The 57,671-nt window shown below is 71.7% G+C and carries 48 protein-coding genes (1 of these 48 only partly in view); 25 read left to right on the top strand and 23 right to left on the bottom strand.

The annotated features are described in order from the left end of the window. Positions 1-142 precede the first annotated feature (142 nt). Positions 143-1,699 carry an MFS transporter gene (locus ABTY04_RS18340; RefSeq protein ID WP_352214369.1) on the bottom strand — a complete coding sequence of 519 codons (1,557 nt, stop codon included), beginning with the start codon at positions 1,697-1,699 and terminating at the stop codon, positions 143-145. 138 nt (positions 1,700-1,837) lie between these two features. Between ABTY04_RS18340 and ABTY04_RS18345 the strand changes: the two genes are divergently transcribed. Continuing rightward, on the top strand, positions 1,838-2,887 hold the full coding sequence (locus ABTY04_RS18345) for an Lrp/AsnC family transcriptional regulator (protein ID WP_352214370.1): 1,050 nt from the start codon (positions 1,838-1,840) through the stop codon (positions 2,885-2,887). Positions 2,888-2,900: 13 nt separating this feature from the next. On the opposite strand, the gene glgP is transcribed toward ABTY04_RS18345, so the two are convergent. Further along, the gene (glgP, locus tag ABTY04_RS18350; RefSeq protein ID WP_352214371.1) at positions 2,901-5,555 is read right to left on the bottom strand and encodes an alpha-glucan family phosphorylase; all 2,655 of its coding nucleotides are present in this window, start codon (positions 5,553-5,555) and stop codon (positions 2,901-2,903) included. Between the two features lie 208 nt (positions 5,556-5,763). Further along, positions 5,764-8,511 (bottom strand): PKD domain-containing protein, encoded by a 2,748-nt coding sequence (locus ABTY04_RS18355; RefSeq protein WP_352214372.1) that lies wholly within the window; start codon positions 8,509-8,511, stop codon positions 5,764-5,766. 550 nt (positions 8,512-9,061) lie between these two features. Here ABTY04_RS18355 and ABTY04_RS18360 point away from each other — a divergent pair. From ABTY04_RS18360 to glgB, 4 genes are all read left to right on the top strand, one after another. Beyond that, positions 9,062-11,056 (top strand): alpha-1,4-glucan--maltose-1-phosphate maltosyltransferase, encoded by a 1,995-nt coding sequence (locus ABTY04_RS18360; protein ID WP_352214373.1) that lies wholly within the window; start codon positions 9,062-9,064, stop codon positions 11,054-11,056. Continuing rightward, positions 11,053-12,747: a maltose alpha-D-glucosyltransferase gene (treS, locus tag ABTY04_RS18365; protein ID WP_352214374.1), complete on the top strand. Its 1,695-nt coding sequence runs from the start codon at positions 11,053-11,055 to the stop codon at positions 12,745-12,747. Before ABTY04_RS18360 ends, treS begins: the two co-directional genes overlap by 4 nt. Before the next feature lie 174 nt (positions 12,748-12,921). Next, positions 12,922-14,490 carry a maltokinase N-terminal cap-like domain-containing protein gene (locus ABTY04_RS18370; protein WP_352214375.1) on the top strand — a complete coding sequence of 523 codons (1,569 nt, stop codon included), beginning with the start codon at positions 12,922-12,924 and terminating at the stop codon, positions 14,488-14,490. Continuing rightward, entirely contained in the window at positions 14,487-16,802 is a 2,316-nt protein-coding gene (gene glgB / locus ABTY04_RS18375; RefSeq protein WP_352214376.1) for a 1,4-alpha-glucan branching enzyme, read from the top strand. The genes ABTY04_RS18370 and glgB overlap by 4 nt, the downstream gene beginning before the upstream one ends. On the opposite strand, the gene trxA is transcribed toward glgB, so the two are convergent. Together trxA and ABTY04_RS18385 are read right to left on the bottom strand one after the other, a co-directional pair. Continuing rightward, the gene (gene trxA / locus ABTY04_RS18380) at positions 16,792-17,139 is read right to left on the bottom strand and encodes a thioredoxin (protein ID WP_352214377.1); all 348 of its coding nucleotides are present in this window, start codon (positions 17,137-17,139) and stop codon (positions 16,792-16,794) included. The two genes, glgB and trxA, sit on opposite strands and share 11 nt — an antisense overlap. 16 nt (positions 17,140-17,155) lie before the next feature. Then, complete coding sequence (locus ABTY04_RS18385; protein ID WP_030159263.1) at positions 17,156-17,551, bottom strand: MerR family transcriptional regulator; 396 nt, start codon at positions 17,549-17,551, stop codon at positions 17,156-17,158. Positions 17,552-17,950: 399 nt separating this feature from the next. On the opposite strand from ABTY04_RS18385, the gene ABTY04_RS18390 reads away from it, so the two are divergent. Beyond that, complete coding sequence (locus tag ABTY04_RS18390) at positions 17,951-18,574, top strand: helix-turn-helix domain-containing protein (protein ID WP_352214440.1); 624 nt, start codon at positions 17,951-17,953, stop codon at positions 18,572-18,574. Between the two features lie 78 nt (positions 18,575-18,652). Here the strand turns inward: ABTY04_RS18390 and ABTY04_RS18395 are convergent, their stop codons facing one another. Both ABTY04_RS18395 and ABTY04_RS18400 read right to left on the bottom strand, forming a co-directional pair. Then, entirely contained in the window at positions 18,653-20,617 is a 1,965-nt protein-coding gene (locus tag ABTY04_RS18395) for a hypothetical protein (protein ID WP_352214378.1), read from the bottom strand. A gap of 210 nt (positions 20,618-20,827) precedes the next feature. Next, positions 20,828-21,853, bottom strand: a complete 1,026-nt coding sequence (locus ABTY04_RS18400; protein WP_352214379.1) for an ATP-dependent 6-phosphofructokinase — start codon at positions 21,851-21,853, stop codon at positions 20,828-20,830. A 309-nt stretch (positions 21,854-22,162) separates the two neighbouring features. Between ABTY04_RS18400 and pta the strand changes: the two genes are divergently transcribed. From pta to pyk, 3 genes are all read left to right on the top strand, one after another. Beyond that, positions 22,163-24,247 carry a phosphate acetyltransferase gene (gene pta, locus ABTY04_RS18405; protein ID WP_352214380.1) on the top strand — a complete coding sequence of 695 codons (2,085 nt, stop codon included), beginning with the start codon at positions 22,163-22,165 and terminating at the stop codon, positions 24,245-24,247. 48 nt (positions 24,248-24,295) lie between these two features. Then, a complete protein-coding gene (locus tag ABTY04_RS18410; RefSeq protein ID WP_352214381.1) occupies positions 24,296-25,513 on the top strand; it encodes an acetate kinase in 1,218 nt (405 codons plus the stop codon). A 61-nt stretch (positions 25,514-25,574) separates the two neighbouring features. Beyond that, complete coding sequence (gene pyk / locus ABTY04_RS18415) at positions 25,575-27,005, top strand: pyruvate kinase (protein WP_352214382.1); 1,431 nt, start codon at positions 25,575-25,577, stop codon at positions 27,003-27,005. 124 nt (positions 27,006-27,129) lie between these two features. Here the strand turns inward: pyk and ABTY04_RS18420 are convergent, their stop codons facing one another. The 4 genes from ABTY04_RS18420 to ABTY04_RS18435 all read right to left on the bottom strand — a co-directional run bounded on the left by ABTY04_RS18420 (position 27,130) and on the right by ABTY04_RS18435 (position 31,334). Then, positions 27,130-28,422, bottom strand: a complete 1,293-nt coding sequence (locus tag ABTY04_RS18420; protein WP_352214383.1) for a hypothetical protein — start codon at positions 28,420-28,422, stop codon at positions 27,130-27,132. After that, a complete protein-coding gene (locus ABTY04_RS18425; RefSeq protein WP_352214384.1) occupies positions 28,412-28,981 on the bottom strand; it encodes a DUF6114 domain-containing protein in 570 nt (189 codons plus the stop codon). The genes ABTY04_RS18420 and ABTY04_RS18425 overlap by 11 nt, the downstream gene beginning before the upstream one ends. A 113-nt stretch (positions 28,982-29,094) precedes the next feature. After that, positions 29,095-29,733, bottom strand: coding sequence for a DUF6230 family protein (locus tag ABTY04_RS18430; protein WP_352214385.1), 639 nt, complete (start codon positions 29,731-29,733; stop codon positions 29,095-29,097). A gap of 596 nt (positions 29,734-30,329) precedes the next feature. Then, complete coding sequence (locus tag ABTY04_RS18435) at positions 30,330-31,334, bottom strand: tetratricopeptide repeat protein (protein ID WP_352214386.1); 1,005 nt, start codon at positions 31,332-31,334, stop codon at positions 30,330-30,332. A 275-nt stretch (positions 31,335-31,609) separates the two neighbouring features. Here ABTY04_RS18435 and ABTY04_RS18440 point away from each other — a divergent pair, with 275 nt between their 5' ends. Beyond that, positions 31,610-32,236 carry a TetR/AcrR family transcriptional regulator gene (locus ABTY04_RS18440; protein ID WP_352214387.1) on the top strand — a complete coding sequence of 209 codons (627 nt, stop codon included), beginning with the start codon at positions 31,610-31,612 and terminating at the stop codon, positions 32,234-32,236. 68 nt (positions 32,237-32,304) lie between these two features. Here ABTY04_RS18440 and ABTY04_RS18445 read toward each other — a convergent pair whose 3' ends face one another. The 5 genes from ABTY04_RS18445 to ABTY04_RS18465 form a co-directional block, all read right to left on the bottom strand. Beyond that, on the bottom strand, positions 32,305-32,760 hold the full coding sequence (locus ABTY04_RS18445) for a hypothetical protein (protein WP_352214388.1): 456 nt from the start codon (positions 32,758-32,760) through the stop codon (positions 32,305-32,307). A 61-nt stretch (positions 32,761-32,821) separates the two neighbouring features. Further along, the gene (gene icmA / locus ABTY04_RS18450) at positions 32,822-34,522 is read right to left on the bottom strand and encodes a coenzyme B12-dependent isobutyryl-CoA mutase large subunit (protein ID WP_352214389.1); all 1,701 of its coding nucleotides are present in this window, start codon (positions 34,520-34,522) and stop codon (positions 32,822-32,824) included. 87 nt (positions 34,523-34,609) lie between these two features. Continuing rightward, positions 34,610-34,939, bottom strand: a complete 330-nt coding sequence (locus ABTY04_RS18455) for a DUF3817 domain-containing protein (protein WP_352214390.1) — start codon at positions 34,937-34,939, stop codon at positions 34,610-34,612. Positions 34,940-35,009: 70 nt separating this feature from the next. Next, a complete protein-coding gene (locus ABTY04_RS18460) occupies positions 35,010-35,519 on the bottom strand; it encodes a MarR family winged helix-turn-helix transcriptional regulator (RefSeq protein WP_352214391.1) in 510 nt (169 codons plus the stop codon). Between the two features lie 21 nt (positions 35,520-35,540). Continuing rightward, entirely contained in the window at positions 35,541-36,803 is a 1,263-nt protein-coding gene (locus ABTY04_RS18465; protein ID WP_352214392.1) for an MFS transporter, read from the bottom strand. Positions 36,804-36,900: 97 nt separating this feature from the next. On the opposite strand from ABTY04_RS18465, the gene ABTY04_RS18470 reads away from it, so the two are divergent. Further along, a complete protein-coding gene (locus ABTY04_RS18470) occupies positions 36,901-37,899 on the top strand; it encodes an ArsR/SmtB family transcription factor (protein ID WP_352214393.1) in 999 nt (332 codons plus the stop codon). 116 nt (positions 37,900-38,015) lie between these two features. Here ABTY04_RS18470 and ABTY04_RS18475 read toward each other — a convergent pair whose 3' ends face one another. Further along, a complete protein-coding gene (locus ABTY04_RS18475) occupies positions 38,016-38,306 on the bottom strand; it encodes an MTH1187 family thiamine-binding protein (RefSeq protein WP_352214394.1) in 291 nt (96 codons plus the stop codon). Next, positions 38,303-38,653, bottom strand: coding sequence for a DUF3817 domain-containing protein (locus ABTY04_RS18480; RefSeq protein WP_352214395.1), 351 nt, complete (start codon positions 38,651-38,653; stop codon positions 38,303-38,305). The genes ABTY04_RS18475 and ABTY04_RS18480 overlap by 4 nt, the downstream gene beginning before the upstream one ends. A gap of 237 nt (positions 38,654-38,890) precedes the next feature. Here ABTY04_RS18480 and ABTY04_RS18485 point away from each other — a divergent pair, with 237 nt between their 5' ends. The 5 genes from ABTY04_RS18485 (at position 38,891) to ABTY04_RS41175 (ending at position 41,716) form a co-directional block, all read left to right on the top strand. After that, the gene (locus tag ABTY04_RS18485) at positions 38,891-39,529 is read left to right on the top strand and encodes an AIM24 family protein (RefSeq protein WP_352214396.1); all 639 of its coding nucleotides are present in this window, start codon (positions 38,891-38,893) and stop codon (positions 39,527-39,529) included. Further along, on the top strand, positions 39,529-40,179 hold the full coding sequence (locus ABTY04_RS18490; protein WP_352214397.1) for an AIM24 family protein: 651 nt from the start codon (positions 39,529-39,531) through the stop codon (positions 40,177-40,179). Before ABTY04_RS18485 ends, ABTY04_RS18490 begins: the two co-directional genes overlap by 1 nt. Before the next feature lie 11 nt (positions 40,180-40,190). Next, entirely contained in the window at positions 40,191-41,003 is an 813-nt protein-coding gene (locus ABTY04_RS18495; RefSeq protein WP_352214441.1) for an AIM24 family protein, read from the top strand. Between the two features lie 61 nt (positions 41,004-41,064). Next, positions 41,065-41,541 carry a MarR family winged helix-turn-helix transcriptional regulator gene (locus ABTY04_RS18500; protein WP_352214442.1) on the top strand — a complete coding sequence of 159 codons (477 nt, stop codon included), beginning with the start codon at positions 41,065-41,067 and terminating at the stop codon, positions 41,539-41,541. Between the two features lie 100 nt (positions 41,542-41,641). Then, on the top strand, positions 41,642-41,716 hold the full coding sequence (locus ABTY04_RS41175; protein WP_099895366.1) for a 50S ribosomal protein bL37: 75 nt from the start codon (positions 41,642-41,644) through the stop codon (positions 41,714-41,716). Between the two features lie 96 nt (positions 41,717-41,812). On the opposite strand, the gene meaB is transcribed toward ABTY04_RS41175, so the two are convergent. Together meaB and ABTY04_RS18510 are read right to left on the bottom strand one after the other, a co-directional pair. Further along, positions 41,813-42,772, bottom strand: a complete 960-nt coding sequence (gene meaB, locus ABTY04_RS18505) for a methylmalonyl Co-A mutase-associated GTPase MeaB (protein ID WP_352214398.1) — start codon at positions 42,770-42,772, stop codon at positions 41,813-41,815. A 58-nt stretch (positions 42,773-42,830) separates the two neighbouring features. Then, positions 42,831-44,033 (bottom strand): acetyl-CoA C-acetyltransferase, encoded by a 1,203-nt coding sequence (locus ABTY04_RS18510; RefSeq protein ID WP_352214399.1) that lies wholly within the window; start codon positions 44,031-44,033, stop codon positions 42,831-42,833. A 137-nt stretch (positions 44,034-44,170) separates the two neighbouring features. On the opposite strand from ABTY04_RS18510, the gene mce reads away from it, so the two are divergent. The 7 genes from mce to ABTY04_RS18545 all read left to right on the top strand — a co-directional run bounded on the left by mce (position 44,171) and on the right by ABTY04_RS18545 (position 54,461). Next, positions 44,171-44,599: a methylmalonyl-CoA epimerase gene (gene mce, locus ABTY04_RS18515; RefSeq protein ID WP_274549601.1), complete on the top strand. Its 429-nt coding sequence runs from the start codon at positions 44,171-44,173 to the stop codon at positions 44,597-44,599. Positions 44,600-44,792: 193 nt separating this feature from the next. Continuing rightward, positions 44,793-49,262, top strand: coding sequence for a polarized growth protein Scy (gene scy / locus ABTY04_RS18520; protein WP_352214400.1), 4,470 nt, complete (start codon positions 44,793-44,795; stop codon positions 49,260-49,262). A gap of 193 nt (positions 49,263-49,455) precedes the next feature. Next, complete coding sequence (locus ABTY04_RS18525; RefSeq protein ID WP_352214401.1) at positions 49,456-50,394, top strand: coiled-coil domain-containing protein; 939 nt, start codon at positions 49,456-49,458, stop codon at positions 50,392-50,394. A 118-nt stretch (positions 50,395-50,512) separates the two neighbouring features. Next, a complete protein-coding gene (locus tag ABTY04_RS18530; protein WP_352214402.1) occupies positions 50,513-51,541 on the top strand; it encodes an ABC transporter ATP-binding protein in 1,029 nt (342 codons plus the stop codon). Between the two features lie 2 nt (positions 51,542-51,543). After that, positions 51,544-52,323, top strand: a complete 780-nt coding sequence (locus ABTY04_RS18535; protein WP_352214443.1) for an ABC transporter permease — start codon at positions 51,544-51,546, stop codon at positions 52,321-52,323. 177 nt (positions 52,324-52,500) lie between these two features. Continuing rightward, complete coding sequence (locus ABTY04_RS18540; RefSeq protein WP_352214403.1) at positions 52,501-53,631, top strand: ABC transporter ATP-binding protein; 1,131 nt, start codon at positions 52,501-52,503, stop codon at positions 53,629-53,631. Further along, complete coding sequence (locus ABTY04_RS18545) at positions 53,628-54,461, top strand: ABC transporter permease (RefSeq protein WP_352214404.1); 834 nt, start codon at positions 53,628-53,630, stop codon at positions 54,459-54,461. Before ABTY04_RS18540 ends, ABTY04_RS18545 begins: the two co-directional genes overlap by 4 nt. A gap of 19 nt (positions 54,462-54,480) precedes the next feature. Here ABTY04_RS18545 and ABTY04_RS18550 read toward each other — a convergent pair whose 3' ends face one another. Further along, a complete protein-coding gene (locus ABTY04_RS18550; RefSeq protein ID WP_352214405.1) occupies positions 54,481-54,828 on the bottom strand; it encodes an Rv1322 family protein in 348 nt (115 codons plus the stop codon). Between the two features lie 240 nt (positions 54,829-55,068). Here ABTY04_RS18550 and ABTY04_RS18555 point away from each other — a divergent pair, with 240 nt between their 5' ends. Further along, entirely contained in the window at positions 55,069-56,088 is a 1,020-nt protein-coding gene (locus ABTY04_RS18555) for an LLM class flavin-dependent oxidoreductase (protein WP_352214406.1), read from the top strand. Positions 56,089-56,218: 130 nt separating this feature from the next. Here ABTY04_RS18555 and ABTY04_RS18560 read toward each other — a convergent pair whose 3' ends face one another. Next, positions 56,219-56,611 carry an SCO5389 family protein gene (locus tag ABTY04_RS18560; RefSeq protein ID WP_030153794.1) on the bottom strand — a complete coding sequence of 131 codons (393 nt, stop codon included), beginning with the start codon at positions 56,609-56,611 and terminating at the stop codon, positions 56,219-56,221. Positions 56,612-56,831: 220 nt separating this feature from the next. Here ABTY04_RS18560 and nucS point away from each other — a divergent pair, with 220 nt between their 5' ends. Next, positions 56,832-57,503: an endonuclease NucS gene (nucS, locus tag ABTY04_RS18565; protein WP_352214407.1), complete on the top strand. Its 672-nt coding sequence runs from the start codon at positions 56,832-56,834 to the stop codon at positions 57,501-57,503. Between the two features lie 137 nt (positions 57,504-57,640). Here the strand turns inward: nucS and ABTY04_RS18570 are convergent, their stop codons facing one another. Further along, positions 57,641-57,671, bottom strand: the end of a protein-coding gene (locus tag ABTY04_RS18570; RefSeq protein WP_352214408.1) for an ATP-binding protein. Its footprint extends 2,411 nt past the window's final position; only the last 31 of its 2,442 coding nucleotides appear in the window; its start codon lies beyond the right edge, outside the window; the stop codon is at positions 57,641-57,643.

Raw genomic sequence — 57,671 nt, forward strand, 5'->3', positions numbered from 1 at the left:
CACTGGATGCCGGTCCGGTGACATCCAGCAGGCAGCGTAGGAGCGACCCCCCGAGCAGAAACGACTCGGCATGCGCAGCACGTTCGAAGGTTCACCCGCCCGGATCGGCGTCCTGCGCCCGTACGGTCCCTCCGCAGCCCGGCTACGCGGACGTGCGTTCGGCCGCCCGTTCGCCCGTGTCGGCCCGCCCCGCCGGGGCCGCAGCCGGAGCCTGGACGGATCCCTGGGCCCGCGCCGCCGTGCGGACCAGGACGAGCACCACCAGCGCCCCCGCCAGCCCCATCAGACCCGAGACCAGGAAGGTTTCCCGCAGCCCGCTCGCGAAGGCCTCGTCCACCAGGACCCGGGCGGCCGGCCCCGCTGCCAGCAGCTCGCCGGCCCGCCCGGAGGCCAGCGCCTCGGCCGTGCCGTGCCCTTGGCCGGAGCCGCTGAGCCCATCCGCCAGTCCGGCCTGGAAGACCGCACCGAGCACCGCGACGCCGAATGCCATTCCCAGCTGCCGCGCGGTGTTCAGGGCCCCGCCCGCCATGCCGGCCCGGGCCGGGGCCACGGCCCCCATCGCGGCGGCCGCCAGCGCCGGGGTCGCCATGCCCACCCCGATTCCGGTCACCACCAGACCCGGGACCAGGGCCGACCAGCCGTCGCCCGCGTCCGTCATCCAGGCCTGGAGCAGCGCGCCCGTCCCGATCAGCAGCAGCCCGCCGCCGATGGTCAGCCGCGCCGGGGCCCCGTGCAGCAGCCGGCCGGCCACCGCGGAGACGGCGAACGAGGAGATGCTCAGCGGCACCAGCACCAGGCCGGCGGAGACCGGGCCCATCCCCTCCGCCGACTGGAGCCAGAGGGAGACGTACATGAGGTACGAGAACGCGGCGCCGGACAGCAGCAGCGCCGCGGCCATGACGGCGACGAAGGTGCGGCTGCGGAACAGCGAGAGGTCCAGCATCGGGCGGGGGCTGCGCAGCTCGACGAGGACGAAGGCGGCGAAGGCGGCGGCGCCGAGGCCGAGCAGGCCGAGCGTCGCGGACCCGGTCCAGCCGTTCTCGCCGACCCGGATCAGGGCGTACGTGACGGCCGCGGCACCCGTGGTGAAGGCGGCCATGCCGGGCAGGTCGAGGCCCTTGGCGCGCGGGGCGCGGGACTCGGCGACCGACTTCAGGGTCACGGCCACGGCCAGCGCGCAGACGGGAAGGTTGACGAAGAAGATCCAGCGCCAGCCGAAGTGCTCGGTGAGCAGCCCGCCGATGATCGGGCCGGCCGCGGCGGCGGCGCCGTTGACCGCACCCCAGACACCGAAGGCGGTCCCGCGGTCGCGGCCCTGGTAGGCGCTGGAGAGCAGGGCCATGGTGGTGGCGAACATCGCGGCGCCGCCGATGCCCTGGACGGCGCGGAAGGCGATCAGCTCGGCCGGGCCGGTGGCCAGCCCGCAGGCGAGCGAGGCGGCGGCGAAGAGCCCGAGCCCGCCGAGGTAGACACGGCGCCGGCCGATCCGGTCGGCGAGGGAGCCGGCCCCGAGCAGCAGGGCGGCGAGGGCCAGGGCGTAGACGTCCACGACCCACTGGAGGCCGGCGAAGCCGCCGAGGGAAGAGCCGGAGGCCATGTCGGCGGCCATGCCGGGCAGGGCGACCATCACGATCGTGACGTCGACCAGGAGCATGAACGCCCCGAGGCACACCGCGGTCAGCGGGAGCCATTTACGCATGTGGGTACTCCTCTGGACCCGAAGGCCCGGCAGGGGGTTGGCGGTGGCTCCAACCTCTCAGCCGCGCGGCAGATCCCGCACCCGCGCACCCCTTCCCGGCGGATTTCACCCATGGTGGGCCCTGCAATGATGGAAACCATGACCACCTCCGCGAAACCGAGCACCGGCCACGGCTCGGGCCCCGGCTCCGGCCCCGTGCAGCCGGACCTCCTCGACCAGGCGCTGATACAGGCCCTGATGATCGACGGCCGGGCCCCCTTCAGCCGGATCGCCGAGGTGCTGGAGGTCTCCGACCAGACGGTGGTGCGCCGCTACCGCCGGCTGCGGACCACGGGCCTGATCCGGGTGGTCGGCCTGCCGCTGGGCAGCCGCGTCGGGCTGTTCGAGTCCTGGCTGCGGGTACAGTGCGCGCCCGACGCCGCGCTCGCGGTGGGCGAGGCGCTGGCCCGGCGGCCGGACATCTCCTGGGTGAAACTCGGCTCGGGCGGAACCGAGATCAACTGCCTGACCAAGGCCCGCACCCGGCAGGACCGCGACGGCCTGCTGCTGGACAAACTCCCGCGCACCCGCCGGGTGACCGGGGTCAGCGCCCAGACCATCCTGCGGGTGTACCGCGGGGGCCCGACGCAGTGGTGCGGTCTGGACACCCTGCGGCCCGAGCAGGTCGCGGCGCTGGCGCGGCCCCCGGCGGTGCACGGGCACGAGCGGTACACGCTGGACGAGGCCGAGCTCGCGCTGCTGGCGGTGCTCGGTCACGACGGCCGGGCCGGCTATCCGGAGCTGGCCCGCGCCTCCGGCCTGTCGGAGTCCACGGCGCGCCGGAGGCTGGAACGGCTGCGGGAGCTGCGGGCGCTGTACTTCGACGTGGAGCTCGTGCCGTCGGCCCTGGGCTTCGAGGCGGAGGCGACGCTGATGCTGACCGCGGCGCCGGCCCGGCTGGCGGAGGTGGGCGCCGCGCTCGCCGGCCACCCGGAAGTGCCGTTCGCGGCCGCGGTGACCGGCACGGCCAACCTGATGGCCGCGGTGGTGTGCCGGGACACCGACGCGCTGTACACGTACCTGACCGAGCGGATCGGCGCGGTGCCCGGCATCCAGCACGTGGAGGTGATCCCGACCCTGCGCAACATCAAGCGGGCCGGGATGCTGGTGGAGGGCGGGCGGCTGGTGGACCCGCCGCCCGCCCCCTGAACCGGCGCAGCGCCTAGCGCAGGAGCACGCCGCCCCCCGCGCCCGCGTCACCGGCCGCGTCGGTGTCCACCGGGGCCGCGACCAGGCCCAGTTCGGCCGGTGTCGCGAGCATCGGGTGCGCCGGCAGGATCCGCACGGTGTAGCCGTAGGGCCCCGTGCGGTCGAGGGCGAGCGGGCCCTCGTACATCCAGCGCCCCTCCAGGTCCGGCCCGGCGGCCGGCTTGAGCGGGAAGGTCCGCCCGTCGCGGATCACGTCCTGCGGATCCACCCGGCCGGCGACGGCCTGCACCTCCACGTCCTCGGGGGTGAGCGCGTCCAGCGCCACCCGCACCCGCAGCGTGAGGGTGGCCCCGAGTTCGGCGGTGCCGTTCACGGGAGCCGCGGCCAGCGCCTCCACGTGCTCGACGGCCACCCGCGGCCAGGCCGCCCGGACCCGGCCCTTCCACCAGGCCAGGTCGCGTGCCGCGTCCGCGTTCAGGGCCCGGTGGGCGCGCGCGGCCGGCGCGTACAGCCGCTCCACGTACTCCCGCACCATCCGTCCCGCGAGCACCTTGGGGCCGAGCGAGACGAGGGTGCGCCGGACCATCTCGATCCACCGCACGGGCAGTCCGCTGCGGCCCACCCGGTCGTAGAACCGCGGTGCGACCCGGCCCTCGATCAGGTCGTAGAGGGCATTGGCCTCCAGGTCGTCGCGCCGGTCCTCGTCCGTCCCGAGCCCGTCGGCCGTCGGGATGGCCCAGCCGAAGTCCGGCTCGAACCACTCGTCCCACCAGCCGTCCAGCACGGACAGGTTGAGGCAGCCGTTGAGCGCCGCCTTCATCCCGCTGGTCCCGCAGGCCTCCAGCGGCCGCAGCGGGTTGTTCAGCCAGACGTCGCAGCCCGGGTAGAGCTTCTGCGCCATCGCCATGCCGTAGTCGGGCAGGAAGACGATCCGGTGCCGCACCCTCGGGTCGTCCGAGAACCGCACCAGCTCCTGCACGAGCCGCTTGCCCCCGTCGTCGGCAGGGTGCGCCTTGCCCGCGACAACGATCTGCACGGGCCGGTCCGGGTCGAGCAGCAGCCTGCGCAGCCGGTCGGGGTCGCGCAGCATCAGCGTGAGCCGCTTGTACGAGGGCACGCGCCGGGCGAACCCGATGGTGAGCACGTCCGGGTCGAGCACGGAGTCCACCCAGCCGAGTTCGGCGTCCGCGGCCCCGCGCTGGAGCCACGAGGCCCGCAGCCGGTCTCGCACCTCCTGCACCAGCTGTTCGCGCAGGACGCGCCGCAGGTCCCAGATGTCCTGGTCGGCGATGTCGGCGACGGCGTCCCAGCGTTCGGAGCCGCCCACCGACAGCGCGTCCTCGGTCCGCCCGGCGCCGATCTGGCGGACCCCGAGGCGGACGACCTCGGGGGCCACCCACGTCGGGGCGTGCACGCCGTTGGTCACGGAGGTGATGGGCACGTCGGCCGGATCGAAGCCCGGCCACAGCCCGGCGAACATGCCGCGGCTGACCGCCCCGTGCAGGGTCGAGACGCCGTTGGCCCGCTGGGCCAGGCGCAGCCCCATCACCGCCATGTTGAACACCCCGGGGTCACCCCCGGGATAGGACTCGGCACCCAGTTCCAGGATCCCGTCGACCGGCAGGCCGGCCAGCTCGGCGCCGGGCCCGAAGTGCCGGGCGACCAGGTCCCGCTCGAAGCGGTCGATGCCGGCGGGCACCGGCGTGTGCGTGGTGAACACGGTCCCGGCGCGCACGGCCTCGACGGAGGCGTCGAAGCCGAGCCCCTGCTCCCCTTCCAGTTCCCTTATGCGTTCCAGCCCGAGGAAGCCGGCGTGCCCCTCGTTCGTGTGGAACACCTCGGGGTCGGGATGCCCGGTGATCCGGCAGTACGTGCGCACCGCGCGCACGCCTCCGATGCCGAGCAGCATCTCCTGGAGGAGACGGTGGTCGCTGCCGCCTCCGTAGAGCCGGTCGGTCACCTCCCGGGCGCCGGCGTCGTTGTCCTCGACGTCGGAGTCCAGGAGCAGCAGCGGCACCCGGCCGACGCGGGCCTGCCAGATGTGCGCGTGCAGGGCCCGGCCGCCGGGCAGGCTCAGGGACACCCGGGCAGGTGCCCCTTCGGCGTCCCGCAGCAGGGAGACGGGGAGTTCGTTGGGGTCGAGGACGGGATAGTGCTCCTGCTGCCAGCCGTCGCGGGAGAGCGACTGGCGGAAGTAGCCGTGCCGGTAGAGCAGTCCCACGCCGATGAGGGGGACGCCGAGGTCGCTTGCGGCCTTGAGGTGGTCCCCGGCGAGGATCCCGAGCCCGCCGGAGTACTGCGGCAGGGCTGCGGTGATCCCGAACTCGGGGGAGAAGTAGGCGATCCCGGCGGGGAGCCCGGCGCCCTCCTCGTGGCTCTGGTACCACCTCCCGCCGTGGACGTAGTCGTCGAGGTCGGCGGCGACGACGGCGAGCCGCCGCAGGAACCGCCGGTCTCCGGCCAGTTCTTCGAGCCGGTGGGCGGAGACGGCGCCGAGCAGCCGGACGGGATCGCCGCCGGCGGCCTGCCAGCCCTCGGGGTCGACAGACTGGAAGAGTTCGCGGGTCTCGGCATGCCAGGACCAGCGCAGATTGCGCGCGAGGTCGGCGAGCGGGAGCAGGGGTTCCGGGAGGACAGGGCGTACGGTGAATCGACGGATAGCCTTCACGCGTTCCACCTTCGCAGGCAATGGCGGACAGGAGGGGCCGCACCACGCTGTGCGCCCGTGCATCACCCCGGGAAGGCTAGCCTCACCACGCCCCACCCGGCCATGGCGCCTCGGCCGCCGCCGCCCCGGGAGCCGCCGGACGCCGCCGCCCCGGACACCGCGTGCACTGCACGGGCGGCCGGGGCGGCGGTGTGTTTTCGCGGGGCGGTCAGGGCTGGGTGAAGTAGCCGAGCAGGTCGGTGATCACATGGGTGCTGCCGCCCCAGCTGTTCCAGACGGTGACGCGGCCGTCGGCGACGGGTGTGGTGACGTGGTTGGGGACGGTGTCCCCGGGGCGGGTGTTCAGGCTGCTGGCCTCCGGGCGCCCGGTGCCGTACCCGTACACGGTGAGGAACCCGGGGCCGGTGGACTCGGTCGCGGTGACGTTCAGCACGGCTCCGACGGCTCCCGAGGGCAGGCCCGCGACGGTCGTCGTGGCACCGGGGGCGAGCTTGCCGGTGGTGCGGGTGTCGGCCAGGCGTCGGGGCACGGCCGGGGTGAACAGGGCCTTGCCGCTCTTGCCGTACCAGCCGACCGCGTCCAGGACCAGGTGGGTGGAGCCGGTGTTGGTGTAGAGGGTGACGGTGCCGTCCGGGCCGACGGGGACGATCGCCTGGTTCGACTTGTCCTTGCCGGGCTCCGGGTTGAGGTTCGAGGTGGCGGGCCGGTTCGCCGGGTCGGGGTAGGCGATGACGTGCGCGCTCTCGGTGGCGCCGGTGCTGGTCAGGTTGAGGGCGACGGCGGTGGCGTCGGCGGGGATGCCGCCCACGCCGGCGACCTTGACGGTACGCGTCTGCCCGCCGCCCAGCGCGCCGTCGGCGGTACGGGTGTCGGCGAGACGGGTCGGGGTGAGCGGGGTGAAGCGCTGTCCTGCGCCCGGCTGGTAGTAGCCGATGAAGTCGACGACGAGCGCTGCCTGGCCCGAGCCCAGCGCGGCCTGGACCCTGCCGTCGGCTCCCACGGGGACGGTGACCGTGTTGGAGGAGGTGCCTCCTGCACGGACGTTGACGTTCGAGGTGGCCGGGCGCGCCTGGCCGGAGGGCCACACGGTCAGGTGGGTGTCCTCGCGGGCTTCGGTGACGGTCACGTTGAGGACGACCGCAGCCATGGCGCTGGAGAGGCTGTGCCCTGGGATCCTGTTGCCGACCGGCAGGTCCACGGCGGTGGGGGCGCTCGTGACGGGGGTGGGGGTGGTGCGGGTGTCCAGCAGGCGGAACGGTGCGCCGGCGACGTAGCCGGACGGCGCGTAGTCGACCTTCACGCTGCGGTTGGCGGTGGAGGTGGCGTTCCGGGAATCGTGGACGGTGAGCGTCACTTCGTACTCGCCGGGGCTGGCGTAGCTGTGCGTGGTGCCCGACAGATGGTCGGAATGCTCGGTCGCGCCGTCACCGTAGTCGATGTCCATGCCGGTCACGGGCCACGGCGTCGCGGTGGCCGCCGGATCGACGCGGACGGTCAGCGGGGCGGGATTGTCGGTGTGACCGTCACCGGTCGCCGGCACCGGCTCGGCGGTGAAGGCGGCGGTGAGCGGACCGGCAGCCGTGACCTTGGCCTGCTGTTCGGTGGAGACCCTGGTCCCGACGCCGTTGACCGCCGTCACCTTGACCGTGCACGCGCACGGCGAGCCGTAGACGTGCGTGGCGGTGCCGTGGTCGGCGTCGCCCTGGCGGGTGACGACCGGGGCAGTGCCGTCGCCGAAGTCCACCTCGTAGGCCATCGCGGTGGGCCACAGGCTGTCCGACGCGGCTTGCACCTCCACCGTGGTGCCGACCGGTGCCCAGGGGTGGTCGATCACCATCGACACCTTGCCGAGACGGTCCTGGGTCTCGAAGGCGCCGCGGTCCAGGTACCCGCCGTCCTTGCCGGTGTTGGGGACGCGCGGGTCGTCGGCGGTCGGGGATCCGCCGATGTCGGTCGGCAGTACGCCCGGCGCCGTCGGGTCGGCGGAGTCGACGGTGGGGGATCCGCTCGTCTGGTTGACCCCGTCGGCCGACGCGGTCAGGATGTCGTGCCCGCCCTGGCCGGTGGCGGCGCGGAAGGCCGCCGGAGTCTGGTAACCGGTGCCCGACCAGTTGTAGGCGGCCACCAGTGCGGCATGACCGGTGATCAGGTTGTAGTCGGCGCGGGTGCCCTCCGCCGCGGTCTGTGACACGGAGATGCCGGCCCGCGGTTCGGCCGATGTGCACTGGGAGGAGGTGGACTCGGTGAAGAGCACGTTGTTGAACAGCCCGGAGCCGGCCGAGGCGCCGCTGACGGAGAGGGACGCCGCACAGTAGCCGGCGACCGAGTTGTTGGTGACGACCGTGCCGGGTGCGTCCACCACGGTGACCGCCGGCGCCGAGGTGCCGCCGATCAGGTTGCGGCTGAGGACGGTGCCGCGGGAACCGCCTTCGATCCGGGCCCCCGACAGCCGGCTCCGGGTGACGCGCACGTCCGTGCTTGTCTCGTCGACGACGACGGATTCGAGCCGGCCCCGAGAGCTGGTGATCCGGTCCAACTCGACGTCCGCGGAGCGGGCGGCCCGGACACCCCCGCGGGTGATCAGCTTGTGGACCACCACGTGGCCGGCGCCGCTGATGGTCAGCCCCTTCGAGAGCTCGGCCGCACGGAAGTTCTCGTCCGACTCCCCGACGAAGGCGATCGGCCTGCCCGGCTCCCCGGAGCGGTCGATGACGACGGCCTCGTCGTACGCCCTGCCCCCCTTGATCCTCACGGTCTGGCCCGGCTGCACGGCCTTGGCCGCCGCGGAGACCGTACAGAACGGGGCTGCCTGTGCGCCTGCTCCGGCGTCGGAGCAGTTGGCGTCAAGGTTGTTGACGTACAGCGCGGTCGGCGTACCGGCAGCCGCAGCGGCCGGAACACCGAGAAGGGTGACGAGGCCCGCAGTGAGCAGGGCCGCCGTACGAGTGGGACGCAACGGGAAGGTTCCTTCGAGAAAGGCGACGCGGATTCAGGACATTCCGGCACTGCACGAGGGGCTGGAAATCCGGTTGCCCGGAGCATGTCAATCCGCTGAGACAGGGCCATGATCCCCCCTTCCGGGGGTTTCTGTCACTCCGGATAATTCGCCCTCACCGCCCCAAATCCCAGCTCACATTTGGTGCTTGCGGTGCCGGTGGGACAGGGGTGGCTGGACGTACATCCAGTAGTCCCAACCGACTTGACGGAGCCTCGGCGGATGTCGACCAAGGACTTGGTCTGGGCCGTGCGACTACGTACGAGTAGTTAACCAAGCGCACTGATTGGGCGGGGCGAGAGTGGGAAGGGCTCCCCGCGTACACGCACGGCACCCCCGCCCCACCACCTCTCCCGCCACCCGAGTGAACGCGGACAGGAGCGGCCATGCCCGCAGCCCAGCCGTCTTCCGAGCGGCTAGAAACAGAGCGAACAGAGCGTGCACGACCAGCCGGTGCTCCGGCTGGGCTGTTGTCACCGAGCCCCGCGAACTGCCCCCAGGTGATCCCATCATGATCGGTCGCATTCCCGTGCTGGACGTCCGCCCCGCCGTCGACTGCGGGGCCAGACCCGCGAAGGCGGTGGTGGACGAGGTCTTCGAGATCTCGGCCACCGTGTTCCGCGAAGGCCACGACGCCGTCGCCGCCCATGTCGTGCTCCGCGATCCGAGCGGGCGGCTGCGGCCCCCCGTGCCGATGCGCGAGCTGGCGCCCGGCACCGACCGGTGGGGCGCCCGGGTCTCCGCCGGGGCGGAGGGGAGGTGGACGTACACCGTCGAGGCGTGGAGCGACCCGGTCGGCACCTGGCAGGCCCACGCCGCCATCAAGATCCCCGCGGACATCGACGCCGGACTCACCCTGCTCGAAGGCGCGGAGCTCTACGAACGGGCCGGCTCCCGGATCCCGAAGAAGGACGGGCGCGAGCACGTGATGGCCGCGGCCGCCGCGATGCGCGACGAGGACCGCACGGTGGCGCTGCGCTACTCCGCCGCCCTCGCGTCCCCGGTCCTGGCCGCCCTCGCCCGGCGCCCGTACCGGGAGCTGGTCACCGCCTCCAAGGCCCTGCCGCTGGTCGTGGAGCGCAAGCGGGCCCTCTTCGGCTCCTGGTACGAGATGTTCCCCCGTTCCGAGGGCGCCGTCGTCGAGCCCGGCGAGCAGCCCGTGAGCGGCACCTTCCGCACCGCCGCCGAGCGGCTGCCGGCCATCGCCGCGATGGGCTTCGACGTGGTGTACCTGCCACCGATCCACCCCATCGGGAGTACGTACCGCAAGGGACCGAACAACACTCTTTCGGCTGGAAGTTGGGACCCCGGTGTGCCGTGGGCCATCGGCTCCACGGAGGGCGGCCACGACGCCGTCCACCCCGACCTCGGCACGATCGAGGACTTCGACGCCTTCGTCGCCCGCGCCCGCGAGCTGCGCATGGAGATCGCGCTCGACTTCGCGCTCCAGTGCTCCCCGGACCACCCCTGGGTGGAGAAGCACCCCGAGTGGTTCCGCCACCGGGCCGACGGGACGATCGCGTACGCCGAGAACCCGCCGAAGAAGTACCAGGACATCTACCCGATCCACTTCGACACCGACATGGCCGGGCTCGTCGAGGAGACGGTCCGCATCCTGCGGTACTGGATGGACCACGGCGTCCGCATCTTCCGGGTGGACAACCCGCACACCAAGCCGGTCGTCTTCTGGCAGAAGGTGATCGCGGACATCAACAAGTCCGATCCCGACGTGATCTTCCTGGCGGAGGCCTTCACCCGGCCCGCCATGATGCGCACGCTCGCCGCCATCGGATTCCAGCAGTCGTACACGTACTTCACCTGGCGCAACACGAAGGCCGAGCTGACCGAGTACCTGACCGAGCTCTCGGGCACCGGTTCCGCCGCCGTCATGCGGCCGAATTTCTTCGTCAATACGCCCGACATCCTCCACGAGTACCTCCAGCGGGGCGGCCGTACGGCCTTCGAGGTGCGTGCCGTCCTGGCCGCCACCCTCTCCCCCACCTGGGGCGTCTACGCCGGCTACGAGCTGTGCGAGAACACCCCGGTCCGAGAGGGCGGCGAGGAGTACCTGAACTCCGAGAAGTACGAGTTCCGGCCGCGCGACTGGGCGTCCGCGGACCGCGAGGGCCGCACCATCGCCCCGCTGATCACCGCTCTGAACCGGATGCGCCGCCGCAACCCGGCCCTTCAGCAGTTGCGCGACATCCATTTCCACACGACCGACAACGACCAGGTGATCGCCTATTCGAAGCACGCGGGCGCCAATTCCGTACTGGTGGTCGTCAACCTCGATCCGCACCACACCCAGGAGGCGACGGTCTCGTTGGACATGCCGGTACTCGGCCTCGACTGGCACGGGTCCCTCGCGGTGCGCGACGAGCTCACCGGCGAGACCTACCACTGGGGCAGGGCCAACTACGTGCGCCTGGAACCGGGCCGAGCGCCCGCGCACGTACTGGCGGCTCTGCGACCGTCCCCGCCCACCGGAGGGTCACCCACCACATGATGATCAACGATCCCGTCCACGACACGTTCGAAGACACCCCCGCGAAGGACCGCGACCCCGACTGGTTCAAGCGGGCGGTCTTCTACGAGGTGCTCGTCCGGTCCTTCCACGACAGCAACGGCGACGGCGTAGGAGACCTGAAGGGACTCACCGCCAAGCTCGACTACCTCCAGTGGCTGGGCGTCGACTGCCTCTGGCTGCCGCCGTTCTTCGCCTCGCCGCTCCGCGACGGGGGCTACGACGTCGCCGACTACACCTCCGTGCTCCCCGAGTTCGGCGACCTCGCCGACTTCGTGGAGTTCGTGGACGCCGCGCACCACCGCGGCATGCGGGTGATCATCGACTTCGTCATGAACCACACGAGCGACCAGCACGAGTGGTTCCAGCAGTCCCGCAAGGATCCGGACGGTCCGTACGGGGACTACTACATGTGGGCCGACAACGACAAGCAGTACCAGGACGCCCGCATCATCTTCATCGACACCGAGACCTCGAACTGGACGTACGACCCGGTCCGCAAGCAGTACTACTGGCACCGGTTCTTCTCGCACCAGCCCGACCTCAACTACGAGAACCCGGCCGTGGTGGAGGAGATCGTCTCCGCCCTCCGCTTCTGGCTGGACCTCGGCATCGACGGGTTCAGACTCGACGCGGTGCCCTACCTGTACGCCGAGGAGGGCACCAACTGCGAGAACCTGCCGCGCACCCACCAGCTCCTCAAGCGGGTCCGCGCCGAGATCGACGCGCACTACCCCGACACCGTGCTGCTCGCCGAGGCCAACCAGTGGCCCGAGGACGTCGTCGACTACTTCGGCGACTTCGAGAAGGGCGGGGACGAGTGCCACATGGCGTTCCACTTCCCCGTCATGCCGCGCATCTTCATGGCGGTGCGAAGAGAGTCGCGCTACCCCGTCTCCGAAATCCTGGCCAAGACGCCGGCGATCCCGCACCGCTGCCAGTGGGGCATCTTCCTGCGCAACCACGACGAGCTCACCCTCGAAATGGTCACCGACGAAGAGCGCGACTACATGTACGCCGAGTACGCCAAGGACCCGCGGATGCGGGCCAACATCGGCATCCGGCGCCGGCTCGCCCCGCTCCTCGACAACGACCGCAACCAGATGGAGCTGTTCACCGCCCTGCTGCTGTCGCTGCCCGGCTCGCCGGTGCTCTACTACGGCGACGAGATCGGCATGGGCGACAACATCTGGCTCGGCGACCGCGACGGCGTCCGCACGCCCATGCAGTGGACCCCGGACCGCAACGCCGGTTTCTCCTCCTGCGATCCGGGCAGGCTGAACCTGCCGGTCATCATGGACCCGGTCCACGGGTACCAGGTCACCAATGTCGAGGCCGCGATGGCATCGCCCTCCTCACTGCTGCACTGGACCCGCAGGCTGATCGAGATCCGCAAGGCGAACCCCGCCTTCGGACTCGGCTCGTACACCGAACTGCCCTCGTCCAACCCGGCGGTGCTCGCCTTCCTGCGCGAGTACGGGGACGACCTGGTGCTGTGCGTGCACAACTTCTCCCGCTTCGCGCAGCCCACCGAGCTGGACCTGAGGTCGTTCAACGGGCGGGTCCCGGTGGAGCTCACGGGCGATGTGCGCTTCCCGCCGATCGGTGAATGGCCGTACCTGCTCACGATCGCGGGGCACGGCTTCTACTGGTTCCGCCTGCGCAACGAGTAGGCGCGCAGCGGCACACCGCCGATGAAGCGGTACGGGGCGGGCATGCGAATGGGTCAATCGCCCGCCCCTGTACGGATCACCTTGACCCGACACTTGCCCATCACCGGACAGCAACCCTCGCCATCCGGAACACTCTGCGCATTCTGTGACGGCCCGGGGAAAGGACGCGACGCCATGTCGGAGGCTGCATCCGCCCGGAGCCGCCAGGGCAGCCTGGCCGCGGTCCCGCTCGGACCGCTCGAACCCATGCTGCGGGCCTGGCTGCCGAGGCAGCGCTGGTTCGCCGGCAAGGGGCGCGCGATCACCCGGCTGCGGCTGGTCTCGGCCGTCGAGCTGCTGCCGCCCGCGGTCACGCCCGGGCTGCTGCACCTGCTCGTCGGCGTGGACGCCGCCGACGGCAGCGCGGACTGCTACCAGCTGATGCTCGGGGTCCGCCCCGCTCCGCTGCCGCCCGCGCTGGCGCCCGCCCTGATCGGGCACGCCGAGCACGGCCCGTACGCCGGCCAGGCCGTGTACGAGGGCCTGGGCGATCCGCGGCTCGCCGCGCTGCTGCTGGAACGGTTGCGCACCCCCGGCAGCCACGGCCCGCTCCGCTTCGACCGCGACCCGGGCGCACTGATCCCCGCCGACCCGGCTCCCCGGCCGCTGTCCGGGGAACAGACCAACTCCTCGCTGATCTACGGGGATTCGCACATCCTCAAGGTGTTCCGCCGGGTCGGCCCCGGGGTCAATCCGGACCTGGAGCTGCCCAGGGCGCTGGCCGCCGCCGGGTGCGCCCGCGTCCCCGCACCGGTCGCCTGGTACGAGGCCGAGCTGCCCGGGGGTCCCCCCGGCGGCGGCTGGGGGGGCGCCGAGCCGCTGACCCTCGGCGTGCTCCAGCCGTATCTGCGGGGCTCCGACGACGGCTGGCAGCTCGCGTTGCGCCGGCTCGGCGCCGGGGCGGACTTCACCGCCGAGGCGCACGCCCTGGGCCGGGCCACCGCCGAGGTGCACAGCGCGCTCGCCGCCGCCCTGCCCACCGTCGCGCTGGGCCCGGAGCAGACCGCCCGGCTCGCCTCCGGGATGACGGCCCGGCTGGCGGCCACCGCCCGCGAGGTGCCCGCGCTGCGGCCCTACGAGGCGGGGCTGCGCGGGGCGTTCGACGCGCTGGCCGCCTCCCGCGGGGCCCGGGTGCACGCCCAGCGGATCCACGGGGACCTGCACCTGGGCCAGACCCTGCGCACCGCCGACGGCAGCTGGGCGCTGATCGACTTCGAGGGCGAGCCGGCCCGGCCGCTGGCCGACCGCCGCCGCCCCGAACCCGCCGTCCGCGACATCGCCGGGATACTGCGCTCGTTCGACTACGCGGCCCGCTCCCACCGCCCGTTCGCCCCCGCCTGGGCGGACGCCTGCCGGATCGCCTTCTGTGAGGGCTACGCCCGCACCACCGGCCGCGACCCGCGCGAGGACCCCGTGCTGCTGCGCGCGTACGAGACCGACAAGGCGGTGTACGAGGCGCGCTACGAGTCCCGGCACCGCCCCGACTGGCTGCACGTCCCCATGGCGGCCATCCGCCGGCTCGCCTCCGGAGCGGACAAGGGATTCGGCCGGACGCCGCCGGGACCCGGGTCCGCAGCCCGCCCGGGGCAGTCCCATCGGGCCGGGCCCGGCCCCGCCGCGGGCCCGGGCCCGGGTACCGGCGAAGGCTTCTCCTCCCTCTCCCCCCACCCCCGCCCGCAGCCGCCTAGGAGGCCGCACACGTGAGCCCCGCCCGTCAGTCACCCTCCACCGCCTCACCGTCCCCGGCACCGGCTCCGGCACCCGCTCCGGGCCGCGCGGCGCCCGCCGCGGCGGCGCCGCGCAAGGCCCAGGCACCGCGCGCCCGGAGGGCGCCCGCGCACGGGGTACGGCCGACGCCCGCGCTCGGCGCGGCGGAACGGGCCCGGCTGCTGGAGGGCCGCCACCACGACCCCCACGCGGTGCTCGGTGCCCGCACCCAGCGGGGCGGGGTGGCCTTCCGCGTGCTGCGCCCGTACGCGAAGGCGGTCGCGATCGTCGCGAAGGGGCTGCGGGCCGAGCTCGTCGACGAAGGCGACGGGCTGTTCTCCGGGCTGCTGCCGCTGACCGGGGTGCCGGACTACCGGCTGCTGGTGACGTACGACAGCGACGAGATCGAGGTGCACGACCCGTACCGCTTCCTGCCCGCGCTCGGTGAGCTGGACCTTCACCTGATCGGCGAGGGCCGGCACGAGGAGCTGTGGAGGGCGCTCGGGGCGCGGACGATGGAGCACCAGGGCGTGGCCGGCACCCGGTTCACGGTGTGGGCGCCGAACGCCCAGGGGGTGCGGGTCACCGGGGACTTCTCGTACTGGGACCCGGTCGCGTACCCGATGCGCTCGCTGGGCGCCTCCGGGGTGTGGGAGCTGTTCCTGCCGGGCGTGGGCGAGGGCGCACTCTACAAGTACGACATCACGCGCCCGGACGGCAGCCACACCCTGCGCGCCGACCCGATGGCCCGGGCCGCGGAGGTCCCGCCGGCCAACGCCTCGGTGGTCACCGCGTCCCGGTACGAGTGGCAGGACGCGGAGTGGATGGAGCGACGCGGGGCCCGCCCGGCGCACCAGGCCCCCTTCTCGGTGTACGAGCTGCACCTGGCCTCCTGGCGGCCGGGGCTCTCGTACCGGCAGCTGGCCGAGCAGCTGCCTCCGTACGTCAGGGAACTGGGCTTCACGCACGTGGAGTTCATGCCGGTCGCCGAGCACCCGTTCGGCGGCTCGTGGGGCTACCAGGTCACCGGGTTCTACGCGCCGACCTCGCGGATGGGCAGCCCGGACGAGTTCCGGATGCTCGTGGACGCGCTGCACCGGGCCGGGATCGGGGTGATCGTCGACTGGGTGCCCGCGCACTTCCCGCGCGACGAGTGGGCGCTCGCCGAGTTCGACGGGCGGCCGCTGTACGAGCACCACGACCCGCGGCGGGCCGCGCACCCGGACTGGGGGACGCTGGAGTTCGACTACGGCCGCAAGGAGGTCCGCAACTTCCTCGTCGCCAACGCGGTGTACTGGTGCGAGGAGTTCCACGTGGACGGGCTCCGGGTGGACGCGGTGGCCTCGATGCTCTACCTGGACTACTCGCGCGGCGAGGGTCAGTGGGCGCCGAACGAGCACGGCGGGCGGGAGAACCTGGACGCGGTGGCGCTGCTCCAGGAGATGAACGCGACGGTGTACCGCCGCTGTCCGGGCGTGGTGACGATCGCGGAGGAGTCCACGGCCTGGGAGGGCGTGACCCGGCCGACGGACGGCGGCGGGCTGGGCTTCGGGCTGAAGTGGAACATGGGCTGGATGCACGACACCCTGCGGTACGCGTCGAAGGATCCGGTGCACCGCAAGTACCACCACCACGACATGACGTTCGGGATGATCTACGCGTACAGCGAGAACTACGTGCTGCCGATCTCGCACGACGAAGTGGTGCACGGCAAGGGCTCGCTGGTGTCGAAGATGCCCGGCGACTGGTGGCAGCAGCGGGCCATACACCGCGCGTACCTGGGCTTCATGTGGGCCCACCCCGGCAAGCAACTGCTGTTCATGGGGCAGGAGTTCGCCCAGGGTTCGGAGTGGTCGGAGACGTACGGGCCGGACTGGTGGCTGCTGGACTCCTCGTACGCGGCGGCCGCCGACCACCGGGGCGTACGCGATCTCGTGCGCGACCTGAACCGCACGTACACGGCGGCGCCCGCGCTGTGGCAGCGGGACACCGTTCCGGAGGGCTTCGCGTGGGTGGAGGCGGACGCCGCGGAGGACAACGTCTTCGCGTTCCTGCGCTACGCGCAGGACGGCTCGCAGCTGCTGTGCGTGTCGAACTTCTCGCCGGTGGTGCGGCACGGCTACCGGGTCGGCGTCCCGGAGGGGGTGCCGTGGTGGCGGGAGGTCCTGAACACGGACCTGGAGCAGTACGGCGGGAGCGGTGTGCGCCACCTGCAGCCCCTGCGGCCCGAGCCCGTACCCGCGCAGGGCCGCCCGGCGAGCCTGCGCATGACGCTCCCGCCGCTGGCGACGGTGTGGCTCAGGCCGTGACGCCGGTGACCTCTTCGAGCTCCTGGAGCAGCTTGCGCTTGGCCCGCGCACCGACCATCTGCTTCACGGGCTCGCCGTCGCGGAAGACGAGCAGGGTCGGCATGGACAGCACCCCGTACCGGACGACGGTGTCGGGGTTGCCGTCCGCGTCGATCTGCACGACCTTGAGGTGGCCGGCCTGTTCGGCGGCGACGGCGGACAGCACGGGCGCGAGCTGCCGGCAGGGTCCGCACCAGTCGGCGGTGAACTCCACGAGGACGGGCCGGCCCCGCTCGGCGAGCACCTCCGCCTCGAAGTCCCGGTCGGTCACCTCGGCAACACCCTGGGCGTGGATCATCTCGTTCCTCCCCTTCTCACGGTCCGGTCATTTCACAGCGCGGCGACGCCGCCTCGCCGGCGGCCTCCTCGGCGGCGGCGAGCTGCCGCGCGACCTGCTCCCGTACGTCGGCCAGCTGGCCGATCAGCCCGTCGAGCTCGGCGAGCTTGCGCCGGTACACGGCCAGGGACGCGGGGCACGAGTCCCCGGCGGGGTGGCCGGCGCGCAGACAGTCGACGAACGGGCGGGTCTCCTCCAGCTCGAAGCCGAAGTCCTGGAGCATGCGGATCTGGCGCAGCAGCCGCAGGTCGTCCTCGTCGTACGTGCGGTAGCCGTTGCCGGTGCGGCGCGCGGGCAGCAGCCCGCGCGACTCGTAGTACCGCAGGGTCCGCGTGCTGGTCCCGGCCCGCTCCGCCAGTTCGCCGATTCGCATGCCCCGACCGTAATCCTTGACGCCCGCGTCAAGGCAAGGAGAGGCGGTGGGGCGGGGCCCTCGCCACCCCCGTACGCGAGGGCCCCATATGGATCACGCACACGGCGGGAGGCAGGTTCAGGGCGAGGTGGGGAAGATCCGTGAACATCGTGCGCAGGGGTATCGCAACGGAAGGCCGGAACCGTACGCTTGGAAGTGGATCTAGAGACGCTCCGATTACCGGACAGTCGCCGGGAAACCCGGCCAAACCATTGAACTCCATAGGACGTTCCTACGAGTTCTGGACTTGTTTGAACGGTCTGTAGTCGCCATGCCTTGGGCACTCCTACGGTGTGCCGTGTGCACTCCAGCCCTCCCTTCAATGCCCCCGCCGCGCGTCGCCTCCGCGCAGCCCTGGGCATGGCTCCCGGTCATGTCGCCTATGGCCTGCGTGCCCAGTACGGACTGATCGTCGAGCCCGAGACCGTGATGGCCTGGGAGCGCGGCGAGATATCTCCGAGCTCTGCCGAGCTCACGGCGCTCGCCGGCGTGCTCTGGTGCGCCCCCGGTGAACTGCTCGCCGAGCCCGTGACCCTGCGGGAGCACCGGATGGCCCGGGGCATGGCCGCGGACGAACTGGCCCGGCGGATCGGACTGGAGACGAACGCGTACCAGAAGATGGAGGACACCGGGCGCTGGAAGGGCAACGAACGGCAGTCCGTGGCCCTGGCGCAGGTGCTCGGGCTGTCCCTGGCCCAGTTCGTGGCGGCGACCGGCAAGCAGGAGGAGCTCGCCGAGCTCCTGCGCAGTGCGGTGACCACGCGGTGGCAGGCATACGTGAAGCCCCTGGCCAAGCTGCTGCCGGTGCCCAAGCAGAACCTGGAGCCGATCCTGGAGCGGATGCACGCGGACTACCAGTCGAAGATGGTGGCCACCTTGAGCTGGGGCGGCGCCGCGGGCGAGGCCGGTACGGGCGACGCGGGCCGGGAGTTCCTGGCCGACATCGTGGCCCACTTCTGGTCCTTCGCCGCCGGCGCCCGCTAGGCCCCGCCGCACCGGCAGGCGGACGGCCCGGCTCACCGGTCGGGACGTCCCGGCGGGGCGGTGCGGGACGTCCGGCCGTTACTTCAGCGGCGCGTACACCACGGTCGCGGCGCTGCCCGCACCGGCGAGTTCCTGCTTCAGCCGGTCGGCCGCCTTCCGGTCACCCACCAGGACGGTCGGCGGCTCGGGGCAGGAGGCGATGGCACCCTTGAGGCGGTCCAGCGATGCCTGGTAGTCCTTCTCGTCGACCGCGGCAGGTCCGCCGATCTTGACGTGGAAGACGTCGTAGAGCCCGACCATCGTGCCCGCCCGGTGGGTGAGGATCTGCGCGAGGAACGTCGATCTCAGGTTCAGGTACGTGTCGTTGCCGTAGAGGGCGATCACGGGCGAGTCGACGCCGTTCAGGTCGCGCCGGGCCAGCGTCTTCGCCGCCGGGCCGATGTCGTTCTCGGACTCGCCCCGGGCCCACTTGATCATCGGGCTGTCGTACCAGGCGGAGGGGTGCCCCCACCCGGACGGCACTCCCCATTGGACGTTGCCGAACAGCGCGAGCGCGGCGGCCGTCGCGACACCGGAGTGCAGCAGCAGGCCGGCTCGCCGGCGCAGCGGGGAGCCCGTCGTGCGGGCGGCCGGCTGGAGCATCAGCCCGACCAGGCCCAGCGAGACCAGGGCGATCACGAGGCCGGCGGCGGCCAGCTTCTCGAAGTAGTACGAGTACTGGCCGATGGTGTGCTTCTGCCAGGCGCCGAAGACACCGATCACCGCGGTGGCGCCCAGGACGAGGGCCAGGACCATCTGCCCCGTGCCCGTCCTGCGGTTCACCGGCAGGGACGCGGCCACCAGGGCGAGCAGCCCGCAGCCGATGAACACCGGGCGGTCGGGGATGACCATCGGTCCGGCGAGGTTGGACGTCTTCGCGACATCCAGTTTGGTCAGGACCGAGAGGACGCTGGGCAGTCCCGCGATCAGGGCGCCGCCCGCCAGTGCGCCGACGACGAGGCGGTGCGGGGCGAAGCGCCGCCGGTGGACGACCAGGACCGCGGCCAGGGTGATGCCGACGAGGACGCCGTAGAGGTTGTAGACGAAGGTCACGGAGACCAGGGCGGCCACCCCGACCAGGACGAACTCGGCGCGGCCCATCGCCGGCCGCACGAGCAGCGCCAGCGCGACGGCCAGGAACAGCAGCCCGAAGATCTCCGAGTCGAAGCCCCACTCGACCAGTTGCGCCATCGAGCCGGACATCATCACCGCCGCCACGGTCGCGCAGACCGCCGCCGTGCGCCAGCCGCGCAGGCGCGGACCGCCGATCCAGCGGGCGGCCCAGACGAGTGCCCCGCAGAACAGGGCGTAGGCTGCCAGGACGTACAGGAGATAGCGGTGCGTCATGTCGAGGCCGGATCCGCCGTCGGTCGAGGACTTCACGAGTACGTCGGTCCAGGCCAGCAGGAAGTGGGAACCCTGCGGGTAGACCGCCTCGGCCGGGGTCATCATGTACGCCTTGGCCGCCTCCTGGTGGAGGAAGGCGTAGCCGCCCACGTGGTGGATGCCGTCGAAGTACGAGAAGTGGCCGAGCCGGTCCTCGGAGGTGGCGAAGTAGGCCAGCCGGTCGGCCGTCGACTTGCCGGCCAACGGGTGGTGGAAGTAGCGCCAGGCCACGGCCGCGGTGCCGAGTACGAGGGCGTCCGAGCCGCGCAGGCGCAGTGGTATGCGGGGTCTGCGGCAGGCGAGCCAGCCGGAGACGGACAGGACGCTCAGCAGGAGCCCCGTTCCGGGGACGGGGGCCAGCCCCCAAGGCCAGACGGAGAAGAGCAGCCCGAAGGCCATCACCGCCCCGCAGAGGAGGAAGGCTGCGACCACGAGGCGGTCGAGGAGACCTCCGCCGACCCGGATCAGGGAGGCCGTCGTCAGCACCAGGACGGGGATCAGCACCAGGTCCAGGCCGAGTGTGTGGAGCAGGAGCGGCAGCGCCCAGGAGACGGCCAGAGCGGCGACGAGCACGGGCAGGCGCCGCGCGCCTCGGGGCAGCCCCTCGGCCTGTCGCACCGGCCGGATTTCAGTGGGTTTGCCGGTCGGAACGGCAGATCGGGTCGCCACGGGAGACGGGCACCTTCCCATCGAGCGGTTGGAACGGATGACGGGGCCCGGACATCACGGCCCGATCTGTCCACGTGACTCGGTCCCCACCCCAACCCCCAAGGCCGGATCATAACCGCCCGGTGTGAGCGGAGCGGGGGTCCCGCCCGGCGGGCCGGGTCAGAAGACGGACTCGGCCTCGTACATGCGGTTCTCCGGGACCGTCTTCAGTTCGGTGACGGCGTGGGCCAGCGGGGCCATCACGATGTCGGTGCCGCGCAGGGCGGTCATGTTGCCGAAGTCGCCGCGGTGGACGGCCTCCACGGCGTGCCAGCCGAAGCGGGTCGCCAGGACGCGGTCGTACGCGGTGGGGGTGCCGCCGCGCTGGACGTGGCCGAGGATGACCGGGCGGGCCTCCTTGCCGAGGCGGTGTTCGAGCTCGACGGCGAGGCGGTTGCCGATGCCGGCAAAGCGCTCGTGGCCGTACTGGTCGATGGCGCCCTTCTCGTACGGCATGGAACCCTCGGCCGGGTGCGCGCCCTCGGCGACGCAGATGACGGCGAACTTCTTACCGCGGGAGAATCGTTCCTCCACCATCTTCACCAGGGCGTCCACCTCGAAGGGGCGCTCCGGCAGGCAGATCCCGTGGGCGCCGCCGGCCATGCCGGACTCCAGGGCGATCCAGCCCGCGTGCCGGCCCATGACCTCGACGACCATCACGCGCTGGTGCGATTCGGCGGTGGTCTTGAGGCGGTCGATGGCCTCGGTGGCGACCATGACGGCGGTGTCGAAGCCGAAGGTGCGGTCGGTGGAGGAGATGTCGTTGTCAATGGTCTTCGGCACGCCGACGACCGGCATCCCTGCGTCCGACAGCATCCGGGCGGCGGTCAGGGTGCCCTCGCCGCCGATCGGGATGAGCGCGTCGATGCCGTAGCGCTTCGCCAATTCCTGTGCGTTCTCGGCGGCTTCGTGCAGACGCGCGCGCTCCATGCGGGCCGAACCGAGGATCGTGCCGCCCCGGGCGAGGATGCCGCTGACGGCATTGATGTCGAGGGGCCGGTGGTGGCCGTCCAGGAGGCCCTTGAAGCCGTCCTCGAAGCCGATGACTTCGTCGCCGTGGCCGACCAGGGCGCGGTGTACGACCGAACGGATGACGGCGTTCAGGCCCGGGCAGTCGCCGCCTGCGGTGAGAACTCCGATACGCATGGTGCTGTGTCTCCTGCTCCTGGTCGTACCGGGCCGTACGCGTGCGGGCGGACGGCCGTACATCTGAAGGGCGTAATGGTGAAGCCTGTCCGATTGTTCCACGGGCCCGGGGTGCGGCGCGTCTTGTGATGCTCCACCCACCAGGCCTTTCACCCCCTCCAACCAGGCCTTTTCCCGGCGGGCGCCCTATCTGCCCGGCGAGGTATTGTCAAGAGGTCAAGCCCACCCTATCGGGGAAAAACGAGTCGTATCCGCCCGCCGGCACGGTGCGGCGGCGCCTACATCCACACCATGGGACGGAGAACACGCGTGACGCGCAGCGTGTACGTGACCGGTATCGAGCGGGGGGACGGCCGCCAGGTCGTCGAGCTGGGGATCATGGAACTGCTGACCCGCCAGACGGCGCGGGTCGGCGTCTACCGTCCGCTGCTCCACGACGGGCCGGACCGGCTCTTCGACCTCCTCAAGGCCCGCTACCGGATCGATCAGGACGCCCGGGCGGCGTACGGCATGGAGTACCAGGAGGCCTCCGCCGTCCTGGCCGAGAAGGGTACCGACGAGCTCGTCTCGCGGCTGGTGGACCGCTACCACCGGGTGGCCCGGGACTACGAGGTCATGCTCGTCCTCGGCACCGACTACGCGGACACGAACCTCCCCGACGAGCTGGCGCTGAACGCCCGCCTCGCCAACGAGCTGGGGGCCGTGGTGGTGCCCGTCGTCGGCGGCACGAAGCACCCCGCCGAGGCGGTGCGCGCCGAGGCCCAGAGCGCCTTCCGCGCGTACGAGAGCCTCGGCTGCCACGTCGTCGCGATGGTGGTCAACCGGGTGGCCGCCGAGGACCGGGACGCCATAGCCGAGCGGCTGGCCGCCCGCCTGCCCGTCCCCTGCTACGTGCTGCCGGACGACAAGTCGCTCTCCGCCCCGACCGTCGCCCAGATCACCCGGGCACTCGGCGGCGAGGTGCTCCTCGGCGACGACGCCGGGCTGGCCCGCGACGCCCTCGACTTCGTCTTCGGCGGCGCCATGCTGCCGAACTTCCTGAACGCCCTGACCCCCGGATGCCTGGTCGTCACCCCCGGGGACCGCGCCGACCTGGTCATCGGCGCGCTGGCCGCGCACGCCTCCGGCACCCCGCCGATCGCCGGCGTGCTGCTGACCCTGAACGAGCGCCCCGGCCAGGACATCCTGACGCTGGCCGCGAAGCTGGCGCCCGGCACCCCGGTGGTCTCCGTCGCCGGCAACAGCTTCCCGACGGCCGGCGAACTCTTCACGCTGCAGAGCCGCTTGAACTCCGCGACCCCGCGCAAGCTGGAGACCGCGCTCGGCCTGTTCGAGCGGCACGTGGACACCGCCGAGCTGCGCGGGCTGCTGTCGGTGGCCCGCTCCGAGCGCGTCACGCCGATGATGTTCGAGCACGAGCTGCTGGAGCGGGCCCGCTCCGAGCGCCGCCGCGTCGTGCTGCCCGAGGGCACCGAGGAGCGCGTGCTGCGCGCCGCGGACGTGGTGCTGCGCCGCGGGGTCTGCGACCTGACCCTGCTGGGCGACGAGCAGGCGATCCTGAAGAAGGCCGGCGACCTGGGCGTCGACATCTCCTCCGCCCAGCTCATCGACCCGGCGACCTCCCCGCTGCGGGAACGATTCGCCGAGTACTACGCGCAGGCCCGCGCGCACAAGGGCATGACCACGGAGCTGGCGGCCGACGTGGTCACCGACGTCAACTACTTCGGCACCCTGATGGTGCAGCAGGGCCTCGCCGACGGCATGGTCTCCGGCGCGGTGCACTCCACCGCCGCGACCATCCGCCCCGCCTTCGAGATCATCAAGACGAAGGCGGAGGCGTCCATCGTCTCCTCGGTCTTCTTCATGTGCCTGGCCGACCGGGTCCTCGTCTACGGCGACTGCGCGGTCAACCCGGACCCGGGCGCCGAGCAGCTCGCCGACATCGCCATCCAGTCGGCGGCCACCGCGGCCGCCTTCGGTGTGGAGCCGCGGATCGCGATGCTCTCGTACTCGACGGGCACCTCGGGCAGCGGCGCGGACGTGGACAAGGTCCGCAAGGCCACCGGGATCGTCCGCGCGCAGCGCCCCGACCTGGCCGTCGAGGGCCCGATCCAGTACGACGCCGCCGTCGAGCCCTCGGTCGCCGCGACCAAGCTGCCCGGGTCCGAGGTGGCCGGCCGCGCGAGCGTGCTGATCTTCCCGGACCTCAACACGGGCAACAACACGTACAAGGCGGTGCAGCGCTCGGCGGGCGCCGTCGCGGTCGGCCCGGTGCTCCAGGGTCTGCGCAAGCCGGTCAACGACCTCTCGCGCGGCGCGCTGGTGCAGGACATCGTCACCACCGTGGCGATCACCGCGATCCAGGCGCAGGGCACCCCGGTCCCCACCGCCTGACCGCCCGATCGCCGCCGAGCCCCTCACCCCGAAGGAAAGACCCTCATCGTGACCACCGCATCGCGCGTACTCGTCCTCAACTCCGGCTCCTCGTCGGTGAAGTACCAGCTGCTCGACATGACGGACTCCGCCCGCCTCGCCGCCGGCCTGGTGGAGCGGATCGGCGAGGAGACCTCGCGCCTCGTGCACGAGCCGCTCACCGGTCCGGCCGCCGAGGGCGGCAAGCGCGAGCGGGTCGGCGCGATCGCGGACCACGAGGCCGCGCTCAAGGCCGTCGCAGCGGAGCTGGCCGCCGACGGCCTGGGCCTGGACTCCCCCGAACTGGCGGCCGTCGGGCACCGGGTCGTGCACGGCGGGACCCGGTTCACGCAGCCGACGGTGATCGACGACGAGGTGCTGGCGGAGATCCGCAGCCTGATCCCCCTCGCCCCGCTGCACAATCCGGCGAACGTGACCGGCATCGAGGTGGCGCGCGCCCTGCGCGCGGACCTCCCGCAGGTGGCGGTCTTCGACACGGCCTTCCACTCGACGATGCCGGAGCACGTGGCGCGGTACGCGATCGATGCCGCGACGGCGGACGCGTACGCCATCCGGCGGTACGGGTTCCACGGCACCTCGCACGCGTACGTCTCGCGGGCCACGGCCGGTCTGCTCGGCAGGCCGGTGGCGGACGTGAACGTGATCGTGCTGCACCTGGGCAACGGCGCTTCGGCCTCGGCGGTCCGGGGCGGGGTGTGCGTGGAGACGTCCATGGGCCTGACCCCGCTGGAGGGTCTGGTCATGGGCACCCGTTCGGGCGACCTGGATCCGGCGGTCGTCTTCCACCTGGCGCGGGTGGGGGGCTTCTCGGTGGATGAGATCGATTCGCTCCTGAACAAGAAGAGCGGTCTGCTGGGCCTGTGCGGCGACAACGACATGCGCGAGGTGCTGCGGCGGGCGGGCGAGGGCGACGAGTCGGCGCGGCTCGCCTTCGCGGCGTACGTCCACCGGCTGAAGAAGTACATCGGGGCCTACTCGGCGGTGCTCGGCCGGGTGGACGCGGTGGCGTTCACGGCCGGGGTCGGCGAGAACGCCCACCAGGTCCGGGAAGCTGCCGTGGACGGCCTCGCGGAGCTGGGACTCGTGCTGGACCCGGAGGCCAACGCCGTGCGCTCCCCGGAGCCGCGGCTGGTGTCGCCGGACCACGCGCGGGTGGCCGTGGCCGTGGTCCCCACGGATGAGGAACTGGAGATCGCCACCCAGGCGTACGCGCTGGTTACTGAGTAGTCACTTGGACTTTCCACCAGACGGAATATTCCGCTACGAAACAAACCGATAGGATCCAGTCATGCGCCGTTCCAAAATCGTCTGCACGCTGGGCCCCGCCGTCGACTCGTATGAGCAGCTGAAAGCGCTCATCGAGGCAGGTATGAACGTGGCCCGATTCAACTTCAGCCACGGATCCCAGGCAGAACACCAGGAGCGGTACGACCGCGTCCGGAAGGTCTCCGAGGACACCGGGCGCGCGGTCGGCGTCCTTGCCGACCTCCAGGGCCCCAAAATCCGTCTGGAGACCTTCGCCGAGGGCCCCGTCGAGCTGGTGCGCGGTGACGAATTCACCATCACCACCGAGGACGTCCCGGGCGACAAGTCCATCTGCGGCACCACCTACAAGGGTCTGCCGGGCGACGTCGCCAAGGGCGACCAGGTCCTGATCAACGACGGCAACGTCGAGCTGCGGGTGACCGAGGTCGACGGCCCGCGGGTCAAGACCATCGTCATCGAGGGCGGTGTCATCTCGGACCACAAGGGCATCAACCTGCCGGGTGCCGCCGTGAACGTCCCCGCCCTGTCGGAGAAGGACGTCGACGACCTCCGCTTCGCCCTGCGGATGGGCTGCGACATGGTCGCCCTGTCCTTCGTCCGCGACGCCAACGACGTCAAGGACGTCCACAAGGTCATGGACGAGGAGGGCCGCCGGGTCCCCGTCATCGCCAAGGTCGAGAAGCCGCAGGCCGTCGAGAACATGGCGGCCGTGGTCGCCGCCTTCGACGCGGTCATGGTGGCCCGTGGCGACCTGGCCGTCGAGTACCCGCTCGAAAAGGTCCCGATGGTCCAGAAGCGGCTCATCGAGATGTGCCGCCGCAACGCCAAGCCGGTGATCGTCGCGACCCAGATGATGGAGTCGATGATCACCAACTCCCGCCCGACGCGCGCGGAGGCGTCCGACGTCGCCAACGCGATCCTCGACGGCGCGGACGCGGTCATGCTGTCGGCCGAGTCCTCGGTGGGCGCGTACCCGATCGAGACCGTCAAGACGATGTCGAAGATCGTCGCTGCGGCCGAGGAGGAGCTCCTCTCCAAGGGCCTCCAGCCGCTGGTCCCGGGCAAGAAGCCCCGTACCCAGGGCGGCTCCGTCGCCCGCGCGGCCTGCGAGATCGCGGACTTCCTCGACGGCAAGGCGCTCATCGCCTTCACCCAGTCCGGCGACACGGCCCGCCGCCTGTCGCGCTACCGCGCCACGCAGCAGATCCTCGCCTTCACCACCGACGTCAACACCCGCAACCAGCTCACGCTGAGCTGGGGCGTGGACTCGTACGTCGTCCCGCACGTGGACAACACCGACGCCATGGTCGACCTGGTGGACGGCGAGCTGCTGAAGCTGGGCCGCTACAACGAGGGCGACACCATGATCATCACCGCCGGCTCGCCCCCCGGCGTGCCCGGCACGACCAACATGGTCCGCGTCCACCACCTGGGCGGCCAGCCCCAGGGCTGACACCGCACGATGTGACTCCGCCGCACAGAGACCGAGGGCGGCACCCCGGATCCCGGAAGGGATGGGGTGCCGCCCTCGGTGTGTTGCGCGGGGCGCGGGGCGCCGTGCGCGGGGCCGTACGGGACTACTCCGGCGGGCCGATGTAGTTCTTGAGGCCCGGGACGGTGAGCGTGCCGCCGAACTGGCCGGCCTGGACGACCTTGACGTTCGTGAAGAACGCGAACGGGACGTTCAGGGGCGGTGGGCTGTTCGGGGTGAACTCGATCGGGATCAGGCCGAAGAGGTTGCCCTTGAGGCTCTCGGTGTACATCGTCACCGTGCCACCGCGGATCTTCGAGGTGGAGCCGGAGCGGGACTTCAGGTGGGCGACGTTCCCGCTCTTGCCGACCGTCTGGTAGAGGTCCTTGATGTCCAGCGAGTCCGCGGTGAACTTCAGGACCTTCTTGGTCTTGCCGCCGGCCGTCTTCACCTCGACGATGCCGTGGTAGTCCAGGCCGTAGAGGGTCAGCAGCGAGCTGTCGAGGTACCAGGGCTCGTCCGGCAGGAGCGGGATGCCCTGCTCCAGTTCTGCGTCGGCCAGCGCCTTGGCGTCGTACGTCGGGCAGGGGAAGGGCTGCTTCCCGTCCGCGTCCTTCGTCTCCTCGGGCTTCGGCTTGTCCGCGTCCGCGGTCTTGCCCGTCTCGTCCTTCGGGGTCGTCGCGGAGTCCTTGACGTCCTGGGAGAGCTCCTTGACGTCGACGCCGGCCTTCTTCGCCGCGTCGCGGATCGCGTCCGCGGCCGGGTCCGGGGCGGGCGTGGACGGGGCCGGGGTCGCCGGGGCCGTGGAGGCGGACTTGGACGGCGTGGGCGTGGGCGTCGGGGTCGCCGACGGGGTCGCGCCCTGGAGGGGCTTGCCGAGCGCGTCGATGACGCCCTTGAGCTTGTCGCCGACGCCCAGCGGGTCGAGCGGGTTCGGGGTCTTGGACGCCGAGGGCGTGGCGGCCGGGGCCGACGGGGCCGTCTGCTTCGACGCGGCGGTGGTACCGGCCTGCTTGCTGGCGGACGGCTTCGGGGCCGGCGGGGTGACGCCGGGCTTCGGGGCCGTGGACGCGCCGGGCGAGGGGGTCGCGGTGGGCGACGAACTCGGCGAGGGCGATGTGGACGGGCTCGGAGAGGCCGACTCCGCGGGTTCGTCGGACCGCGTGACACACGGGCCGGGTGCGAAGGGGATCTCCTGGTCGTCGGCCAGGGCCAGCTTCGGCGCCATGCCCATTCCGACGAAGACCGCGGTCGGCATGGCCGCCAGGGCCATCGTCTTGCCGACGGGTATCTGGATCTTGTTCAGCAGCGACTTCCGGGGGGCGGCGTGCCGCGGGCCCCTTCCTTCGCGGGACTCTGCGCTCAGGGCCGCGCCCCGCTGCGTCTCGTCACCCCGCACTGTTCCTCCCGCCATCGGCGTGGGCAGTCGTCTCGCTCGCGTATGCCGTTTCCGTCTCGCGGGGCGCCGGGATGCCCTGGGGGCCGCCCGCCATTGCTTCCGCCGTGCTCTTGCCCGTGTCCGCGACCGGGCCGGCGGTCTCTTCCGCCGGGACGCCGGGTACCCATGCCAGGGCGAGGGCGCCGCCGACCATGGAGCAGATGAAGCCCAGGAAGAACCCGCCGAGGTTGGATACCGGCAGGGACACCAGGGCCAGCAGGATCGAGGCGACACCCGCGAAGACCCGGATGCCCTGCTGGAACCAGAGGGCCAGGCCCAGCGTGATCAGCAGGATGCCGATGATCAGCGAGCCGGAGCCGGCCGTGGTGGCCATGGCAAGGGTGATGTTGCCCAGTCGCACGTCCGCGTACGGGAAGTACGCGATAGGGAGACCACCGAGGAGCGTGAACAGGCCGGCCCAGAACGGACGGCGGCCGCGCCAGGCGTAGAAGTGGTAATACACCACGGTGAGCCAAGCATCATCAGAGCGGCGAACGTAGACCGGGGCCTGGTGGTTCATGGACTACAGCTCCCTGGAAACGGTGGTACGGAAAACTATGTGAAGCCCGGACGGGCGAGCGGAGACGGCCGCTGCCGCCCCCGACCGCCCCTCCGGTCACACTCCGGGACGGATCAGTTCTCGTCCTGGTAGCACGGCTGGTCGCCGCCCATGAGGCGCAGCTTGAGGTCGGGCAGCTTGAAGGTACCCGCCGTCGTCGCCCACGCCTTCTGGCGCACGTTCGTCAGAATCGCCTTGTCGGCGCGCTGGGAGAACGCGTAGGGGCTCGCGACCGTACCGGCCTGCGGCTTGGTCTTGTGGCTCGCGTCGCCCACGGCGACACCGATGTCCAGGTTCTTGAACTCGGCGTCGGTGTCGAGCTCCGCGACATCCAGGTAGATGTTGTCGGCGACGGCCGGCTTGCCCTTGTGGCCCGTCCGCAGCTGGAGCGTGATGTTGCCCAGCGGCGTCGGGGTCACCAGCGACTGGCACATGTTGGTGATCTCGGCGTGGCTGAACCCGGAGATGGTCACCGGGTGGTGCGCAGCGTTGCCCTTGAGGTCGTGCCCCTCGGCGATACCGCCGTACTGGATGAGGTTGTCACCGTCGAGCTTGTCGGCCGAGACCTTGAAGTCCTGGCCGGAGACACTGAAGGACGCCGCGAGGGCACCCTGCGCCAGCCCCACACCGACCGCGGCGGTGGCCGCGATGCTCGGCACCATGACGAGCGCGAAGCGCTTCCATCTGGTCCCGCCACGAACCTGAGAACTCATTATTCGTTCCTCCTTCTCGGACGTACATCTCCGGTCCGGGCCGTACCCGTCCTGGGATGGGAGAAGTGCTACGTCCTCGGGAAGGAGCGCAGGCGGCCGAGCCGCGGCCGAGCCGCGTCCGGTACACCGGCGTTCACCCCCGAGCGACAACCACTGGGTCACGCGTTCGCGCAACCAGGAGGACAGGCTCCGCCGGTGTGGCGAAGACCCCCCTGTCCCACGGCCGGTGCCACTGCCACCGGCCGGCCCGGTGGGGACCCTCACCGCGGCTCCGGACGAGCGGCTCTGCGGGAAGGACCGAGCGTCGCCGATCGTGGTCCATTCCAGGCCGGGGCACAAGGGGGTTCGTTACTGGCGGGTAACGGCAAGATAACCAGGGGTCGACCCGGTGCCACGGGGCGACAACACAGGGTGTCACCCAGGGCCACGACAGAGCGTCGGATTTACGAACACACCGGACAGTTCACGGGGTTCCACTTACTGCGAGTAACAGCGGCCGCAATTGCCAAGTTTTGGCAAAGTGCGGCCGCTGTTTATCTACGTGTCAATAAATCGTCGGTGGCCGACCGGCTTCCCGGAGGCCTCGTAGAACGGACTCAGAACAGCACCCGCGCGAGCGCCGTACGCGCCGCAGCCACCCGGGGGTCGTCCGCCCCGATGACCTCGAACAGCTCCAGCAGTCGCACCCGCACCGCGTCCCGGTCCGCGCCGGCCGTCACCCTGACGGTGTCCACGAGGCGCCCGAACGCGTCCTCCACGTGGCCGCCGACCAGATCCAGGTCCGCCGCGGCGATCTGGGCCGCCGGGTCCTTCGGGTTCTCGGCCGCAGCGGTGCGCACCGCCTGCGGGTTCATGTCCTTGACCCGGGCGAGCAGCTCGGCCTGCGCCAGGCCCAGCTTCGCCTCGGTGTTGGCCGGGTCGTCCGCCAGTACGTTCTTGTACGCCTGCACCGCGCCGCCCAGGTCACCGGCGTCCAGCGCGACGACGGCCGCTTCGAGCAGCGCGTCGTACGGGCCCGCCGGGGCCGCGGCCTCGGCCGCAGGGGCTCCCGCGGGGCCGCCCTCGGCGTTGGGGTCCACCTCGATGCCGATGATCCCGAAGCGCTCCTCGGCGACCTGGACCAGCTGGGCGAGGGTCGCGCGGATCTCCTGCTCGGGCGCCACGCCCTGGAACAGCGGCAGCACCTGGCCGGCGACGACGGCGAACACGGCCGGAATGCCCTGGATGCCGAACTGCTGCATCAGCATCTGGTTGGAGTCGACGTCGACCTTCGCCAGGAGGAGGCGTCCGTTCGCCTCGATCGTCAGGCGCTCCAGCAGCGGGCTGAGCTGCTTGCACGGCTCGCACCACTCGGCCCAGAAGTCCAGGACGACCGGGACCTCGGCGGAGAGCTGGAGGACGTCGCGTTCGAAGCCGGCCTCGTCGACGTCGATCACGAGCGCGGACGGCGGGACGGCGCCCGCGGACGCAGGTGCGCCGCCCTGGGCGGCCTGCCGGGCCGCTTCGGCACGGGCCTGCTCGGCCTTCGCCTTGGCCTCGCCGGCCGCCTTCACCGCGGCGAGGTCGACGACGCCGCTCATGGACATGTTTCTGGGCTGCATGCGTACATCCTCCCCCGTGTGCGCGCGCGGACGAAAAAGATCGGCCGAAATGCCTTCTTGCCGGGTCGAACCCGATCGGTTGTGCGGTGTGGGCGCCGGGTCCCCACCTGGCGCCGGTAGCTCTTCGCGTGGTTGCCGCTCTTACGCTACGAGCCGTAGCGTAACTCTCCGCGCCCCTTCGCGCCCCGTGATCTGAACCACAACACTGGGCCCGCTGGGGGTACCTCCCAGCGGTAGCTGGGGGAGTTCCGCTACCGACGGGTATGGTCTGCGCCATGCGCAACCCCAGCTCCCCGACCGGACGCACCGGCCGCCCCCGCAGCGCCGCTGCGGACGCCGCGATCCTCGCCGCGACGCGGGACGCACTGGTCGAGCTGGGCTGGTCGAAGCTGACGATGGGCGACGTCTCGGCCCGGGCCGGGGTCGCCAAGACCACCCTGTACCGCCGCTGGGCGGGCAAGAACGAGCTGGTCGTGGACGCCGTCGCGGAGCTCTTCGACTCCCTCGAACTCCCCGACCGGGGCTCCCTCGAAGCCGACGTCGAGAACGTGGTCCTCCAGTTCGCGGCGCTGCTGCGGCGGCCGGAGGCCCGTACGGCCCTGATGGCGGTCGTCGCCGAGTCCACCCGGGACGAGGCCCTGCGCGACCGGATCCGATCGGCGATCGTGGACCGGCAGAAACGTCTCGTCGTACTGGGCCGCGAACGGGCCCAGGCCCGCGGCGAACTCCCGTACGAGGAGGACGAGGCTCTCGCCTGCCGCACCACGGACCTGATCTTCGACGTGATCGCGGGCACCGTGGTGCACCGGGCGCTGGTGAGCTCCGAACCGGTGGACGAGCTCTGGGTGTCCACCTTCACGGCCCTCCTGATGCACGGCCTCCAGGGCCCGGCCGCGGCCTGACACCTGCCCCCGGGCCCGGCCTGACACCGACCCCGGCCCGGCCCGTCCGGGTCCCGGCGGGGTCCGTCTCAGCGGGGTCCCGCCCGGCGGATCCGCTCGTACAGCTCCTCGGACCGGGGGTTGCGGCCGGGCCAGGGCCGCCGCCGGCCGGGCCAGGTCGCCCAGCGCAGGGCGTCCGCTTCCGCGGCGGGCCGCAGCCCGGCCGCGACGAGGGCGCCCCGGGCCGCTTCCGCCCCGGCCGTCCGGTAGCCGATGTCCCAGGCGTCCGCCTCGTACACGCCCCCGTCCGTGAGGAGCACCGCGGCCGCGACCCCGGCCAGCCCCGGCTCGATCCCCGTCCGGACGGCGGGGAGGAACTCCGCGGGCAGCCGCCGCTCCGGGACCAGGTTCACCAGTTCCGTGCGGCCGTCCGGGCCGGGCGGCTCGAAGTCGGCCACGAGGTACGCGTAGTAGCCCCCGCAGCCGCCCCTGTTCATCACCACGCGCGCGCTGACGCCCCGTACGGGAACAGGAAGGCCGGTCATGGCGCCACCGTACGGGCACCACGACCGGCCTTGCCCCGGAGGGGTTTGCCGCCGACCGGGATCAGAAGCCCGGCGGCTCCGTGTACGTGCCCCACTCGTCGCGCAGCACGTTGCAGATCTCCCCGAGCGTGGCCTCGGCGCGCACCGCGTCCAGCATCGCCGGGATCATGTTCGACCCGTCGCGGGCGGCGGCCAGCATGGCGTCCAGCGAGGACTTCACCCTGGCGTCGTCGCGCCGCTCCTTGCGGGCGGCCAGGTGCTCCACCTGTACGCGCTCCACCTCGTGGCTGACGCGGAGGATCTCCAGGTCCCCGGTCACCGACCCGTGGTGCACGTTGACTCCGACGACCCGCTTGTCGCCCTTCTCCAGCGACCGCTGGTACTGGAAGGCCGACTCGGCGATCTCCCCGGTGAACCAGCCGTCCTCGATGCCGCGCAGGATGCCCGAGGTGATCGGCCCGATCGGGTGCTGCCCGTCCGGGTGGGCGCGCAGGCCGCGCTCCTTGATCTGGTCGAAGATCTTCTCGGCGTCGGCCTCGATGCGGTCGGTGAGCTGCTCCACATACCAGGAACCGCCCAGCGGGTCGGCCACGTTGGCCACCCCGGTCTCCTCCATCAGCACCTGCTGCGTGCGCAGGGCGATCTCGGCCGCCTGCTCGCTCGGCAGGGCGAGGGTCTCGTCGAGGGCGTTGGTGTGCAGCGAGTTGGTGCCGCCGAGGACGGCCGCGAGGGCCTCGACCGCCGTGCGCACGACGTTGTTGTACGGCTGCTGCGCGGTCAGCGAGACACCGGCGGTCTGGGTGTGGAAGCGCAGCCACATCGACTTCTCGCTCTGCGCCCCGTACACCTCCTTCATCCAGCGCGCCCAGATCCGGCGGGCGGCGCGGAACTTGGCGATCTCCTCGAAGAAGTCGAGGTGCGCGTCGAAGAAGAAGGAGAGGCCGGACGCGAAGTGGTCCACGTCCAGACCGCGGGAGAGGCCCAGCTCCACGTAGCCGAAACCGTCGGCGAGGGTGTAGGCGAGCTCCTGCGCGGCCGTCGCCCCGGCCTCGCGGATGTGGTAGCCGGAGACGGACAGCGGCTTGTACGCCGGGATGCCCTTCGCGCAGTACTCCATGAGGTCGCCGATGAGGCGCAGGTGCGGCTCGGGTTCGAAGAGCCACTCCTTCTGGGCGATGTACTCCTTGAAGATGTCCGTCTGCAGCGTGCCGTTGAGGACGGCCGGGTCTACGCCCTGCCGTTCGGCGGCGACGAGGTACATGCAGAAGGCGGGCACGGCCGGGCCCGAGATCGTCATCGAGGTGGTCACGTCGCCCAGCGGGATGTCCTTGAACAGGACCTCCATGTCGGCGGCGGAGTCTATGGCGACTCCGCAGTGGCCGACCTCGCCGAGGGAGCGGGGGTCGTCGGAGTCGCGCCCCATGAGGGTCGGCATGTCGAAGGCCACGGAGAGCCCGCCGCCGCCGGCGGCCAGGATCATCTTGTAGCGCTCGTTGGTCTGCTCGGCATTGCCGAACCCGGCGAACTGGCGGATGGTCCAGGTCCGGCCCCGGTACCCGGTGGCGTGCAGGCCGCGGGTGTACGGGTACTCCCCCGGCCAGCCGATGCGCTCGAATCCCTCGTACGCGTCACCGGGCCGGGGCCCGTAGACGGGATCGACGTCATCCCCGGAGAGCGTGGTGAAATCGGCCTCGCGCTTGCGGGCCTTGTCGTAACGGGCCTGCCAGCGGCGGCGGCCCTCCTCGATGGCGTCTGCGTCCATACCCACGAATTTACTAGGACGTCCTAGTAAATGTCGATGGGAAACCCCGGGGAGTCTCCCCGGGGTGCCCTGAGGACCAGCGGCGCTCTACGCCTCGGCGGCGGCCATGGCCTCGACGACCAGGGGCTCGACCTCGGCGCGGACCTTGCGCTCGACGAAGAAGGCGGCCAGCGGAATCGTGCCGGAGGCGAGCACCCAGAGCAGCTTCGGGAACGGCCACCTGGCCTTGGAGCCGAGATCGAAGGCGAACACCAGGTAGATCATGAACAGCACGCCGTGCACCTGCGAGACCGCGAGGGTCAGGTCGGCGCCCTGGTCGAAGCCGTACTTGAAAACCATGCAGGTGCAGAGCACCAGCAGCATCACTGCAGTGGCATAGGCCATCACCCGGTAGCGGGTCAGCACGCTCTTCTTCATGCCACTGAGCCTAACCGTCCGTTTTGCGCGATCTTGACGGGGGCCTCGTACGCCGGTCACCGGCCGCGGGCTACTGCTCCTCGAAGTCCGCGGCGGCGACCCGCAGCGGCCGCAGGAGCGCGAAGATCTCCTGGCATTCCTCGGCGTCGTACGCGCGGAGCCCGAAGTCGATCGCCATCAGGTCCTTCGTCGCCGCCTCGACGACCTCGCGGCCCTTGTCCGTGATGGACGCGAGCGTGCCCCGGCCGTCGTTCGGGTTCGGGCGCTTGGCCACCAGCCCGGACCGCACCAGCCGGTCCACCGTGTTGGTCACCGACGTCGGGTGGACCATCAGGCGCTCGCCGATCTTCGACATCGGCAGTTCACCGGCCTTGGAGAAGGTGAGCAGGACCAGCGCCTCGTACCGCGCGAAGGTCAGCCCGTACGGCTTGACCACCGCGTCCACCTCGCCGAGCAGGATCTGGTGCGCGCGCATGATCGAGGTGATGGCGGCCATCGAGGGCACCGGCCCCCAGCGGCGCTGCCAGAGCTCGTCGGCGCGGGCGATGGGGTCGAAGGGGAGGCTGAGCGGCTTGGACACACACCCGACCCTACCGGGCGGTCATTTGGCCGCGGAGTCCGTCTCATTCCTCGGTCCGCGGGCCGGCCCGCCCGCGCACCTCAGTTCGGCGAGGAGGAGCACGACCACCGCCGTGCCGAGCAGCGCGGCGCCCGTGACGACCACGTGCACGGGCAGGAACTCGGCGGCCAGCCCGGCCAGGGCCATGCCGACGCCCTGGAGGGTCATCAGGCCGGTGCTCAGCAGGGTCATCGCCCGGCCGCGCAACTCGTCCGGGACGGCGTCGACGTACCACTGGTCGAGGCCGAGGGTGTACGCGCCCGCCAGGCCCGTGAGCAGCAGGGCGGCGAGGACGACGACCACCCCGGGCCGGGCGGCGTACGCGAGCAGCGGCAGCATGCCGGCCGCCGCGAGCGGGGCCACCAGCCGGGAACGGGTCCGCGGGCCGAGCATCGAACCGGCCCACAGTTCACCCGCGACGGTACCGACGGGCAGGGCGCACATCATCACCCCCAGCGCGGCGGTGCCGGCCCCGATGCCGTCGGCGTACGGGGCGAGCAGCGCCTCGGGGGCGATGACGAAGACGGGCGGCAGCCAGAACAGCAGGGTGAGTGCGCGCAGCCGGCGCTCGCCCAGGACGGCGCGCATCCCGGCGAGCGGGGAGGTGCGGGCGGCGGCGGCCCGGGCCGGCCTGGCCGCGGTACCGAAGCGCAGCAGCAGGGCCGAGCACAGGAACCCGGCGGCGGTCAGCGCGATGGCGGCGCGCGGGGCGAGGACGGTGAGCAGCAGCCCGCCGAGGCCGAAGCCGACGAGCTGGGCGCTCTGCGCCACCATGCGCATCAGCGAGCGGCCGAGGACGAAGGCCTCGCCGGGGCCGAGGATGTCGGCGAGGGTGGCGTTCCGCGTGCCCTGGAACAGGGGTGCGACGAAGGCCATGGCGCAGCGCAGGAGGAGCAGCCCGGCCACGGGGGTGCCGGGCAGGACCATGGCCGCCGCGCAGGCGGCGCAGACGAGGTCGCACCCGACGAGGACCCTGCGGGCGGGGCTGCGGTCGGCGATCCCGGCGAGGAGGGTGCCGCCGAGGGCGTACGGGAGGAAGCCGAGGGCGAAGGTGAGCGCGCTCATCAGGGGCGAGCCGGTGGTGCGGAAGACGAGGACGGTGAGGGCGATCTCGGCGACGACGATGCCGAGGACGGACAACAGGTGCGCGGCGAAGACGGGCCGGAACTCCCGGACCCGGAAAACGGAGCGGTAGCCGTCGGCGGGGGCGGGCGGGGCGGGTGCGGCCTCGTTGGCGGTGGACATGCGGACACCCTGCAGGGCTACGGTGGGGTGCGGCAGTGATTCGTCCTGCACCGAATCACCGCCGGTGCACGGAACGCGACGACCGGCAGGGGGAGCGTTGGCATTCCATTTCCGCTTCGGGCCGGGTGACCTGCTGCGCTGCCGGTTCTCGCTCTCGCCGCGCTGGGAGACTCAGGAGGCGGTGCGGACCCTGCTGAGGCCGGCCCGGCAGGCGTACCACCTGCCCTGGCTGCGGCGGATCCGGGCGGCCGCCGACGGGCTGGATCTGAGACCGCTGTGGCTGCTGATGCCGCGCTCCGGCCACAACCCGGACTTCCTGAGCCCGCCGCCGGTCGGCCCTTCCGTCACCTTCGAGGAGGAGTTGGCGCGGGTAAGGTCCTCGGCGGCCGACCCGGAGGCGGTCCGGGAGGACCTGCGGCGCGCCCTCGTCTGCACCCCGGGCGCCGCGGAGAGCGACCTCGGGCGGCGCATGCTCGCGGATCCGGCCCGTGCGGTACGGGAGTTGGCCGATCTGTACGAGCAGGCCTGGGCGGCGCTGATCGCCCCGCACTGGCCGCGGCTGCGGGCCCTGCTGGAGGCGGACATCCTGTTCCACTCGCGGCGGCTGGCGGCGGGCGGGCTGGAGGCGCTGTTCGACGGCCTCCACCCGGACCTCGGATGGTCGGACGGAACGCTCACCATCCGGCGCCCGACCCACCACGACCGCTCCCTGGACGGGCAGGGCCTGCTCCTCATGCCGAGCGCGTTCGTCTGGCCGGAGGTGGTCGGCGGGTACGACCCGCCCTGGCAGCCGACGCTGGTGTATCCGGCGCGGGGCATCGGCGCGCTGTGGACGGCACCGGCGGGTGCGACCCCGCAGGCGCTGGCGCGGCTGCTGGGCCGGGGCCGGGCGGACGTGCTGTGCGCGCTGGACGAGCCGGCGTCCACGACGGCGCTGGCCCACCGGCTCGGCCTGGCGCCGGCCACGGTCTCGGCGCACCTGAAGGCCCTGCACGGGGCGGGCCTGCTGATCTCGTCCCGCCACGGCCACCGGATCCTCTACGAGCGCACCCCGCTCGGCATCGCCCTGACGACGGGCGGCCCGCCGGGGGCGTAGGCCGTGCTCCGGTTCAGGAAGGCGACCCCGGTGCCCGGCCCGGGCGGCGCGGAGACCGGGTCGCGGGCAACCCGCGCGGCGTGGGCCACGGATGCGCGTACCGGACCGCGACGGGGTCAGGCGAGGTGGCGTTCCACCGTCTCCACCTTGGATGTCAGCCCGTCGACGACCCCGGGGCGGACATCGGCCTTCAGGACGAGTGACACCCGCGGCGCCCGCTCCTCCACGGCCGCCACCGCGCGCTTGACCACGTCCATCACCTGGTCCCACTCCCCCTCGATCGAGGTGAACATCGCGTCCGTACGGTTCGGCAGCCCCGACTCCCGTACGACGCGCACCGCGTCGGCGACGTACTCGCCGACCTCTTCGCCGACCCCCAGCGGGGTCACCGAGAACGCGACGATCATGCGGCGTCCACCGCCTCGCGGCCGGCGCGGGCCGCCAGCACGCTGTCGGCCTCCTCGCGCTTGAGCAGCTTGTCGCCGTACAGGCCGCCGAAGGGCAGCAGCGCCAGCACGAAGAACAGGGCCGCCCTCTTGGCCGGCCACTTCGCCGTGCTCCAGACATCCAGCAGGAAGACCGCGTAGATGAGGAACAGGATCCCGTGGAGGATGCCGAGCGGCATCATCAGGTAGTCGATGTCGGAGATGCGGCTCAGCAGCGAGCCGAAGATCAGCAGGGCCGGGAACGACAGCGCCTCGGGTACGGAGACGAGGCGCAGCCGGTGCAGGGCGGAAGCGGTCTTGATGTCCACGATGAGCCTTCGGGGTGGTGGCCTGGGGTCCGTCCCAGTGTCTCAGCCGCTTTGCTGGATCTTGACCGGGGGCCCGCCGGGGGCCCGCCGGGGGCCCGCCGGTGCCGGCCGCTGGGACCCCCGGAGTCCGCCGCCGGGTCCGCCCCACGTCCGGCCGGGGTCCGGAAGATGCCACAGTCGCCGGATATCGGCCACCGGGCCCTGTTCGCCTTCGCCCGCTGCCGATAACGTCATCCCGTGGCTCAGTTCCGACTCCAAGGCAGCAAGGTGCTCGCCGTCGACCTCACCGGGGATGCCGTCAAAGCGAAGAACGGCTCCATGGTTGCGTACGACGGCCAGGTGGCCTTCAAGAAGATGACCGGCGGCGGCGAAGGCCTGCGCGGCATGGTGACCCGTCGCCTGACGGGTGAGCAGATGACCGTGATGGAAGTGCAGGGGCACGGCACCTGCTTCTTCGCCGACCGCGCGAGCGAAATCAATCTGGTCAGTCTGCGCGGCGAGAAGCTGTACGTGGAGTCCAGCAACCTCCTGTGCACCGACGCCGGCCTGCGCACCGGCACCACCTTCACCGGCCTGCGCGGCGGGGCGACGGGCAACGGCCTGTTCACCACCACCGTCGAGGGCTCCGGGCAGGCGGCGATCATGTCCGACGGCCCGGCGGTAGTGCTGCGCGTCAGCTCCCAGTACCCGCTGTCCGTCGACCCGGGGGCGTACATCGCGCACACCGGCAACCTCCAGCAGTCGTTCCAGTCGGGGATCACCTTCCGCACCCTGATCGGCGAGGGCTCCGGCGAGGCGTTCCAGATCCGCTTCGAGGGTGAGGGCCTGGTCTACGTGCAGCCCAGCGAGCGCAACACCATCGGGGGCGACATCTGATGCCGTTCCGCGAGATCAACTCGAAGATGGTCGAGGCCCAGGTGATCCCGGGGCAGCGGATGTACAGCCAGCGCGGCGCGATGCTCGCGTACCGCGGCGAGGTCTCCTTCACCCCGAGCCTGACGGGCGGTCAGGGCGGGGTGATGGGCATGATCGGGCGCCGGGTGGCGAACGAACAGACCCCGCTGATGGAGGTGGAGGGCAACGGCACCGTGATGTTCGGCCACGGCGGCCACCACATCCAGGTGATCGGCCTGACCGGCGACACCCTGTACGTCGAGGCCGACCGGCTGCTCGCCTTCGACGGCACCCTCCAGCAGGGCACGATGTTCATGGGCTCGCAAGGCGGTGTCATGGGCATGGTCCGCGGCCAGGTGACCGGCCAGGGCCTGTTCACCACCACCCTCAAGGGGCACGGCTCGGTCGCCGTGATGGCCCACGGAGGGGTCATCGAGCTCCCCATCACCCCCAACCGGCCGGTCCACGTCGACCCGCAGGCGTACGTGGCCCACCACGGGGACGTCAGGAACAAGCTCTCCACCGCGCTCGGCTGGCGGGACATGGTGGGGCGCGGCTCGGGTGAGGCGTTCCAGCTGGAGCTGTCGGGCCAGGGCGCCGTCTACGTGCAGGCCTCGGAGGAGAAGCTGTGAACTTTGGTCCCATGATCGGCGGACCCGGCGGCCCGACGGTCTTCGACCCGCACACCCTGCCCTCCGACGACAACGTGAACGCGTACACCTTCTGCGTGGAGCTCAAGGGGAGCCAGTGGTTCCTGCAGAAGGGCAAGATGATCGCCTACTACGGGCGCATGGAGTTCAACGGCATCGGCAACGGCCGCTTCGACCGGCTGCTGCGCACGAGCTTCCACTCCCCGCTGCACGCCAGTGACTGGGTGGTGGCCGAGGGGCAGGGCAAAATGCTGCTCGCCGACCGGGCGTTCGACGTGAACTCGTATGACCTGGACAATGGAAACCTGACCATCCGGTCGGGCAACCTGCTGGCGTACCAGCCCTCGCTCGCCCTCAAGCAGTCGATCGTGCCGGGGTTCCTGACCCTGATCGGAACGGGGAAGTTCGTGGCGGCGTCCAACGGGCCGGTGGTGTTCATGGAGCCGCCGCTGCGCGTGGACCCGCAGGCGCTGGTGGGCTGGGCGGACTGCCCGTCCCCCTGCCACCACTACGACCACGGCTACATGTCGGGGGTCATCGGCGGGCTGCGCTCGCTGACCGGCATCGGCGGCAGCTCCGGCGAGGAACACCAGTTCGAGTTCGTCGGGGCCGGGACGGTGCTGCTCCAGTCGTCGGAGATGCTGATGGCGGAGCAGGCGGTCGGCGCGGTCGGCACCGGCGCGGAGTCCGCGGGTGTACCGGGGGCCGGGTACGGCGGCGGCCACGGGCAGGGCCCGCTGGGACAGCTGGGCGTGCCGCGCATGCCGGGGCAGCTGGGCGACCTCCAGCGACGCCTCGGGCTGTGATCTTCCGTTTCTATTTTTGTACGTAATTCAACTTCTTAGGTAGAGTTCATTCATGGAGACCATGGAGACCGAGTCGGCCACGCGCTGGCTGACCGACACGGAGCAGTGCACCTGGCGCACCCACCTGGACGTCAGCAGACTGCTGATGCACCAGCTGGAAAAGGATCTCCAGCCCTTCGGACTCACCAACAACGACTACGAGATCCTCGTGAACCTCTCGGAGTCTGCGGAGCACCGGATGCGGATGAGCGATCTCGCGACGTCGACGCTCCAGTCCAAGAGCCGGCTGTCCCACCAGATCACCCGCATGGAGGCGGCCGGCCTGGTCGTCCGCGTGAACTGCGAGTCCGACCGCCGGGGGCTGTACGCCGTACTGACCGACGAGGGCATGGAGCTCATGCGGAAGGTCGCCCCGCACCACGTGGCGTCCGTCCGCCGGCACTTCATCGACCTGCTGCCGCCGGAGGCCCTGGCGGCGCTGCGCGCCTCGCTGGAGCCGGTCGCGAACCACCTGCGCGACCAGCGCGGCAAGGCCTGACGCCACCGGTCCGCGGGATCTGATGCGGGCGGCAGCGGGCGCCCCTAGACTGGCGAGCGCCCGGATCACCCCGATCTTCGAGTTTCGAGGGAGTGGCGTCATGGCCAAGCGCGGCAACAAGAAGCGAGCACGCAAGAAGAAGAAGGCGAACCACGGCAAGCGTCCCAACGCCTGACCGGTCCGCCCCGCAGACGCACGAGAGCCGCGCCCCGGAGGAACGGGGCGCGGCTCTCGCGTCGTTTCGTGCGCCGTACTGCGCGCTACGGGCCCCTCAGGCCTCCGTCAGCGTCGCCAGAAGGGTGTCCGAGGCCGCGTACGGGTCCAGCTCGCCGGCCGCGACCCGGGCCGCGAGGGCGTCGAGGTGCGCGTCCCCGTGCACGTCCGTCATCCGGGCCCGCAGGGTGGTCACCGCGATGGTCTCCACCTCGCGCGCGGCCCGTGCCGTGCGGCGCTCGGCCAGCACCCCGCGCTCGTCCATCCACGCCCGGTGCTTCTCCAGGGCCTCGACCAGCTCGTCGATGCCCTGTCCGCGCGCCGCGACCGTCTTGACGATCGGCGGCCGCCAGTCGCCCGCGCCGCGGGACTCTCCCAGGCCCAGCATGTGGTTCAGCTCCCGGGCGGTCGCGTCCGCACCGTCGCGGTCCGCCTTGTTCACCACGTACACGTCGCCGATTTCCAGGATTCCCGCCTTGGCGGCCTGGATCCCGTCGCCCATTCCCGGTGCCAGCAGCACCACCGAGGTGTCGGCCTGCGAGGCGATCTCCACCTCCGACTGCCCGACCCCGACCGTCTCGACCAGGATCACCTCGCAGCCGGCCGCGTCCAGCACCCGGATCGCCTGCGGGGCGGCCCAGGCCAGGCCGCCCAGGTGGCCGCGGGTGGCCATGGAGCGGATGTAGACCCCCGGGTCGGAGGCGTGGTCCGACATCCGGACCCGGTCGCCGAGCAGCGCACCGCCGGAGAACGGCGAGGACGGGTCGACGGCGAGGACGCCGACCCGCTTGCCGGCCTTGCGGTACGCGGTGACCAGCGCCGAGGTGGACGTGGACTTGCCGACGCCCGGGGAGCCGGTCAGGCCGACGACGTACGCCCCGCCCGTCAGCGGGGCCAGGGCCGCCATCACCTCGCGCAGCTGCGGGGACGCCCCCTCGACCAGCGAGATCAGCCGGGCCACCGCTCTCGGCCTGCCCTCACGCGCCTGGGCCACCAGCTGGGGGACGTCCACCGTCATAGGGGCTGCGCTCCTCGTTCTCGCTACTGATTCGGTTTCGGGTACCGGTACGGGGGTCCTACTTCTTCGGGACCCTGACGATCAGGGCGTCGCCCTGGCCGCCGCCGCCGCACAGCGCGGCCGCGCCGACCCCGCCGCCCCGGCGCTTCAGCTCCAGCGCCAGGTGCAGCACCACGCGGGCGCCGGACATGCCGATGGGGTGGCCCAGGGCAATGGCGCCACCGTTGACGTTCACCCTTTCCGGGGTCACGCCGAGATCCTTCATTGACTGCACCGCGACCGCCGCGAAGGCCTCGTTGATCTCGATGAGGTCCAGGTCGGAGACCTCCAGGCCCTCCTTCTTCAGGGCGTGCAGGATCGCGTTCGAGGGCTGCGACTGCAGGGAGTTGTCGGGACCGGCCACGTTGCCGTGGGCGCCGATCTCGGCGATCCACTCCAGGCCCAGCTCCTCGGCCTTCGCCTTGCTCATCACGACCACGGCGGCCGCGCCGTCGCTGATCTGCGAGGAGGTGCCGGCGGTGATCGTGCCGTCCTTCGCGAAGGCCGGGCGCAGCTTGCCGAGGGATTCGGCGGTGGTCTCCGGGCGGATGCCCTCGTCCTGCGAGAAGATCACCGGGTCGCCCTTGCGCTGCGGGATCTCGACCGGGGTGATCTCGGCCTCGAAGACGCCGTTCTTCCGGGCGGCGGCGGCCCGCTGGTGCGAGGCGGCGGCAAACTCGTCCTGAGGGGCGCGCTCGATGCCCAGGCGGGTGTTGTGCTTCTCGGTGGACTCGCCCATCGCGATGTTCTCGAAGGCGTCGGTGAGGCCGTCGTAGGCCATCGCGTCCAGCATCTCGATCGCGCCGTACTTGAAGCCCTCTCGGGACTTCGGCAGCAGGTGCGGGGCGTTGGTCATGGACTCCTGGCCGCCCGCGACCACGATGTCGAACTCGCCGGCGCGGATGAGCTGGTCGGCCAGCGCGATCGCGTCGAGGCCGGAGAGGCACACCTTGTTGATGGTGAGGGCCGGGACGTTCATCGGGATGCCGGCCTTGACGGCGGCCTGGCGGGCGGGGATCTGGCCGGCGCCGGCCTGCAGCACCTGGCCCATGATCACGTACTGCACCTGGTCACCGGCGATGCCGGCACGGTCCAGCGCGGACTTGATGGCGAACCCGCCGAGGTCGGCGCCCGAGAAGGACTTCAGCGAGCCGAGCAGCCGCCCCATGGGCGTGCGGGCCCCGGCGACGATCACTGACGTGGTGTTGTTCGGTCCGGACATGGAGCACAGCCCCTTGAGGATGAGGAGTGAACGAGGGTTTACCTGAATGTACTGAGCGGTACCCGCGCCGTCACCGGGCAGTCGGTGTGATCGCTGGCACGTTGCGTGACCACCCTCCTCGGCGGTGCACTGGTCCCATGCTGACAAGAATCGACCACATCGGGATCGCCTGTTTCGACCTGGACAAGACCGTCGAGTTCTACCGTGCCACGTACGGCTTCGAGGTGTTCCACTCCGAGGTCAACGAGGAGCAGGGCGTTCGCGAGGCCATGCTCAAGATCAACGAGACCTCCGACGGCGGCGCCTCCTACCTCCAGCTCCTCGAACCCACCCGCGAGGACTCCGCGGTGGGCAAGTGGCTGGCCAAGAACGGCGAGGGCGTGCACCACATCGCCTTCGGCACGGAGGACGTCCAGGGCGACTCCGAGGCCATCCGCGGCAAGGGCGTCCGGGTCCTGTACGACCAGCCCCGCACGGGCTCCATGGGCTCCTCGATCACCTTCCTCCACCCCAAGGACTGCCACGGAGTCCTCACCGAACTGGTCACCTCCAACCCCGACCATTGATGGACCACTGATGGCCCGATTCCCCGGCCGGTAGAGTGGCCATGGCTCGGCCGGGGTTCGGTGCGGAGACGGGGTCGGGGCCTGTGACCCCTGCCCCGGTATCTGACACCATTCCCCCGGGGGCGTCGTTCAGCGGGCGAGCGATGCTCAATTGGGAGTGAGCTTGCGACCAGGGGACGGATGGGACCGCGCTGTGCGGGGCTACGAAAGCCAGGAGAGCCATCAGGCTGAAGCCGACCATCTCTCGCGCTTCGAAGCCGAGATGGAGCGGCTCAAGAAGGAGCGCGGGAAGGCCGTCCAGCACGCCGAAGACCTCGGTTACCAGGTCGAGGTGCTGCGCGCCAAGCTCCACGAGGTACGCCGCAATCTGGCGTCCCGGCCCGCCTACGACAGTGCGGACATGGGGTACCAGGCGGAGCAGCTGCTCCGCAATGCGCAGGTCCAGGCCGACCAGATGCGCTCGGACGCCGAGCGCGAGCTGCGTGACGCCCGGGCACAGACCCAGCGCATCCTCCAGGAGCACGCCGAGCACCAGGCGCGCCTCCAGGCCGAGCTGCACGCGGAGGCCGTCAACCGCCGCCAGCGCCTCGACCAGGAGCTCAACGAGCGCCGCCAGACCGTCGAGGCGCACGTCAACGAGAACGTCGCCTGGGCCGAGCAGCTGCGCGCCCGGACGGAGTCCCAGGCCCGCCGGCTCATGGACGAGTCGCGCGCCGAGGCCGAGCAGTCCCTGAACGCCGCCCGCGCCGAGGCCGCGCGCGTCGCCGAGGAGACCCGGCGCCGGCTGGCCGCCGACGCCGAGGCCGCCCGTACGGAGACCGAGGCGACCCTGCTGCGGGCGCGCAAGGAGGCCGAGCGGCTGCTGACCGCCGCCTCCGTGCAGGCCCAGGAGGCCACCGAGCACGCCGAACGGCTGCGGACGAGCACCACCGCCGAGGCCGAGCAGACCCGGCAGCAGACCCTGGACCTCGGCCGGGTGGCCGAGGTCCGCGTCCAGGAGGCCGACACCGCGCTGCGTACGGCGCGCGCCGAGGCCGAGAAGCTCCTCGCGGACGCCAAGGAGAGCTCCTCCCGGCAGCTCGCCTCGGCGGAGTCCGTCAACGAGCAGCGCACCCGCACCGCCAAGGAGCAGGTCGCCCGGCTGGTCGGCGAGGCCACCAAGGAGGCCGAGGCACTCAAGGCCGAGGCCGAGCAGACCCTCGCCGACGCCCGCGCCGGCGTGGAGCGGCTGCGCGCGGAGGCCGCGGAGCAGGCCCGCGCGGCGGCGGCCGAGGACACGGCCGCCCAGATGGCGAAGGCCGCCCGCACGGCGGAGGACGTACTGAACAAGGCCTCGGAGGACGCGCGGGCCACCACCCGCGCCGCGTCCGAGGAGGCCGAACGGATCCGCCGCGAGGCCGAGTCCGAGGCGGAGCGGCTGCGCGCCCAGGCGGCGACCACGGCCGCCGAGCTCAAGGGCGCGGCGAAGGACGACACCGAGGAGTACCGGGCCCGGACCGTCGAACTCCAGGAGGAGGCCCGGAGGCTGCGCGGCGAGGCCGAGCAGCTGCGGGCCGAGGCCGTCGCGGAGGGCGAGCGGATCCGCGGCGAGGCGCGCCGCGAGGCGGTCCAGCAGATCGAGGAGGCGGCGCGGACCGCCGAGGAGCTGCTGGGCAAGGCCAAGTCGGACGCGGACGAGCTGCGCGGCGGGGCGAGTGCCGAGAGCGAGCGGGTCCGCGCCGAGGCCGTGGAGCGGGCCACCACGCTGCGCAAGCAGGCCGAGGAAACCCTTGAGCGGACCCGTGCGGAGGCGGAGCGGCTGCGCGCCGAGGCCGAGGAGCAGGCGCAGGCCCTGCGGGCCGATGCCGACGCGGCGGCCCGTGTACGGCGCGAGGAGACCGAGCAGGCGCTGGCCGCGAAGCGGGCGGAGGCCGAGGAGGAGCTCGTCCGCCTGCACGGGGAGGCCGAGAACCGGCTGGGCACGGCCGAGCAGACGCTGCGCGACGCCCGCGGGGCGGCGGAGACCATCCGCCGGGAGACCACGGAGGAGGCCGACCGGCTGCGCGCCGAGTCGGCGGAGCGGATCCGGGGCCTGCGGGCGCAGTCGGAGGCGGAGGCCGACCAGCTGCGCACGGAGGCGGCGGAGGACGCCGGCCGGGTGCGCGCGGAGGCCGAGCAGGTCGCCGTACGGCTGCGCAGCGAGGCGGAGTCCGAGGCGGAGCGGGTGCGTTCCGAGGCGCAGGAGACCGCGGACCGGCTGCGTGCCGAGGCGAAGGCCGCCGCCGAGCGGGTCGCCGCGGAGGCCGCCGAGGCGCTGGCCGCCGCGCAGGAGGAGGCCGCCCGGCGCCGCCGGGAGGCCGAGGAGACCCTCGCTTCGGCCCGGACCGACGCGGACAGCGAGCGGGCCCAGGCCCGCGAGCAGAGCGAGGAACTGCTGGCCGCGGCCCGCAAGCGCTCCGAGGAGGCGCAGGCCGAGGCGGCCCGCCTGACCGAGGAGGCGGAGCGGCGCGCCGGGGAGCTGGTGGCGGCGGCGGAGGCCACCGCCCAGCAGGTACGGGACTCCGTGGCCGGTCTGCACGAGCAGGCCGAGGAGGAGATCTCCGGGCTGCGCAGCGCCGCCGAGCACGCGGCGGAGCGTACGAAGACGGAGGCCGAGGAGGAGGCTTCGCGGGTCCGCGCGGACGCCTACGCCGAGCGGGAGCGGGCCACCGACGACGCCAATCGGATCCGCAGCGAGGCGCGGACCGAGACGGACGCGGCGAAGGCGCTGGCCGAGCGCACCGTCGGCGACGCGATCGCCGAGGCGGAGCAGCTGCGCAGCGACACCGCCGAGTACGCGCAGCGGGTCCGCACGGAGGCGACGGACGCGCTGGCCGGGGCCGAGCGCGACGCGGCCCGCACGCGGGCCGATGCCCGTGACGACGCGAACAGGATCCGCGGCGAGGCGGCGGAGTCCCTGGAGTCCTCGCGTGCCGAGGGCGGCCGGATCGTCGCGGAGGCGACGGCGGAGGCCGAGCGGATCACCACGGACGCCGAGGAGATCGCGGAGGCGACCCGCATCGAGGCCGCGGGCACGCTGGACGAGGCCCGGGCGGAGGCCAACCGGCTGCGCACGGACGCCGCGGAGCAGGCGGACCGGCTCGTCACCGAAGCCGTGTCCGAGGCGGAGCGGCTCACGGAGGAGACGCGCACCGCGAACGAGGCGACGGTCGGCGAGGCGACGGCGAAGGCCGAGCGGCTCACCCGGCAGGCGTCCGACATGCTCGCGGCGGCCGAACGGGACGCGGCGCGGGTCCTGGTCGACGCCCGCAACGAGGGCGACCGGCTGGTCGACGAGACGCGTGCGGCCAACGAGGCCACGGTCGGCGAGGCCGCGGCGGAGGCCGAGCGGCTGGTTGCGGAGGCGGCGCAGACCCTGGACGACGCCCGCGAGGAGGGCGGCCGGATCATCGGCGAGGCCACCGCGGAGGCGGACCGGGTCACGGTCGCGGCGAACGAGACGCTGGCGAGCGCCGAGCGGGAGTCGGAGCAGACGCTCGACGAGGCGCGCGCGGAGGCGGGCCGGCTGCGCAGCGAGGCTGCCGAGCAGGCGGACCGGCTCATCACCGAGGCGGCGAGCGAGGCGGACCGCCTCACCGAGCAGACCCGCAAGGACAACGAGCGCACGGTCGGCGAGGCCCAGGCCGAGGCCGAGCGGCTGCGCGCGGAGGCCTCCGAGGCCCTGGTCTCGGCGCAGGAGCACGCGACCCGTACCCGGTCGGAGGCCGAGCGCGTCAAGGCCGACGCGGCGACCGAGGCGGAGCGTACCCGTACGAAGACCCGCGAGGAGTCCGAGCGGCTGCTGGACGAGGCCCGCGAGGAGGCCAACAAGCGGCGCAGCGAGGCTGCGGAGCAGGTGGACCGGCTCATCACCGAGGCGGCGGCAGAGACGGACAAGCTCACCGCCGACGCGCAGGCGCAGGCCCTGGCCGCCACGACGGCGGCCGAGGAGCAGGCCGACGCGATGGTCGACGCGGCCCGCAAGGAGGCCAAGCGGATCTCCTCGGAGGCGACCGTCGAGGGCAATTCCCTGGTGGAGAAGGCCCGCACGGACGCGGACGAGCTGCTGGTCGGCGCGCGTTCCGACGCCGCTGCCATAAGGGAGCGGGCGGAGGAGCTGCGCTCCCGGGTCGAGGGCGAGGTCGAGGAACTGCACGAGCGGGCCCGCCGGGAGTCCGCCGAGCAGATGAAGTCGGCCGGCGAGCGCGTGGACAAGCTGGTGCGGGCCGCGACCGAGCAGAGCGTCGAGGCGGAGGCGAAGGCCAAGGCCCTGGTGTCGGACGCGAGCAGCGAGGCGAGCAAGGTCCGCATCGCGGCGGTCCGCAAGGCGGAGGCCCTGCTCAAGGAGGCCGAGCAGAAGAAGGCCGAGGTGACCCGGGAGGCCGACAAGGCCCTCGCGGAGGCGAAGGCGGAGGCCGCGCGGCTGGTCGACGAGGGCCGCCGTGAACTGGAGGTCCTGGTGCGCAGGCGCGAGGACATTCAGGCGGAGATCTCCCGTGTCCAGGACGTTCTTGAGGCGTTGGAATCATTCGAGGCGCCTTCGGGCGGCGGAAAGCCGGGGGTCGGCGGTCAGGGTGCGGGGGGCGTGAAGGCAGGAGCCGCTGCCGGTTCCACTCGTTCGGGTGGCAAGGCTTCGGAGGGCTAGTCAACGCTCAAGATGTGTGTTGCTGATGAAGGTTCATCCGAACGAGTGACAAGCATTCTGCCGCCTTGCTACTCAAATGGGGTGTCATTGTCCAGATCAAACGGAGATTGACTCGATGACACGCCGCTCGGGCGCCTAGGATTCCTCTAACACCTCACGTAGCACCTCATCGGTCTCATTCGACAGGAACCCCATGAGCGACACTTCCTCCCCCTTCGGCTTCGAGCTCGTGCGGCGTGGTTACGACCGCGGTCAGGTGGACGACCGCATTACCAAGCTGGTCTCCGACCGCGACAGCGCCCTTGGACGTATCAACTCTCTGGAAAAGCGGATCGAGGAACTGCACCTTGAGACGCAGAACGCCCAGGCCCAGGTGAGCGACGCCGAGCCGTCGTACGCCGGCCTCGGCGCCCGGGTCGAGAAGATCCTGCGCCTGGCCGAGGAGGAGGCGAAGGACCTGCGCGAGGAGGCCCGTCGCGCGGCCGAGCAGCACCGTGAGCTCGCCGAGTCGGCTGCCCAGCAGGTGCGCAACGACGCCGAGTCGTTCGCGGCCGACCGCAAGTCGAAGGCGGAGGACGAGGGCGTCCGCATCGTCGAGAAGGCCAAGGGCGACGCTTCCACCCTGCGCGCCGAGGCCCAGAAGGACGCCGCCTCCAAGCGCGAGGAGGCCGACGCCCTGTTCGAGGAGACCCGCGCCAAGGCCGCCCAGGCCGCCGCGGACTTCGAGACCAACCTGGCCAAGCGCCGCGAGCAGTCCGAGCGCGACCTGGCCTCGCGTCAGGCCAAGGCCGAGAAGCGCCTCGCGGAGATCGAGCACCGCGCCGAGCAGCTGCGCCTGGAGGCCGAGAAGCTGCGTACGGACGCCGAGCGCCGCGCCCGCCAGACCGTGGAGACCGCGCAGCGCCAGGCCGAGGACATCGTCGCCGACGCCAACGCGAAGGCGGACCGCATCCGCAGCGAGTCCGAGCGCGAGCTGGCGGCGCTCACCAACCGCCGCGACTCCATCAACGCCCAGCTCACCAACGTCCGCGAGATGCTGGCGACGCTGACCGGTGCGGCCGTCGCCGCCGCCGGCTCCCCGATCGACGACGAGCCGGTCACCCGCGGCGTTCCGGCGCAGCAGAGCCGCTAGTTCACCGGGCGTTCACAACGCCGGCCGCTATGTGATCTTGAACGCGGCACATGCCCGAGGGCCTTATGTCACCTTTTCGAGGTGGCGTGAGGCCCTCGGGCGTTCTAGCGTAAGCGGCATGATCGAGCTTGAGGGCCTTACCAAACGATTCGGCGCGAAGACCGCCGTGGACCACCTCAGCTTCCAGGTCAGACCGGGGGTGGTGACCGGCTTCCTCGGCCCCAACGGGGCGGGGAAGTCCACGACCATGCGCATGATGCTCGACCTCGACAACCCGACCAGCGGTACGGTCCGGATCGACGGGAAGCACTACCGGGACCTGCCGGAGCCGCTGAAGCACATCGGGGCGCTGCTGGACGCGAAAGCCATGAACGGCGGTCGCAGCGCGTACAACAACCTTCTGTGCCTGGCCCAGTCGAACCGGATCCCGGAGAGCCGGGTCGCGGAGGTATTGGATCTTGTCGGGCTGACACCCGTGGCGAAGAAGAAGTCGAAAGGATTTTCGCTGGGCATGGGCCAGCGACTGGGAATCGCCTCCGCCCTGCTGGGCGACCCGGAGATCCTCATGTTCGACGAACCCGTCAACGGCCTGGACCCGGAGGGAATTCTCTGGATCCGCAATCTCATGAAGGGCCTGGCGGCAGAGGGAAGGACGATCTTCGTCTCGTCCCATCTGATGAGCGAAATGGCGCTGACCGCAGACCATTTGATCGTCATCGGCCAGGGAAAGCTGTTGGCCGATATGTCGATGGCTGATTTCATCCACAAGAACTCGCGCAGCTACGTACGGCTGCGCTCGCCGCAGCAGGAGCGGCTCAAGGACGTCCTGCACGAAGCCGGGATCGACGCCATCAGCGTCCCGGCCACCGGCGCGCTGGAGATCGACGGGGTGGCCGCGGAGCAGCTCGGCGAGCTCGCCGCCCAGCACCAGATCGTGCTGCACGAACTCAGCCCGCAACGGGCTTCACTGGAGGAAGCGTTCATGCGCATGACGGCGGACTCCGTCGAGTACCACGCCCACGCACCCGGCACGCCCGGGCCGGACGGGATACCCGCTCCCGGCACGCCTGCCGACGACCCGGCACGGCCGGCCGACGTCCCTGCATGGGGCGCCGGCCACGAGGCGACGCGCAAGGGCGGGCAGTGACCATGTCCTCCTTCCCCGCCGTCCTCCGGTCCGAGTGGACCAAGATCCGTACCGTCGCCTCGACCACCTGGACGCTGGTCGCGGCCCTGGTGGTCACGGTCGGCGTCAGCGCCGGCCTGTGCGCCGTCTTCAACGCCACGTTCCAGGACATGCCGAAGGAGCAGCAGCTCACCTTCGACCCGACCCTGGCCAGCTTCGCCGGCATGACCCTCGGCCAGCTCGCCATGATCGTCTTCGGTGTGCTGGTGGTCGGCACCGAGTACAGCTCGGGCATGATCCGCACCTCGCTGGCCGCCGTACCGCGCCGCGCGAGCTTCCTGGCCGGCAAGCTCACCGTGGCCACCGGCCTCGCGCTGGTCGTGGGCCTCGTCACCAGCTTCCTGTCCTTCTTCCTGGGACAGGCCATCCTGGGCGACCGCAGCATCGGCATCGGTGAGCCGAACGTGCTGCGTGCCGTCATCGGCGCCGGCCTCTACATGGCCATGATCGCCCTGTTCTCGATGGGCGTGGCGACGATCCTGCGCAGCTCGATGCTGTCGCTCGGCATCCTGATGCCGTTCTTCTTCCTGGTCTCGACGATCCTCGGGGCGGTCAGCGCCACCCGGAAGGTCGCCCAGTACTTCCCGGACCAGGCCGGCTCCAAGATCATGCAGGTGGTTCCCGGAGCCATGGACAGCGCGGAGGCCCCCTACGGCCCGTGGGGCGGCTTCGGGATCATGGCGCTGTGGGTGGTGGCCGTCGTACTCGGGGGCTACCTGGTCCTGAAGAAGCGCGACGCCTGACGGACGCGGCGGGAGGACGTCCGTCCCAAGAAGGACGTCGCACGTACTACGGGACATCCCCGGGTCGGAGTCAGGGGTGGCTCAGGGATCCGGTCCGGGATGGAACCGTAGGCGACTCGATATCCTCTTAACCCTTACGCGGACGAAAGCCGTCCGGTCCTGGCAAGGGGCAGAGCAATGATCGAGGCTGTCGGCCTGACCAAGCGCTACGGCGCCAAGACCGCCGTCGACCAGCTGTCCTTCCAGGTCAGGCCGGGTCACGTGACGGGATTCCTGGGGCCGAACGGCTCCGGGAAGTCCACCACCATGCGCATGATCCTCGGCCTGGACCGGCCCACGGCCGGAACCGTGACGATCAACGGCCTGCCCTTCCGGCAGCTGCCGAACGCCCAGCGGCACGTCGGGGCCCTGCTCGACGCCAAGGCCGTGCACGGCGGCCGCCGGGCCCGCAGACACCTGCTGTCCCTCGCCCAGCTCTCCGGCATCCCCGAGAAGCGGGTGGACGAGGTGCTGGGCGTCGTCGGCCTCCAGGACGTCGCCGGGCAGCGGGCGAAGGGCTTCTCGCTCGGCATGGGCCAGCGGCTCGGCATCGCCGCCGCCCTCCTCGGCGACCCCCAGGTGCTTTTGTTCGACGAACCGGTCAACGGGCTCGACCCCGAGGGCATCCTCTGGGTCCGCACCCTCATGCGCCGGCTCGCCGCCGAGGGCCGCACCGTGTTCGTCTCCTCGCACCTGATGAGCGAGATGGCCCTGACCGCCGACCACCTCATCGTCATCGGCCAGGGGCGGCTGCTGGCGGACATGGGCACCCAGGAATTCATCGCGCACAACTCGGCCGGATTCGCGCGGGTGCGCGCGGCCGCCGGGGACGATCAAGATGGCCGGGATGCACTGGGCGCGGCCCTGACCAGCGCGGGCGGCCGGGTGCTCCAGGAGCCCGACGGGGCACTGCGCGTGACCGGCCTGGAGCTGCCCCGCATATCCGACCTCGCGCACGAGGCCGGCATCCGGCTGTGGGAGCTGTCCCCGCACCGGGCCTCGCTGGAGGAGGCCTACATGCGGATGACCCAGTCCTCCGTGGAGTACACCTCCACCGACGACCCGCGCGCCGAGCTGTGGGAACCCGAACCGCTGAGCGTGCCCGTCTGGGAGGACGAACTCCCGGCGCCGGAGGTGCCGCAGAGCGGCTTCTTCGCTCCCCCGCCGCCGGGAGCGGGCGGGCAGCCCTTCCTGATGCCCGGCAGCCCCGGCGAGCTCGCAGGCACCGCCAAGAACTCCCCGACGGACACCCGCAAGGACACCCGATGACCGGCCCCACGAACACCGCGGACCAGCCGAAGACCTACAGCTCGCCGCTGCCGACGCCCCGGCCGCACCTCGGGCACGCCCTGGCCTCGGAGTGGACGAAGATGATCTCCGTGCGCTCCACCGTGTGGACGCTCGGCTCGCTGGTGCTGCTCGTCGTCGGCATCGGAGTGCTGGCCGTCTCCGAGACCCGCTCCGCCGACTACCAGGAGGTGCCGCTCACGGCGCCGGCGCTGTTCGGGCTGCTGGTGGGCCAGATCTCCGTGATGGTGCTCGGCGTCCTGACGATCACCTCCGAGTACGGCACCGGGCTGATCCGTACGACGTTCACCGCCGCCCCCGACCGGGCCCGGGTGCTGACCGCGAAGTACCTCGTCTTCGCCACCGTCGCCTTCCTGGCCGTCGCCGGCTCGGTGACGGTGGTGGGGCTGGCCTCGGCGATCCTGCGGGGCGGCGCCGCCTCCGGGCGGCACGGCAGCGGCGAATGGGCGCACGCGCTGGTCGGCTGCTTCTACGTCACCCTGCTCGGGGTGCTCGCCCTCGCGGTCGGGGCGATGCTGCGGCACTCCGCCGGGGCGATCACCGTGATGCTGGGGCTGGTCACGCTGCCGCCGGTGATAGGGGGGATGCTCACCATGTGGGAGAGCATGGCTCCGGTCGGCAGCACCGTGCTCCGGTACAACGCCCCGGTCGCCCTCCTGCAGTTGTTCGGCCTGCCGAACGCGGACACCGGGAACGTGCCGGGCAACGCGGCCCATCTGCTGCTGATCCTGCTGGTGACGGGCGCCGCGGTGGCGGGCTCGTACGCGATGGTCGGCCGCCGCGACGTCTGATCCGCCCCTGCGCGATCCCCTAGTACCTGGGCGCGTTCCTGGACCGCTGCACCCGCGAGGTGCGGCGGTCCTTCGCGTTCCAGCAGGCCTTGTGCCAGTGCCGGCGGTCGTCCACCCCGCCGTACTCCGGCCAGGCCACCAGGTGCGGGGTGCCGGAAGGGATCTCCTGGTCGCAGCCCGGGCAGCGGTAGCGCTTGCCCGCCGCGCTCGCGCCCGCGACGTGCCGGACCTTCCACTCCTCGCCCTGGTACTCCTCCGTGCGCTCCAGCCCGAAGCGATCCAGGCCCCACGCACCGGATCCCGGACCGGGCTCCGGACGGTCGGCTGGATTCCCGCCGCCCCTGGGGCGGTTGTGGCGCGGTGACACGTATACCTCACGGATGGGCGAACGGCAGTGACTTTCTCCCAGACTACGCGCAGCAAGGCCGGGTAGGCGCAGGGTGGCCGGCAAGGGGCGACCACGATGACGCCGCCGACGGCAACTGGCCTGACTATCCCAATAACTTTCCTGTCAGGCCGTGCCTTTGGCACGTGTCAGACGTTGTTGCCATCAGATGAACCGGTCCACCTGGGGGAGGCCGCGTCAGCCACTGGGAGGATGAAGGCGATGCGTGTAGGAGCGTTTGTACTGGCGGCCCAGTTTCCGGGCCAGGGGCAGGGGGAGGCGTTGCACCGGGCGGTGCGGACCGCCGAGGTGGCCGAGGAGGCCGGGCTCGACTCGGTCTGGCTCGCCGAGCACCACTTCGTCCCGTACGGGGTCTGCCCGTCGGCGGTGACGCTGGCGGCCCTGCTGCTGGGGCGGACCCGGCGGCTGCAGGTGGGCACGGCGGTGAGCGTGCTGCCGAGCACGCACCCGGTGGCCCTCGGGGAGCAGGCGGCGCTGCTGCACCTCACCTCGGGCGGCCGGTTCAGCCTGGGGGTCGGCCGGGGCGGGCCCTGGGTGGACCTGGAGGTGTTCGGCGGTGGCCTGGACGCCTACGAGAAGGAGTTCCCGGAGGGCCTGGACCTGCTGCGGCGCTGGCTCACCGAGCCGCGGGTGGCTGCCGCCGGCGAGCGGTACGGGTTCCGCGAGGTGGCCGTCGTACCGCGTCCGTCGGAGGCGATGGACGGGGACGGATCAGGGCCGGAAGTGATCGTCGCCTGCACCTCCCCCGCGTCGGTGCGCCTCGCCGCGGAGCGGGGGCTGCCGATGCTGCTGGGCATGCACTGCGGGGACGAGGAGAAGGCGGCGATGGTCGCGCTGTACCGGCGTACGGCCGCGGCGGCGGGCCACTGCCCGGAGGCCGCGCACGTATCGGCGGGCGTCGTCCAGCTGGCGGACCGTACGGTGGACGCCCGCGAGACCCTCATGAAGTCCATGCCGGGCTGGCTGAAGCAGGGGCTGGACGCGCACGTGACGGTGGACGGCCGGGAGCGCACGATGCGGGACCCCGTCGCCTACACCGAGCTGCTCTGCGATCTGCACCCCGTGGGGACCCCGCGGCTGGCGGCGGACCGGCTGGCGGCCACGTCGGAGCGGACGGGCATCACGCGGTTCGCCCTGCTGGCCGAGGGCTCCGGTGATCTCGCCGCGACGGAGGAGAACGTACGGCGCCTCGGCGCCGAGGTCCTGCCCCGTCTCGGCTGAGGCTGCCGCTCCGGTAGCAATGGCACCTCCCGCGATACGGAGCGGCAGCGGAGAACGGTCGTGCGGATCGTGCTGGTCGTGCCTGTCATGCGGGTGGTGCGTCTCATGCGGGTTCGTGCAGGTCGTACGGTCAGCAGTCCCGGAGCTCGGGCGACTGGTTGAGCAGCTGGCCACGGATCGACGTGAACTTGGCCAGCCGGTCGTCCGAGGAAGGATCCAGCGGGAACACGGCCACACGGTGGCAGTTCTGGAATGCCAGGCGCACCCCGAAGTGCCGCTGCAGCGCACCTCGTATCGCGTCACTCGCGAGAGCGCGCAGCAGCTGGCCACGCGCCTGCTCGTCGGGCGGCGGCGTCTGGTTGTCGGCGAACTCTCCACCGTCCACCTTCAGCTGGGCCACCAGCGAGCTGATCATCTCCCATGCGAAGGGCAGGGAGGTCCGGACGCAGTCGACGAAAGCGGCTTCGTCGACCTCGCCTCGCTCGGCCTGTTCGAGTAGGGCCGGTGAGACGTCGAGCGACATGGGTTCTCCTCTCGCGACCCCGGCCGTTTGGGTTGCCGGAGTCTTACGGGCAGGGAAGGAGGCCGCGACACAGAGTGCACGCTCCGCAACCTCCCGCTCACCACGGTAGGCGCCCCATGGGTGCCGCACCAGGAGAATGCGCATACAACGCGCCATCCGCGAACGGGGCTTTCGGGGGCGAATCGCGTGGAGGCCCGTCGGTCGAGTAGCGTTGCCGACCATGCGTCTCGTCATTGCCCGCTGCTCCGTCGACTACGCGGGCCGGCTCACCGCCCATCTGCCCTCGGCACCCCGTCTGATCCTCGTGAAGGCCGACGGCAGTGTCTCGATCCACGCGGACGACCGAGCGTACAAACCGCTCAACTGGATGTCGCCCCCGTGCACCCTCAAGGAGGGGACCGGGGCCGAGGAAGGCGTCTGGACGGTCGTCAACAAGGCGGGCGAAAAGCTCATCATCACCATGGAGGAAGTCCTCCACGACTCCTCCCACGAGCTGGGCGTCGACCCGGGTCTGATCAAGGACGGCGTCGAGGCGCACCTGCAGGAACTGCTGGCCGACCGGATCGAAACGCTGGGCGAGGGCTACACGCTGATCCGGCGCGAGTACATGACGGCGATCGGCCCGGTGGACATCCTGTGCCGGGACTCCTCCGGCGCGACGGTGGCGGTGGAGATCAAGCGCCGCGGCGAGATCGACGGCGTCGAGCAGCTGACCCGCTACCTGGAACTGCTGAACCGGGATCCGCACCTGGCACCGGTCCGGGGCGTCTTCGCGGCCCAGGAGATCAAGCCCCAGGCGCGTGTCCTGGCGACGGACCGAGGCATGGACTGCGTGGTCCTGGACTACGACGCCCTCCGCGGCATCGAGGACGACAAGCTCCGCCTGTTCTGACCCCGGCCCCGGGTACCGGTGGCTCCGCCGGGGCCGACGGGTTCGGGGCCGATGGTCCCGCCGTCGCCCCGGGGCCCTGCCCCAGGTGTCCTGTCCCGGGGTCCCGCCCCGGGGGTCCCGCCCCGGGGTCCTCGCGGCTAGGTGCTCGACGGGCTGCCGACCGGGCCC

It is taken from the genome of Streptomyces sp. NPDC097981 (assembly GCF_040302565.1).
GTDB lineage: Bacteria > Actinomycetota > Actinomycetes > Streptomycetales > Streptomycetaceae > Streptomyces.

Bases quoted from the DNA above. Each gene is read 5' to 3' on its own strand.
- ABTY04_RS18340 (WP_352214369.1), bottom strand. From the start codon at position 1,699: ATGCGTAAATGGCTCCCGCTGACCGCGGTGTGCCTCGGGGCGTTCATG.
- ABTY04_RS18345 (WP_352214370.1), top strand. From the start codon at position 1,838: ATGACCACCTCCGCGAAACCGAGCACCGGCCACGGCTCGGGCCCCGGC.
- ABTY04_RS18360 (WP_352214373.1), top strand. From the start codon at position 9,062: ATGATCGGTCGCATTCCCGTGCTGGACGTCCGCCCCGCCGTCGACTGC.
- treS (WP_352214374.1), top strand. From the start codon at position 11,053: ATGATGATCAACGATCCCGTCCACGACACGTTCGAAGACACCCCCGCG.
- ABTY04_RS18370 (WP_352214375.1), top strand. From the start codon at position 12,922: ATGTCGGAGGCTGCATCCGCCCGGAGCCGCCAGGGCAGCCTGGCCGCG.
- trxA (WP_352214377.1), bottom strand. From the start codon at position 17,139: ATGATCCACGCCCAGGGTGTTGCCGAGGTGACCGACCGGGACTTCGAG.
- ABTY04_RS18385 (WP_030159263.1), bottom strand. From the start codon at position 17,551: ATGCGAATCGGCGAACTGGCGGAGCGGGCCGGGACCAGCACGCGGACC.
- ABTY04_RS18390 (WP_352214440.1), top strand. From the start codon at position 17,951: ATGGCTCCCGGTCATGTCGCCTATGGCCTGCGTGCCCAGTACGGACTG.
- ABTY04_RS18400 (WP_352214379.1), bottom strand. From the start codon at position 21,853: ATGCGTATCGGAGTTCTCACCGCAGGCGGCGACTGCCCGGGCCTGAAC.
- pyk (WP_352214382.1), top strand. From the start codon at position 25,575: ATGCGCCGTTCCAAAATCGTCTGCACGCTGGGCCCCGCCGTCGACTCG.
- ABTY04_RS18425 (WP_352214384.1), bottom strand. From the start codon at position 28,981: ATGAACCACCAGGCCCCGGTCTACGTTCGCCGCTCTGATGATGCTTGG.
- ABTY04_RS18430 (WP_352214385.1), bottom strand. From the start codon at position 29,733: ATGAGTTCTCAGGTTCGTGGCGGGACCAGATGGAAGCGCTTCGCGCTC.
- ABTY04_RS18435 (WP_352214386.1), bottom strand. From the start codon at position 31,334: ATGCAGCCCAGAAACATGTCCATGAGCGGCGTCGTCGACCTCGCCGCG.
- ABTY04_RS18440 (WP_352214387.1), top strand. From the start codon at position 31,610: ATGCGCAACCCCAGCTCCCCGACCGGACGCACCGGCCGCCCCCGCAGC.
- ABTY04_RS18445 (WP_352214388.1), bottom strand. From the start codon at position 32,760: ATGACCGGCCTTCCTGTTCCCGTACGGGGCGTCAGCGCGCGCGTGGTG.
- icmA (WP_352214389.1), bottom strand. From the start codon at position 34,522: ATGGACGCAGACGCCATCGAGGAGGGCCGCCGCCGCTGGCAGGCCCGT.
- ABTY04_RS18455 (WP_352214390.1), bottom strand. From the start codon at position 34,939: ATGAAGAAGAGCGTGCTGACCCGCTACCGGGTGATGGCCTATGCCACT.
- ABTY04_RS18465 (WP_352214392.1), bottom strand. From the start codon at position 36,803: ATGTCCACCGCCAACGAGGCCGCACCCGCCCCGCCCGCCCCCGCCGAC.
- ABTY04_RS18475 (WP_352214394.1), bottom strand. From the start codon at position 38,306: ATGATCGTCGCGTTCTCGGTGACCCCGCTGGGGGTCGGCGAAGAGGTC.
- ABTY04_RS18490 (WP_352214397.1), top strand. From the start codon at position 39,529: ATGCCGTTCCGCGAGATCAACTCGAAGATGGTCGAGGCCCAGGTGATC.
- ABTY04_RS18495 (WP_352214441.1), top strand. From the start codon at position 40,191: ATGATCGGCGGACCCGGCGGCCCGACGGTCTTCGACCCGCACACCCTG.
- ABTY04_RS18500 (WP_352214442.1), top strand. From the start codon at position 41,065: ATGGAGACCGAGTCGGCCACGCGCTGGCTGACCGACACGGAGCAGTGC.
- meaB (WP_352214398.1), bottom strand. From the start codon at position 42,772: ATGACGGTGGACGTCCCCCAGCTGGTGGCCCAGGCGCGTGAGGGCAGG.
- ABTY04_RS18510 (WP_352214399.1), bottom strand. From the start codon at position 44,033: ATGTCCGGACCGAACAACACCACGTCAGTGATCGTCGCCGGGGCCCGC.
- mce (WP_274549601.1), top strand. From the start codon at position 44,171: ATGCTGACAAGAATCGACCACATCGGGATCGCCTGTTTCGACCTGGAC.
- ABTY04_RS18525 (WP_352214401.1), top strand. From the start codon at position 49,456: ATGAGCGACACTTCCTCCCCCTTCGGCTTCGAGCTCGTGCGGCGTGGT.
- ABTY04_RS18530 (WP_352214402.1), top strand. From the start codon at position 50,513: ATGATCGAGCTTGAGGGCCTTACCAAACGATTCGGCGCGAAGACCGCC.
- ABTY04_RS18535 (WP_352214443.1), top strand. From the start codon at position 51,544: ATGTCCTCCTTCCCCGCCGTCCTCCGGTCCGAGTGGACCAAGATCCGT.
- ABTY04_RS18540 (WP_352214403.1), top strand. From the start codon at position 52,501: ATGATCGAGGCTGTCGGCCTGACCAAGCGCTACGGCGCCAAGACCGCC.
- ABTY04_RS18545 (WP_352214404.1), top strand. From the start codon at position 53,628: ATGACCGGCCCCACGAACACCGCGGACCAGCCGAAGACCTACAGCTCG.
- ABTY04_RS18555 (WP_352214406.1), top strand. From the start codon at position 55,069: ATGCGTGTAGGAGCGTTTGTACTGGCGGCCCAGTTTCCGGGCCAGGGG.
- ABTY04_RS18560 (WP_030153794.1), bottom strand. From the start codon at position 56,611: ATGTCGCTCGACGTCTCACCGGCCCTACTCGAACAGGCCGAGCGAGGC.
- nucS (WP_352214407.1), top strand. From the start codon at position 56,832: ATGCGTCTCGTCATTGCCCGCTGCTCCGTCGACTACGCGGGCCGGCTC.